The 57090-nt window shown below is 69.5% G+C and carries 48 protein-coding genes and 4 pseudogenes (1 of these 52 cut by a window edge); 22 read left to right on the top strand and 30 right to left on the bottom strand.

Translation table 11 applies throughout. The features are described 5' to 3' along the window. Window positions 1-395: the beginning of a GTPase Era gene (gene era, locus ACZ6KY_RS22885; RefSeq protein WP_261702641.1), read on the bottom strand. 571 nt of this gene lie to the left of the window's left edge; 395 of the gene's 966 nt are visible here — the first part of the coding sequence; it begins with the start codon at window positions 393-395; its stop codon lies beyond the left edge, outside the window. 245 nt (window positions 396-640) lie between these two features. Here era and ACZ6KY_RS22880 point away from each other — a divergent pair, with 245 nt between their 5' ends. Both ACZ6KY_RS22880 and ACZ6KY_RS22875 read left to right on the top strand, forming a co-directional pair. Continuing rightward, the gene (locus ACZ6KY_RS22880; RefSeq protein ID WP_469312126.1) at window positions 641-1948 is read left to right on the top strand and encodes an ammonium transporter; all 1308 of its coding nucleotides are present in this window, start codon (window positions 641-643) and stop codon (window positions 1946-1948) included. After that, window positions 1945-2283, top strand: coding sequence for a P-II family nitrogen regulator (locus ACZ6KY_RS22875; RefSeq protein WP_355845641.1), 339 nt, complete (start codon window positions 1945-1947; stop codon window positions 2281-2283). Before ACZ6KY_RS22880 ends, ACZ6KY_RS22875 begins: the two co-directional genes overlap by 4 nt. On the opposite strand, the pseudogene ACZ6KY_RS22870 reads toward ACZ6KY_RS22875, so the two are convergent. The 7 genes and pseudogenes from ACZ6KY_RS22870 to ACZ6KY_RS22840 all read right to left on the bottom strand — a co-directional run. Beyond that, window positions 2180-3202 (bottom strand): annotated as a pseudogene (locus ACZ6KY_RS22870) (DUF916 domain-containing protein); the annotation flags it as partial. The gene ACZ6KY_RS22875 and the pseudogene ACZ6KY_RS22870 overlap by 104 nt on opposite strands. 107 nt (window positions 3203-3309) lie before the next feature. Continuing rightward, entirely contained in the window at window positions 3310-4638 is a 1329-nt protein-coding gene (locus tag ACZ6KY_RS22865; RefSeq protein WP_469312125.1) for a beta-xylosidase, read from the bottom strand. A 279-nt stretch (window positions 4639-4917) separates the two neighbouring features. Further along, entirely contained in the window at window positions 4918-5394 is a 477-nt protein-coding gene (locus ACZ6KY_RS22860; protein ID WP_469312124.1) for a hypothetical protein, read from the bottom strand. A 286-nt stretch (window positions 5395-5680) separates the two neighbouring features. Then, window positions 5681-6946: an MFS transporter gene (locus ACZ6KY_RS22855; protein ID WP_469312123.1), complete on the bottom strand. Its 1266-nt coding sequence runs from the start codon at window positions 6944-6946 to the stop codon at window positions 5681-5683. Then, a complete protein-coding gene (locus ACZ6KY_RS22850; RefSeq protein ID WP_469312122.1) occupies window positions 6943-8259 on the bottom strand; it encodes a GH1 family beta-glucosidase in 1317 nt (438 codons plus the stop codon). The genes ACZ6KY_RS22855 and ACZ6KY_RS22850 overlap by 4 nt, the downstream gene beginning before the upstream one ends. 178 nt (window positions 8260-8437) lie before the next feature. Then, window positions 8438-8704, bottom strand: coding sequence for a protealysin inhibitor emfourin (locus ACZ6KY_RS22845; protein WP_469312121.1), 267 nt, complete (start codon window positions 8702-8704; stop codon window positions 8438-8440). A 93-nt stretch (window positions 8705-8797) separates the two neighbouring features. After that, complete coding sequence (locus ACZ6KY_RS22840; protein WP_469312120.1) at window positions 8798-9868, bottom strand: M4 family metallopeptidase; 1071 nt, start codon at window positions 9866-9868, stop codon at window positions 8798-8800. Between the two features lie 320 nt (window positions 9869-10188). On the opposite strand from ACZ6KY_RS22840, the gene leuA reads away from it, so the two are divergent. From leuA to ACZ6KY_RS22810, 6 genes and pseudogenes are all read left to right on the top strand, one after another. Beyond that, entirely contained in the window at window positions 10189-11940 is a 1752-nt protein-coding gene (gene leuA / locus ACZ6KY_RS22835; RefSeq protein WP_469312119.1) for a 2-isopropylmalate synthase, read from the top strand. 218 nt (window positions 11941-12158) lie between these two features. Continuing rightward, window positions 12159-12854: a tellurite resistance TerB family protein gene (locus tag ACZ6KY_RS22830; RefSeq protein ID WP_355845611.1), complete on the top strand. Its 696-nt coding sequence runs from the start codon at window positions 12159-12161 to the stop codon at window positions 12852-12854. A gap of 289 nt (window positions 12855-13143) precedes the next feature. Then, window positions 13144-13722, top strand: coding sequence for an IS607 family transposase (locus tag ACZ6KY_RS22825; protein WP_469312118.1), 579 nt, complete (start codon window positions 13144-13146; stop codon window positions 13720-13722). After that, window positions 13719-15185: an IS607 family element RNA-guided endonuclease TnpB gene (gene tnpB / locus ACZ6KY_RS22820; RefSeq protein WP_469312117.1), complete on the top strand. Its 1467-nt coding sequence runs from the start codon at window positions 13719-13721 to the stop codon at window positions 15183-15185. The genes ACZ6KY_RS22825 and tnpB overlap by 4 nt, the downstream gene beginning before the upstream one ends. Before the next feature lie 100 nt (window positions 15186-15285). Further along, a pseudogene (locus ACZ6KY_RS22815) lies at window positions 15286-15516 on the top strand (response regulator transcription factor); the annotation flags it as partial. A gap of 196 nt (window positions 15517-15712) precedes the next feature. After that, window positions 15713-16933, top strand: coding sequence for a sialidase family protein (locus ACZ6KY_RS22810; RefSeq protein ID WP_469312116.1), 1221 nt, complete (start codon window positions 15713-15715; stop codon window positions 16931-16933). Between the two features lie 42 nt (window positions 16934-16975). Here the strand turns inward: ACZ6KY_RS22810 and ACZ6KY_RS22805 are convergent, their stop codons facing one another. The 5 genes from ACZ6KY_RS22805 to ACZ6KY_RS22785 are packed head-to-tail and all read right to left on the bottom strand — an operon-like array spanning window position 16976 to window position 23635. Then, on the bottom strand, window positions 16976-17911 hold the full coding sequence (locus ACZ6KY_RS22805) for a dihydrodipicolinate synthase family protein (protein WP_469312115.1): 936 nt from the start codon (window positions 17909-17911) through the stop codon (window positions 16976-16978). Then, window positions 17908-19011 (bottom strand): oligopeptide/dipeptide ABC transporter ATP-binding protein, encoded by a 1104-nt coding sequence (locus ACZ6KY_RS22800; protein ID WP_469312114.1) that lies wholly within the window; start codon window positions 19009-19011, stop codon window positions 17908-17910. Before ACZ6KY_RS22800 ends, ACZ6KY_RS22805 begins: the two co-directional genes overlap by 4 nt. 40 nt (window positions 19012-19051) lie before the next feature. Beyond that, a complete protein-coding gene (locus ACZ6KY_RS22795) occupies window positions 19052-21028 on the bottom strand; it encodes a dipeptide/oligopeptide/nickel ABC transporter permease/ATP-binding protein (protein WP_469312113.1) in 1977 nt (658 codons plus the stop codon). Next, window positions 21028-21987: an ABC transporter permease gene (locus tag ACZ6KY_RS22790; RefSeq protein WP_469312112.1), complete on the bottom strand. Its 960-nt coding sequence runs from the start codon at window positions 21985-21987 to the stop codon at window positions 21028-21030. Before ACZ6KY_RS22790 ends, ACZ6KY_RS22795 begins: the two co-directional genes overlap by 1 nt. 19 nt (window positions 21988-22006) lie before the next feature. Further along, entirely contained in the window at window positions 22007-23635 is a 1629-nt protein-coding gene (locus tag ACZ6KY_RS22785) for an ABC transporter substrate-binding protein (RefSeq protein ID WP_469312111.1), read from the bottom strand. A gap of 289 nt (window positions 23636-23924) precedes the next feature. Between ACZ6KY_RS22785 and ACZ6KY_RS22780 the strand changes: the two genes are divergently transcribed. Beyond that, a complete protein-coding gene (locus tag ACZ6KY_RS22780) occupies window positions 23925-24665 on the top strand; it encodes a FadR/GntR family transcriptional regulator (RefSeq protein WP_469312186.1) in 741 nt (246 codons plus the stop codon). 137 nt (window positions 24666-24802) lie between these two features. On the opposite strand, the pseudogene ACZ6KY_RS22775 reads toward ACZ6KY_RS22780, so the two are convergent. Then, a pseudogene (locus tag ACZ6KY_RS22775) lies at window positions 24803-25222 on the bottom strand (PIG-L deacetylase family protein); the annotation flags it as partial. A gap of 83 nt (window positions 25223-25305) precedes the next feature. After that, window positions 25306-25544, bottom strand: a pseudogene (locus ACZ6KY_RS22770) (helix-turn-helix domain-containing protein); the annotation flags it as partial. A 174-nt stretch (window positions 25545-25718) separates the two neighbouring features. Between ACZ6KY_RS22770 and ACZ6KY_RS22765 the strand changes: the two are divergent. From ACZ6KY_RS22765 to ACZ6KY_RS22750, 4 genes are all read left to right on the top strand, one after another. Beyond that, entirely contained in the window at window positions 25719-25952 is a 234-nt protein-coding gene (locus ACZ6KY_RS22765; RefSeq protein WP_469312110.1) for a hypothetical protein, read from the top strand. Between the two features lie 92 nt (window positions 25953-26044). Continuing rightward, complete coding sequence (gene recO / locus ACZ6KY_RS22760; protein WP_401326716.1) at window positions 26045-26791, top strand: DNA repair protein RecO; 747 nt, start codon at window positions 26045-26047, stop codon at window positions 26789-26791. Between the two features lie 132 nt (window positions 26792-26923). Further along, complete coding sequence (locus ACZ6KY_RS22755; RefSeq protein WP_469312109.1) at window positions 26924-27769, top strand: isoprenyl transferase; 846 nt, start codon at window positions 26924-26926, stop codon at window positions 27767-27769. Between the two features lie 74 nt (window positions 27770-27843). After that, the gene (locus tag ACZ6KY_RS22750; protein WP_469312108.1) at window positions 27844-28410 is read left to right on the top strand and encodes a YcxB family protein; all 567 of its coding nucleotides are present in this window, start codon (window positions 27844-27846) and stop codon (window positions 28408-28410) included. 13 nt (window positions 28411-28423) lie between these two features. Here the strand turns inward: ACZ6KY_RS22750 and ACZ6KY_RS22745 are convergent, their stop codons facing one another. Genes ACZ6KY_RS22745 through ACZ6KY_RS22730 form a run of 4 tightly spaced genes read right to left on the bottom strand, consistent with a single transcriptional unit; the run spans window position 28424 to window position 31548 of the window. After that, on the bottom strand, window positions 28424-28840 hold the full coding sequence (locus tag ACZ6KY_RS22745; protein WP_469312107.1) for a Fur family transcriptional regulator: 417 nt from the start codon (window positions 28838-28840) through the stop codon (window positions 28424-28426). A gap of 58 nt (window positions 28841-28898) precedes the next feature. Then, a complete protein-coding gene (locus ACZ6KY_RS22740) occupies window positions 28899-29801 on the bottom strand; it encodes a metal ABC transporter permease (RefSeq protein WP_469312106.1) in 903 nt (300 codons plus the stop codon). Next, window positions 29801-30586 carry a metal ABC transporter ATP-binding protein gene (locus ACZ6KY_RS22735; RefSeq protein ID WP_469312185.1) on the bottom strand — a complete coding sequence of 262 codons (786 nt, stop codon included), beginning with the start codon at window positions 30584-30586 and terminating at the stop codon, window positions 29801-29803. The genes ACZ6KY_RS22740 and ACZ6KY_RS22735 overlap by 1 nt, the downstream gene beginning before the upstream one ends. Further along, window positions 30586-31548: a metal ABC transporter substrate-binding protein gene (locus tag ACZ6KY_RS22730; RefSeq protein WP_469312105.1), complete on the bottom strand. Its 963-nt coding sequence runs from the start codon at window positions 31546-31548 to the stop codon at window positions 30586-30588. Before ACZ6KY_RS22730 ends, ACZ6KY_RS22735 begins: the two co-directional genes overlap by 1 nt. A 197-nt stretch (window positions 31549-31745) precedes the next feature. Here ACZ6KY_RS22730 and ACZ6KY_RS22725 point away from each other — a divergent pair, with 197 nt between their 5' ends. Next, window positions 31746-33128: a glycine--tRNA ligase gene (locus tag ACZ6KY_RS22725; RefSeq protein ID WP_469312104.1), complete on the top strand. Its 1383-nt coding sequence runs from the start codon at window positions 31746-31748 to the stop codon at window positions 33126-33128. A gap of 244 nt (window positions 33129-33372) precedes the next feature. Here ACZ6KY_RS22725 and ACZ6KY_RS22720 read toward each other — a convergent pair whose 3' ends face one another. From ACZ6KY_RS22720 to ACZ6KY_RS22705, 4 genes are all read right to left on the bottom strand, one after another. Further along, complete coding sequence (locus tag ACZ6KY_RS22720; protein ID WP_469312184.1) at window positions 33373-34425, bottom strand: chitinase; 1053 nt, start codon at window positions 34423-34425, stop codon at window positions 33373-33375. A 192-nt stretch (window positions 34426-34617) separates the two neighbouring features. After that, window positions 34618-34824: a hypothetical protein gene (locus ACZ6KY_RS22715; RefSeq protein ID WP_355845540.1), complete on the bottom strand. Its 207-nt coding sequence runs from the start codon at window positions 34822-34824 to the stop codon at window positions 34618-34620. Window positions 34825-34930: 106 nt separating this feature from the next. Then, window positions 34931-36160, bottom strand: a complete 1230-nt coding sequence (locus tag ACZ6KY_RS22710; RefSeq protein WP_469312183.1) for a M14 family zinc carboxypeptidase — start codon at window positions 36158-36160, stop codon at window positions 34931-34933. Window positions 36161-36530: 370 nt separating this feature from the next. Then, complete coding sequence (locus tag ACZ6KY_RS22705; protein WP_469312103.1) at window positions 36531-37961, bottom strand: MFS transporter; 1431 nt, start codon at window positions 37959-37961, stop codon at window positions 36531-36533. A gap of 101 nt (window positions 37962-38062) precedes the next feature. On the opposite strand from ACZ6KY_RS22705, the gene ACZ6KY_RS22700 reads away from it, so the two are divergent. Further along, window positions 38063-39070: a helix-turn-helix transcriptional regulator gene (locus tag ACZ6KY_RS22700; RefSeq protein ID WP_469312102.1), complete on the top strand. Its 1008-nt coding sequence runs from the start codon at window positions 38063-38065 to the stop codon at window positions 39068-39070. A gap of 78 nt (window positions 39071-39148) precedes the next feature. Here ACZ6KY_RS22700 and ACZ6KY_RS22695 read toward each other — a convergent pair whose 3' ends face one another. Continuing rightward, entirely contained in the window at window positions 39149-40612 is a 1464-nt protein-coding gene (locus ACZ6KY_RS22695) for an MFS transporter (RefSeq protein WP_469312101.1), read from the bottom strand. 96 nt (window positions 40613-40708) lie between these two features. Here ACZ6KY_RS22695 and dusB point away from each other — a divergent pair, with 96 nt between their 5' ends. Beyond that, window positions 40709-41872: a tRNA dihydrouridine synthase DusB gene (dusB, locus tag ACZ6KY_RS22690; protein WP_469312100.1), complete on the top strand. Its 1164-nt coding sequence runs from the start codon at window positions 40709-40711 to the stop codon at window positions 41870-41872. A 96-nt stretch (window positions 41873-41968) separates the two neighbouring features. Here dusB and ACZ6KY_RS22685 read toward each other — a convergent pair whose 3' ends face one another. Both ACZ6KY_RS22685 and ACZ6KY_RS22680 read right to left on the bottom strand, forming a co-directional pair. Continuing rightward, window positions 41969-43906, bottom strand: a complete 1938-nt coding sequence (locus ACZ6KY_RS22685) for an amylo-alpha-1,6-glucosidase (protein WP_469312099.1) — start codon at window positions 43904-43906, stop codon at window positions 41969-41971. Next, entirely contained in the window at window positions 43903-45375 is a 1473-nt protein-coding gene (locus ACZ6KY_RS22680; RefSeq protein WP_469312182.1) for an MGH1-like glycoside hydrolase domain-containing protein, read from the bottom strand. Before ACZ6KY_RS22680 ends, ACZ6KY_RS22685 begins: the two co-directional genes overlap by 4 nt. 258 nt (window positions 45376-45633) lie before the next feature. Between ACZ6KY_RS22680 and ACZ6KY_RS22675 the strand changes: the two genes are divergently transcribed. Both ACZ6KY_RS22675 and ppdK read left to right on the top strand, forming a co-directional pair. Beyond that, window positions 45634-46836, top strand: coding sequence for an ROK family transcriptional regulator (locus tag ACZ6KY_RS22675; RefSeq protein ID WP_469312098.1), 1203 nt, complete (start codon window positions 45634-45636; stop codon window positions 46834-46836). Window positions 46837-47363: 527 nt separating this feature from the next. Continuing rightward, window positions 47364-50105, top strand: coding sequence for a pyruvate, phosphate dikinase (gene ppdK, locus ACZ6KY_RS22670; RefSeq protein WP_469312097.1), 2742 nt, complete (start codon window positions 47364-47366; stop codon window positions 50103-50105). 247 nt (window positions 50106-50352) lie between these two features. Here ppdK and ACZ6KY_RS22665 read toward each other — a convergent pair whose 3' ends face one another. Beyond that, complete coding sequence (locus ACZ6KY_RS22665) at window positions 50353-50634, bottom strand: hypothetical protein (protein ID WP_469312096.1); 282 nt, start codon at window positions 50632-50634, stop codon at window positions 50353-50355. Window positions 50635-50925: 291 nt separating this feature from the next. On the opposite strand from ACZ6KY_RS22665, the gene ACZ6KY_RS22660 reads away from it, so the two are divergent. The 4 genes from ACZ6KY_RS22660 to ACZ6KY_RS22645 all read left to right on the top strand — a co-directional run bounded on the left by ACZ6KY_RS22660 (window position 50926) and on the right by ACZ6KY_RS22645 (window position 54484). Next, window positions 50926-51048 carry a hypothetical protein gene (locus ACZ6KY_RS22660; RefSeq protein WP_469312095.1) on the top strand — a complete coding sequence of 41 codons (123 nt, stop codon included), beginning with the start codon at window positions 50926-50928 and terminating at the stop codon, window positions 51046-51048. Window positions 51049-51359: 311 nt separating this feature from the next. Beyond that, complete coding sequence (locus tag ACZ6KY_RS22655; protein ID WP_469312094.1) at window positions 51360-52853, top strand: AAA family ATPase; 1494 nt, start codon at window positions 51360-51362, stop codon at window positions 52851-52853. An 89-nt stretch (window positions 52854-52942) separates the two neighbouring features. Beyond that, window positions 52943-53818 carry a hypothetical protein gene (locus ACZ6KY_RS22650; protein WP_469312093.1) on the top strand — a complete coding sequence of 292 codons (876 nt, stop codon included), beginning with the start codon at window positions 52943-52945 and terminating at the stop codon, window positions 53816-53818. A gap of 21 nt (window positions 53819-53839) precedes the next feature. Further along, window positions 53840-54484, top strand: a complete 645-nt coding sequence (locus ACZ6KY_RS22645) for an HAD family hydrolase (protein ID WP_469312092.1) — start codon at window positions 53840-53842, stop codon at window positions 54482-54484. Here ACZ6KY_RS22645 and ACZ6KY_RS22640 read toward each other — a convergent pair. Genes ACZ6KY_RS22640 through ACZ6KY_RS22630 form a run of 3 tightly spaced genes read right to left on the bottom strand, consistent with a single transcriptional unit; the run spans window position 54481 to window position 56935 of the window. Further along, the gene (locus tag ACZ6KY_RS22640; protein WP_469312091.1) at window positions 54481-55332 is read right to left on the bottom strand and encodes an NAD(P)-dependent oxidoreductase; all 852 of its coding nucleotides are present in this window, start codon (window positions 55330-55332) and stop codon (window positions 54481-54483) included. The genes ACZ6KY_RS22645 and ACZ6KY_RS22640 overlap by 4 nt on opposite strands. Next, window positions 55329-55916, bottom strand: coding sequence for a guanylate kinase (locus ACZ6KY_RS22635; protein ID WP_469312090.1), 588 nt, complete (start codon window positions 55914-55916; stop codon window positions 55329-55331). Before ACZ6KY_RS22635 ends, ACZ6KY_RS22640 begins: the two co-directional genes overlap by 4 nt. Beyond that, complete coding sequence (locus ACZ6KY_RS22630) at window positions 55913-56935, bottom strand: P-loop nucleotide/nucleoside kinase family protein (RefSeq protein ID WP_469312089.1); 1023 nt, start codon at window positions 56933-56935, stop codon at window positions 55913-55915. Before ACZ6KY_RS22630 ends, ACZ6KY_RS22635 begins: the two co-directional genes overlap by 4 nt. Window positions 56936-57090 lie beyond the last annotated feature (155 nt).

Below are 57090 nucleotides of genomic sequence, written 5' to 3'. Positions count from 1 at the left end.
GTCTTCTTGATCGACGCCAGTTCCTTCGCGATGAAACGGTCACCCGGGCCGAGCTTCTCGTTCGCGGGCAGGCAGAAGCCGATCACGTCGACCTCGGCCCAGGTGGTGCGGACGATGTCGTTGAGCCGCTCGCCCAGCAGGGTGCGCGGTTTGTGCAGGCCGGGGGTGTCGACGAGGATCAGCTGCGCGTCGGGCCGGTGCACGATGCCCCGCACGGTGTGCCGCGTGGTCTGCGGCTGGTTCGCGGTGATCGCCACCTTCTGGCCGACCAGAGCGTTCGTGAGGGTGGACTTGCCCGCGTTGGGGCGGCCCACGAAACAGGCGAAGCCGGCGCGGTGGTTCCCCACTGCCTCGGACGGCTCGGATGACTGGTTGCGAACGCTCATGGCGCCCATTCTCCCTGATCGTCGGGCGCCCGCCGTACCAAGCTGTTCGATAGCCGGGAGACGGGCGTTTTGGCACCCGCGCACAGGGCGTCGAGGACTCGCCCGCCGGGCGTTCCGGCGCCGCGCGCCGGACACCTCATCTGTGAGGATTCGGAAATGGCGGCGCAATGAAACACAGCGGAAACGCGGGTGTGCGCATCCGGAAATGCGCGCCCATGACGCTCTGACGACGCCCCCACCCCGTTGGAGAGACCGTGACCCTGGCCGCTGCCCGGATCGACACCGGCGACACAGCCTGGCTGCTCGCCGCCACCGCGCTCGTCCTCCTGATGACGCCCGGCCTCGCACTGTTCTACGGCGGCATGGTCCGCGCGAAGAGCGTGCTCAACATGCTCATGATGAGCTTCGTGTCGATCGCCCTGGTCACGGTGGTCTGGCTGACGGCCGGATACTCCCTCGTGTTCGGCCAGGACGCGTTCGGCGGGCTCGTCGGCGGGCTGCGGCACGCGGGGATGGCCGGGCTCGGGCCGGACAGCGTGACGGGCAGCGTCCCCACCCTGCTCTTCGCCACCTTCCAGCTCACCTTCGCGATCATCACCGCCGCGCTGATCAGCGGGGCGGTCGCCGACCGGGCGAAGTTCGGGGCCTGGCTCGTCTTCGTGCCCGTCTGGGCGCTGCTCGTATACGTTCCCGTCGCGCACTGGGTGTGGGGTCCGGGCGGCTGGATCCGCGACGGCCTCGGCGCGCTCGACTTCGCGGGCGGTATGCCGGTCGAGATCACCTCGGGCGCCTCCGGGCTCGCGCTGTGTCTGGTCCTCGGGCCGCGGCTCGGCTTCAAGAAGGACGCCATGCGCCCGCACAACCTGCCCATGGTCATGCTCGGCGCCGGTCTCCTCTGGTTCGGCTGGTTCGGCTTCAACGCCGGGTCCGCCCTCGGCGCCAACGGTCTGGCCGCCGCGGTCTTCCTCAACACCCTCACCGCCGGCTGCACGGGCCTGCTCGGCTGGCTTCTCGTCGAGCAGCGGCGCGACGGCCACCCGACCACGCTGGGCGCCGCCTCCGGCGCGGTCGCCGGTCTGGTGGCCATCACCCCGTCCTGCGGGTCGGTGTCCCTGCTGGGCGCGCTCGCCGTCGGGCTCGCCGCCGGCGTCGTGTGCTCGTACGCCGTGAGCTGGAAGTTCAAGCTGAACTACGACGACTCGCTGGACGTCGTCGGCGTCCATCTGGTCGGCGGTGTCATCGGCACGCTGCTCATCGGGGTCTTCGCGGTCCACGGGATGACGGGCGGGATCGAGGGGCTGCTGTACGGCGGCGGGCTCGGCCAGCTCGGCCGGCAGCTGGTCGGTGTGCTGGCCGTCGGGTCGTACGCGTTCGCCGCCACGTACGGCATCGGCAAGCTGCTCGACCGGCTCATCGGCCTGCGCGCGGACGAGGAGCACGAGCAGACCGGCCTGGACCTTACGGTGCACGCCGAGAGCGCCTACGATCACGGGGTCCTGGGCCACGGCGCCCCGGTGTCGTCGTCCCTTCCCACCGCGCAGAAGGTAAAGCCCCAGGCATGAAGCTCATCACCGCCGTCGTCAAGCCGCACCGCCTCGACGAGGTCAAGACCGCCCTGCAGGAACTCGGCGTGCACGGGCTGACCGTCACCGAGGCCAGCGGGTACGGGCGTCAGCGCGGGCACACCGAGGTGTACCGCGGCGCCGAGTACCGGGTCGACCTGGTCCCCAAGGTCCGGATCGAGGTCGTCGTCGAGGACGCGGTGGCCGACGCGGTCATCGACGCGGTGGTGAAGGCCGCGCAGACCGGGAAGATCGGGGACGGAAAGGTGTGGTCCGTACCCGTGGAGACGGTCGTACGGGTACGGACGGGCGAACGCGGGCCCGACGCGCTCTGACCGTCACCACCGCCGCGGCTAACGCGGCTCCCAGCAGCACGGCCACCAGCCAGGGCAGCGCGAGGAACGACACGCTCGCCGACTCCCGGGTCCCCGGCGCGCTGGCCGTCAACGTCACATCGCCCCAGTCGAGTTGGGGCGACCCGTGCCAGGGCGCGGTGAGCCGGACCCGCTGGCCCGGGAGCAGTTCCGAGGGGATGCCCGTGAGGTCGCGGGACAGCAGGGTCCGCCCGAAGAGGCCCTCGGCCCTCAGGCGCACCTTCGGGTTCAGTGTCACGTTGCCCGTGTTGTGGAGGGTGTACGAGACGGTCGCCGTGCCGGAGCCCGTGCCGGGGACCAGCGGCTGGTGGTGGGTGAGGTGGACCTTCTCCACGGCGAGGGCGGGGACCGTCGGCCCGCCGACCCGGAGGTACACCCGGGCGGCCACGGCTCGTTGCACCCCCACCGAGAGGGCGTTCGCACCCGGCTCGATCCGTTCGTCGAGCGCGACCAGCGCGCCCGGATGGTCGCCGGGTTCGGCACGATCCGGGACCCGGAGCGTGAACGGCACGGTGACCTCGCCGTGCGCGGGCACGGTGACCCGGGAGCGGTCGGGCCGGGCCCATGCCCCCACCCCGCGCTGTGTCTCCTTCAGCGTGCGCACGGCGAAACCGCCGTCGCGCGCGGTGTTGTAGGCGTCGGCCGCGTACAGCCGGAAGGTCAGCGGACCGCCGGTCTTGTTGGCGACGGTGACCTTGTCCCGGAGGGTCTGGCCGGGGTCGGCGGAGAGGTAGAAGTACGGCCGCGCGGCGATGCGCGAGGACACGGGGTAGACCGACCAGCTGCCGTTGTCGGCCGCGTACGAGGGAGTCGCCAGGAAGGCGGAGAAGGCCAGGAAAGCGGTGAACAGGCCCAGGAGGAGGGCGTACGGCTTGCGCATGGGTGCGGACCCCCGCGGACGGCATGGGCGACGTGGGCGGACCAGGTGGACGGGCGGGTGCGCGCCCGGCCACCGGGGTGGGACGGACCGGTCGAGTGGCGGACCGGTCAGCTGAGCGTCAGCGTGAGCACGCCGGAGTAGGAGCCGGGAGGCGTGAACTCCGGTACGTTCAGCGACAGTCCGGCGTCGACGGTGAACTCACCACCGGTGAGCGTCCCGTTGGGGGTGGACGCCAGCGTCGCCCCCGAGGTGCCCACCGCGCCGGACGAACCGGCCTGGCAGGTGCTCGGGCTGCCGGCCTTCGTGGCGCAGGCCGGGGTCCAGCTCAGGGCACCGGCGTCGATCTTCGCGCCGGGGCCGGTGAAGTCGGTGACCTTGCCGGTCAGGGACCAGCCCGCGGGTCCGCCGCGGAAGTCCTTGACCGTCACCGTCCGCAGGGCGCCCGTGGAGGCACCGCCCTTGCCGAAGTCGACCGCCGACAGCGCGACGGCGTCCCCGGCCTGGGTCATCGACAGCGTGCCCGCCTTCACCGTGGTGGTGAGCTTCTGACTGCCGTCCGGGACTGGTGTGTTGTCGTTGACGACATACGCGGCGGGGCCCGCGCCGGTGTCCGCGTTCCAGCTTCCTCCCTCGTACGCGACCACGCCGGTCGTCGTCTTGTCGTTGACGGTGAGCGAGCCGCTGAAGGAACCCTGGGCGTTCGCGGTCACGGTCGCCGTGTCGGCGGTCTGGGTGGCCCCGGACCGTCCGGCCAGGGTCACAGCGGCGCCCGGGGTGAAGTCGCTGCCGGTGACGGTCACGCTGTCACCGGGGTTCCCGGAGGCCGAACCGAGCTGGATGGCCCGGGTGTTGGTCTGTCCGCCGCCCGTCGCGGTGACCGTCTCCGACACCGGGGCGGGCGGGTTGGTGACCGTGCACGGGGTGTCCAGTTCCAGGATGTAGCTGGTGTGGATGTTGTAGTCGCCGGGCGAGAGAGTGATCGCGCCGGGAGCGGTGACCGTGAACGTGCCGGTCATGGAGAACGACGGGAAGGCGCCTCGCCCCGGCACCGGGTCGTTCTTCTTCGGCCCCGCGACCGTGACGCTGCCCGTCTGCGCACCGCCGACGGTGACCTTGCCGGTCGGCGTCATGATGTCGGCCGGCAGGGCGAGGTCGGTGGGGTTGCTCGCGGCGGGCGTGACCACCGTGTAGGTCACGGTGACCGTGTCGCCGACCTTCGGACTCGCGTTGTCCACCGTGATCTTCGCGGTGGTGGTGCCGTCGATCGGCGGGAGGCCCGCGATCGCCGGCGGGATGCAGTGCGTGGCGAAGTCCACGTTCGTGGGCGCGGCTCCGGCCGGGGCGGCCAGCGCGCCTCCCGCGGTGAGCGCGAGTACGGTCGCCCCGAGCAGTGCCGCGAGGCGGCGTCTTCGGGTTGTCGGACCCGTGGTTGACATGGTTGTTGCCCCCTCCTGAGGGATGCGGGCGCAGCGGCTCGTCTGCGCCGACAGGGGGCCATTGATGTGCGGGTCGTGTGAGAAGTCAATGGAGTCCCGGCGCACCGACTGATGGGCCATCAGTTTCTGTCATGGTCATCGAGCCGGCTGTCGATCCGGTTGTCGACCTGGTTGCCTGCGTGGTCGCCAACCCGAGCCGCCCGCAGGGTGGTTGAGCGGGAGAGCCGGTGCCGCTGCGCGCGGGCGGCACCGGCCCTCGTCACGTCATGGCGCGGTGGGTCAGTCGAAGACGAACGGGCCCGGGGACTGCGGCGCGTCCGTCGTGCAGGTGATGGTGATGCCGAAGACCACCATCTTCAGGGAGCCGCCGTAGGTCTCCAGGCTGTCGCCGGAGGCGACGGTGCCGTCGAGGGGGCCTACCGAGACTCCGCCGCCCGCGGCGATCGCGGGGTTCTTCTTGCCGCTGAAGGCGGTGGTCCCGCCGCTCGCGTTCACCAGGGTCAGCGTGGAGGTGACCGAGTTCGCGGCGAGGGGGAGCGGGGACGTGATGGTGGTGGAGCTGAGGGTGATGGTCGCGGCCGTGCCGTCCTGCGTGGCCGTGAGGGTGGCCGCACCGCCGCCGCCCAGGGTGCAGGTCGCGTTGATGGTGGCCGTCTGGGGAGTGACAGCCGCGGCGGTCGGCGCGAAGGCCAGACCGGTCACGGCGAGGGTGCCGGCGGCTAACGCCGCGACGGTTCCGAGTCGCTTGCCTCTCATCGAAATCCCTTCCCTTGTGGGGGAATTGCCATGTGGGGATGGTCGGGACGGGGCCGTCCGCCCTGGTCCGGGCACACGGGCTCCTCACCTCTGTGCCCGGTGAGGGTGCGGGGAGACGTGTACGCGGACCGTCCGCGCGTGGGGTGCGGGACGCCGTGCGGAGGCGTAACCGACGGTCCGTCGGAATGTGCGGTTCCATTGAGGCGCGGGAGCCTCACGATTGCAAGGGAAGCGGACCCTTTCCTTCAACGGTCGTGGAAAGTGGCCGAAGTTGGACCCGGGCCGCTCAGTCCACCCCCTTGATCCGCCCCACCAGTACCGCCCCCGCGAGGCCGATCACCGCCGCGGTCAGGTAGAGGACCCGGTAGCCGCCCAGGTACGTCACGATCGGGGCCGCCAGCACGGGGGCCGCGACCTGGGGGAGGGCGTTGGCGATGTTGATGACGCCGAGGTCCTTGCCGCGGTCCAGGGCCTTCGGCAGGACGTCGGTCATCAGGGCGAAGTCGACGGAGGTGAAGACGCCGAAGCCGATGCCGAGGACGGCCGCGGCGGCGATCGCGCCGGGCCAGGTCTGCCAGCCGGCCAGTACCGCCGTGGCCACCGCCATCAGGACGCCGGACCAGATCACGAACGGCTTGCGGCGGCCCAGCCGGTCCGACCACACCCCGCCCACCACGACGGTGGCCAGCAGCGTGACCCCGTTCACCGCCGTGAGGATCAGGACACCCTGCTCGGGGTCGCCGTAGCGCAGCCGGTCGCGCAGGTAGTAGAGCAGGTACAGCAGGACGAGGGCGTTGCTGAGGTTGATCAGGAAGCGGGTCAGCCAGGCCCACGCCAGGTCGGGGTGCTCGCGCGGGCTCAGCCGGAAGGAGGCGAGGAACGCGCGTCCGGACCAGGGCGGGCGGGCCGACTCCGGCAGGCGCAGGTCCGGGTAGCGGAGGACGTAGGGCAGGACGCCGACCAGGGTGAACACCGCGCACGCCGCGTATCCGCCGCCGGTGCCCCCGGCCACCGTCGCGAGTCCCGTGCCGCCGACCACGCCGAGGATCTGCGCCGCGCCCAGCCAGCCGCCCACGGAACCGCGCTGGAGCCGCGGCACCCGGTCGGGGACGGCGGCGGTGACCGCGGCGAACGCGGCGTTCAGGGTCAGCTGGACCAGGCACCAGGCCGCCGCCATCGTCCACACGCCGCCCGCTCCCGCGAGGAGCAGCAGGGACAGCGCTCCGCCGGCCGCTCCGGCCACGATCCACGGCGTACGGCGGCCCCGGCGCGCGGTCGTACGGTCGGACAGCGCGCCGAAGAGCGGGTTGGCGACCAGCGAGACGACCGCGCCCGCACCCGTCACCCAGGCCAGCATCGCCTCCTTGGACATGCCGGTGCCGGGCGCGAAGTCCTCGGCCTGGGAGGCGAGCAGGATCTGCAGCGGGCCGTACCAGCCCACCCAGATCGCCCCGTTGGCGAGCGAGAGCGCGGAGGTCCAGCCCCGGCCGACCCGTTCGACGGGCTCGGCGAGGGCGGCCACGGGTATGACCGGGTGGTCGGCCGCGGTCATCTCTGGGCCCGCAGGGCGTCCCGCAGCCAGTCGTACGACGCCTTCGGGGTCCGCTCCAGCGTGTCGAAGTCGACGTGCACGAGACCGAAGCGGCGCGCGTACCCCTCCGCCCACTCGAAGTTGTCCATCAACGACCAGACGAAGTAGCCGCGTACGTCGACGCCCTGCTCCAACGCCCGGTGCAGCGCCCGGACATGACCGTCCAGGAAGGCGATCCGCTCCTGGTCGTCGATGCCTTCGTACGAGCAGCCGTTCTCGGTGATGACGACGGGCGGGAGCCGGTCTCCGTAGCGCTCGCGGAAGCCGGTCAGCAGCTCGGTGAGCCCCTCGGGCACCACCGGCCAGCCGAAGTCGGTGACCGGGTAGCCCTCCAGTTCCTTGACGGTGAAGGGGAGTTCGGCGGGCAGCGTGAGTCCGCTGAACTCGATCTCCGCGCCCTCGGGAGCGCCCACCTTGGTCGGCTGGTAGTAGTTGATCCCGTACCAGTCGACCGGCTCGCCGATGATCTTCAGGTCCGCCTCGACGTCGCCGGGCATCAACTCGCCGATGCCTTCGGGGTACCGGCCGAGCAGGACGGGGTCGGCGAACAGGCGGTTGAGCAGCAGGTCGTAGAAGTCGGCCGCCTCCACGTCCTCGGTACGGTCCGAGGCCGCCCAGGTCGGGCCGTGCGAGTTGGCGATCCCGATGTCGCCGGCGCCGGCCGCGCGCAGGGCCCGTACGGCGAGACCGTGGGCGAGGAGCTGGTGGTGGGCCACCGGCAGCGCGTCGAACAGGAGCTGCTTGCCGGGGGCGTGCGCGCCGAGGGCGTGGCCCAGCAGGGTGTGCTCGGCGGGTTCGTTGAGGGTGATCCACTTCTTGACGCGGTCGCCGAGGCGTCCGGCGACGACCGAGGTGTACTCGGCGAACCGCTCGGCGGTGTCCCTGTCCAGCCAGTCCAGCTCCGCCGGCAGGTCCCAGTGGAAGAGGGTCGGCACGGGCCGTACACCGGCGGCGCACAGGGCGTCGACCAGCCGGTCGTAGAAGTCGAGGCCGCCGGGGGAGTTCACCCGGGGCCAGGAGACGGAGAAGCGGTACGCGTCCACGCCGAGGCCGGCGAGGAGTGCCACGTCCTCGGGGTAGCGGTGGAAGTGGTCGCAGGCCACCGCCGCCGTGGAGCCGTCCTTGATGTGTCCGGGCCCGGCGCCGAAGGCGTCCCACACCGAGGGGGCGCGTTCGGCCACGGCCCCCTCGATCTGGTGGGCGGAGGTGGACACGCCCCAGAGGAAGCCGGACGGGAACTGCGGGAGGGGGTTCGTCGCCATGCGCGCGATCATCTGTACCGGTGGTAACGGAAGTCAACGGTTCGGCGTGACCGCGTTCGGCGTCCTTGGTCAGGCGTTCCCTGCCGGGCGTTTCCCCGTCAGGCCGTGAGGTGCCCTCCGCCGGACCGTGAGGTGTCTCCGTCAGACGCCCTTCGACGGACGTTCCCTGCCGGACCGTGGGCGTCCTCCGTCAGGCGCCCTCCTTCAGTACCCGTGAGATCAGCTCGCGCTGCTCCTCCGTCAGTGCCGGGTCGGCGGCGTAGACCGTCTTCCCGTCCACGGTGATCCGATAGCTGAAGCCGTCCGGGACGCCGGCCGGGGGCGTGCCCCGGCCGGCGGCGAGCGCCCGCTCGGCCAGGGCGTGCCACTCGGGGGCGTCGGGCCGTGCCGAGGTGTCCACCTCGCCATGGCGCTCGATGCCCGCGAACCCGCCCGTGCGCCGCACTTCGATACGCATGGGTCCTGTCTAGTACGAGTCGGGTGCCCGGGGCCAGGCCTTCGGGCCGCGGGTCCGGGAGGTACGGGTCCCGGGCCGCCGGTCCGCCCGGGGCTACGCGGACGGGACGCCGACCTGTTCCCAGGCCTTCGTCACGGCCAGCAGTTCCTCCCCGTCGTTGTACCGGTTCCGCGCCGCGGCGAGCGTGAGCCGCGCGAAGTCCGGGAAGAGGGCCTGCTGGGGCAGTTCCCCGCCGGTGAGGACGTCGTACCAGATCTGTCCGGCCCGCTCCCACGCGTGGCCGCCGAGGGCCTGGGCGACCAGGTAGAAGGCGTGGTTGGGGATGCCGGAGTTGATGTGGACGCCGCCGTTGTCGCGGCCGGTGCTGACGTAGCCGTCCATCGTCCCGGGCTGCGGGTCCTTGCCGAGGACGTGGTCGTCGTACGCGGTGCCCGGTGCCTTCATGGAGCGCAGGGCGGTGCCGGTGATCCGCGGGGCGAGCAGTCCCGCGCCGATCAGCCAGTCGGCCTCGGTGGCGGTCTGGCCCAGCGTGTACTGCTTGATCAGTGAGCCGAAGACGTCCGACATGGACTCGTTCAGGGCGCCCGGCTGGCCGAAGTAGGTGAGGTTCGCCGTGTACTGGGTGACGCCGTGGGTCAGCTCGTGGCCGATGACGTCGACCGGGATGGTGAAGTCGAGGAAGATCTCGCCGTCGCCGTCGCCGAACACCATCTGCTCGCCGTTCCAGAAGGCGTTGTTGTAGTTCGTGTCGAAGTGCACGGTCGCGTCGAGCGGCAGGCCCTCGCCGTTGATCGAGGTGCGGTGGTAGGCGTTCAGGTAGAGGTCGAAGGTCGCGCCGAGGCCGGCGTACGCGCGGTTGACCGTGGCGTCCTTGCCCGGCTTGTCGCCCTCGCCGCGGACCTTCTTGCCGGGGAGGTCCTGGCGGTGGCGGGCGTCGTAGATCGTGCGGTGCGGTGTGCGCTCGTCGGCCCCCGCGGGCGCGGGCACGGCCGGCGCGCCGAGGACGGTCGTCAGCCGCCGGTGGGTGCGCTCGTACGCGTCGCGCTCCAGGGTCTGGCGCGCGGGACCGGAGAGCGCCGGGTCCTCGTGCTGGGCGAGCTTGTCGAGGATGTGGGGCGGCACGATGGTGCAGTGAACGGGCTCGAAGCCCCCGTTGGTCGTCATGCCCGGCACCCTTGCACTGAGTGACTTCAATGTCACTACGTGCAACCATGATTGGTGAAATGCGGAGATAAGGAGCCTGGGATTCCGCCCGGAAGTGGTATGGCGCACTTTTTGTACCTTATGGGGAGTGTGATCCCGCATACTGATACAGCCCTCCGTACGGAGCGCCGCTCCGCTAGGCTGCGGAGCATCATGCGTTTCGGGCTGCTTCTCCTTAGCTGCCGCGGCGAGGGTCTGTAGTCGAGGCCGACCCCCTCCCCGCGGAGTCTGGCGTTGCGCCGTCGGCCGTCCTTTCGGACATCCTGAGGAGCCTACGCATCATGGCGAACAGCCACAGCAGCCAGCCCACGCGCCCGAACCGCCAGCGTCCCACGTCGATGCCGGTCCACAAGTACGGGCAGTACGAGCAGGTCGACATCTCCGACCGCGACTGGCCGAACAACCGGATCACCGTCGCCCCCCGCTGGCTCTCCACGGATCTGCGCGACGGCAACCAGGCCCTGATCGACCCCATGTCGCCCGCGCGCAAGCGCGAGATGTTCGACCTGCTGGTGAAGATGGGCTACAAGGAGATCGAGGTCGGCTTCCCGGCGTCGGGCCAGACGGACTTCGACTTCGTCCGCTCGATCGTCGAGGACGAGACCGCGATCCCGGACGACGTCACGATCTCCGTACTGACCCAGGCCCGCGAGGACCTGATCGAGCGGACCGTCGAGTCGCTGAAGGGCGCCAAGCGCGCCAACGTGCACCTGTACAACGCCACCGCCCCGGTCTTCCGCCGTGTCGTCTTCCGCGGTTCCAAGGACGACATCAAGCAGATCGCCGTCGACGGCACGCGCCTGGTCGTCGAGTACGCGGAGAAACTGCTGGGCCCCGAGACCGAGTTCGGGTACCAGTACAGCCCCGAGATCTTCACCGACACCGAGCTGGACTTCGCCCTGGAGGTCTGCGAGGCGGTCATGGACGTCTGGCAGCCCGGTCCGGGCCGCGAGATCATCCTCAACCTGCCCGCCACGGTGGAGCGTTCGACCCCCTCCACGCACGCGGACCGGTTCGAGTGGATGGGCCGTCACCTGTCCCGCCGCGAGTACGTCTGCCTGTCGATCCACCCCCACAACGACCGCGGTACGGCCGTCGCCGCCGCCGAGCTGGCGCTGATGGCCGGCGCCGACCGCGTCGAGGGCTGCCTGTTCGGCCAGGGTGAGCGCACCGGCAACGTCGACCTGGTCACCCTGGGCATGAACCTGTTCTCGCAGGGCGTCGACCCGCAGATCGACTTCTCGGACATCGACGAGATCCGCCGTACGTGGGAGTACTGCAACCAGATGGAGGTCCACGCGCGCCACCCGTACGTGGGCGACCTGGTCTACACGTCCTTCTCCGGCTCCCACCAGGACGCCATCAAGAAGGGCTTCGACGCGATGGAGGCCGACGCGGCCGCCAAGGGCGTCACCGTCGACGACATCGAGTGGGCCGTCCCGTACCTGCCCATCGACCCCAAGGACGTCGGCCGCTCCTACGAGGCCGTCATCCGCGTCAACTCGCAGTCGGGCAAGGGCGGTATCGCGTACGTCCTGAAGAACGACCACAAACTGGACCTGCCGCGCCGGATGCAGATCGAGTTCTCGAAGCTCATCCAGCAGAAGACGGACGCCGAGGGCGGCGAGGTCACGCCCAAGGACATCTGGGCGACCTTCCAGGACGAGTACCTGCCCAACCCCGGCAACCCGTGGGGCCGTATCCAGGTCAGGACCGGCCAGTCCACCACGGACAAGGACGGCGTGGACACGCTGACCGTCGAGGCCACGGTCGACGGCGCGGACACCGTCCTGAGCGGCACCGGCAACGGTCCGATCTCCGCCTTCTTCGACGCCCTGGTAGGTATTGGTTGCGACGTACGCCTCCTTGACTACCAGGAGCACACGATGAGCGAGGGGGCCTCCGCGCAGGCCGCGTCGTACATCGAGTGCGCGATCGGCGACAAGGTCATGTGGGGAATCGGCATCGACGCGAATACGACACGCGCCTCGCTGAAGGCCGTCGTCTCCGCCGTCAACCGCGCGGCCCGCTGACCTCGTTTCACCTGGCTCTTTCCGGCCCCGTCCGCCTTTCGAGGCGGGCGGGGCCCGGTCGTATCCCGGCCAATCCGTGTGCAGGTCACGAGCAGGTCTCGTCCTAGGTACTGACTCAGCCGCGACAATGTGGCTAACATCACGCCAGCACGGCGATGTTGCCGTGGGGGTACCTCCCACGCCTTTAAGGCTGTGGGGGAGTTACGGAGGTGTGCGACGTGCTGCCAGGATGGGGACGAAACGGTCGTGCAGTTCAGGTTCCCCGCATCCTGGGCACCCGTACGGCGTGGAGCACCGTCGGCGACGGCGAGTTCTTCTGCCCCGGCTGCGGAGGCGACCGCAACTACCAGCGGCTCGCGGGCCGACGCCGCTTCACTCTTCTGGGTGTTCCCGTACTCCCGCGCGGCGAGACGGGGCCCGTCGTCGAATGCGCCGCCTGCCGGCACCACTACGGCGCCGACGTCCTCGACCACCCCACCACCACCCGCTTCTCCGCGATGCTCCGCGACGCCGTCCACACCGTCGCCCTCGCGGTCCTCGCGGCGGGCGGCGGCTGCGCCCGCGCGTCCCTGGAGACCGCCGCCGCGGCCGTACGCTCGGCCGGCTTCGACGACTGCACGGAGGACCAGCTCGGCGCCCTGGTCGAGGCCCTCGCCGCCGACACGGGCCGCTTCTTCGGCGAACCCTGCGGAGCGAGCCTGGCCATAGAGCTCCACGAGGCCCTGGACCCGCTGGCCCCGCACCTCGCCCCGACGGGCCGCGAGGCGATCCTCCTCCAGGGAGCCCGCATCGCCCTCGCCGACGGCCCGTACACCCCCGCCGAACGGGACGTCCTCGCCACCGTGGGCGCGGCCCTGACGATCTGCTCGGACGACGTGACCCGACTCCTGGCGACGGCACGGACACCGTCGTAGGCCCGCGCTGTCTCCTGGCCACGGCGCGAACACTGTCGTAGTCGCGCCCTGTCTCCTGGCGTCGGCGCGGAAGCCGTCGTAGGCCCTCCGCCCCGCCGTTACTCCCCAGGGAGTAGTCCGGTCCCCGGGCCACCCCTCGCAGTACGCCCGAACTCGCCCTTCCGCGCGACGTGTCCCGTCCGCCGTGCCGGGAGTCTGGAGTCTGTCCAGGCATTCCGCGAGAAGCGCTGATATCAGCTCCTCAGGATGCAGCCATTCGTAGCCTTCTGTAGTCATCTCTATTCAGAACGTGAAGTTTTCGGAGTGGGCGCGTCAGCAGGGCGTCAGCTACCAGACGGCATGGCGGTGGGTGAAGGCCGGCACGATGCCGGTCCCCGTCCGCCAGGCCGCGTCGGGTACCTGGCTCGTCGATGACGCGCCCGCACGGACCGAGGGCAGGGTGGTCGCGTACTGCCGTGTGTCCTCCGCCGACCAGAAGGCAGACCTCGACCGGCAGACCGCCCGTGTCGTCGAGGGCGCGAACCGGCTCGGGCTCGCTGTGGGCGAGGTGGTCAAAGAGGTCGGTTCCGGCCTGAACGACTGTCGCGGCAAGCCTTACCGGATCCTTGCCGACGCGAAGGTGTCGGTGATCGTGGTGGAGCACCGTGACCGCCTGGCCCGGTTCGGTGTCGAGCACCTCGAAGCCGCCCTGTCCGCGACCGGGCGCCGTCTCGTGGTGCTCGACGCCGGGGAAGCCACGGACGACCTGGTGCGCGACATCACCGAAGTCCTCACCTCGATGTGCGCCCGCCTGTACGGGCGGCGTGCCGCACGCAACCGCGCCGAGCGTGCTGTGCGGGCAGCTACCGAGGACGTGGACGCCGGGTGAAGAAGTTCGAGCCGCGCGAGGGGTACGCCGTTCTCGCGCACAAGGTCGCTCTGGACCCGAACGCCTCCCAGTTCCAAGCGTTGCGTTCGCACTGCGGCGCGGCGCGGGTGGCCTACAACTGGGCGCTCCGGTGGGTGTTCGCCTCCTGGTCGCAGCGTGCGGTGGAGGAGACCTATGGCGTCCCGGAAGAGCGGCGCACCGAGTGGCGGTCGTGGTCGCTTCCGTCGCTGCGGAAGGCCTTCAACGCGGTCAAGCACACCGACCCGCGCCTGTCCGGCTGGTGGGCGGAGAACTCCAAGGAGGCATACAACACCGGCCTGGCCAACGCGTCGGTCGCGTTCGACAACTATGCGAGGTCGAAGCAAGGCAAGCGCAAGGGCGCACGGATGGGGCGCCCCCGCTTCAAGTCGAAGCGGAAGGCCCGCCTGTCCTGCCGGTTCACCACCGGCACGATCCGGATCGACGACCGTCGGCATGTGGTCCTGCCCCGCCTCGGGCGGATCCGCGTCCATGAGGACCTCGCGCGGCTCCTGGCGAAGGCGAAGGCGGACGAACTGCGGGTCCTGTCCGCGACCGTCCGGTACGAGCGGGGCCGCTGGTTCGTTTCTTTCCAGGTGGAGGAGCGCCACGACCGTCTTCCTGCCGCCGCACTGCCCGATGTGGCGGCCGGTGTCGATGTCGGCGTGAAGACGCTGATGGTCGCCGCCGACAGCAGCGGCAACACCCTGGACGTCCCGAACCCGAAGTTCTACCGGCAGGCCCTCAAGCGGCTGCGGAAGGCGTCGCGGAAGGTGTCCCGCCGCCAGGGTCCCGACCATCGCACCCGTACCGAGCCGTCGAAGCGGTGGGAGAAGGCAAACGCCGAACGCAACCGGATCCACCACCGGGTGGCGAACCTCCGCGCCAACCTGCTCCACCAGGAGACGACGAAGCTCGCCCGCCACTACGGCACGGTCGTGGTGGAAGATCTCAACGTGCGCGGCATGTCCCGCAACAGGCGACTCGCCCGATCCATCGCGGACGCCTCGTTCGGGGAGCTCCGCCGCCAGCTCACCTACAAGACCATCCGGCGCGGCGGTCGCATTTTGGTCGCTGACCGCTGGTTCCCGTCCTCGAAGACCTGCTCCCGCTGTGGCGCGGTGAAAGCCAAACTGCCCCTCAGCTGCCGCGTCTTCGAATGTGACGCCTGCGGCCTGGTCCTCGGCCGGGACCATAACGCCGCACTCAACCTCGCCGCCCTCGCAGCGACCGCAGCAACAGGTACCGGAGTGGCCGGAGACCTGGACACCACCAAGCCGGTGGCGTCGAAGCCCCGTGGAGCCCAGCGTAAGACCCGCACCGCCCGAACCCGCCGCCCGGCGGGGACGAGCACGCAGGCAGCGGGCGCAACCCTCCCCACGCCCCGGCGTGGGGAGAAGGAAGCGGGAGACCGTACTCAAACTGAAGCCCTCACGCTTTGGTGATGTGACGGACCTTCCAGGCCGTAATGCCTGGAAGGTCAAGATTTGACCATGGTCTTGGCAGCGGCCCGAGAAGGCCGGAAAGAAGACGGGCAGGCTCACGGCGGTGGGCGGCCCCGAGGCGCTCTCCGAGCGGGAGCGCGAGGTGCTCACCCTGGTCGCGCGCGGCCTCAACAACACCGAGATCGCGGCGGCGTTGGGGCTCAGCCCGCTCACCGCGAAGACCCATGTCAGCCGCATCATGGGCAAACTGGGCGCCCGCGACCGGACCCGGCTGGTCATCGTGGCGTACGAGTCGGGCCTGGTGACTCCGGGGGACGCGGACCGGTCCTGACCCGGTGTCCGCCCGACGTACCCGACGTGGCCGATGTGCCTGGCGCGTCCGACGTGCCGTCAGGACGAACTGACGTTTCGTCACCACGTGGTGAAAGTACGGGTATCACTGTGGCGCCCGGGGCAGATTAGGTTCACGGGACATCCCACGTCCCACGTTCCATGTCCGACGCGGTCGACGCAGTCCAGGGAGTGCCATGACCAGCATGAGCCGCATGCTCGCGTTCGCAGCCACCGCCGGACTCCTCACCGGCCTCACCACCCTCGCCGTCACCGGCGGCACCGCTTCGGCCGCGCCCCTGGCCGGCCCGGGCTGCACCTCCTCCGTCCCGTACACCGCGGGCCAGGAGGGCTATGACACGTACCGCATCCCGGCGACCGTCATGACCCGGGCCGGCACGCTGCTCGCCTTCGCCGAGGGGCGGCACAGCGGCGCGGGTGACACCGGGAACATCGATGTCGTCCTCAGGCGGTCCTTCGACGGCGGCTGCACCTGGAGCCCGCTGCGGGTCGTCGCGTCCGGCGGCGGTGACACCCGCGGCAACCCGGCGCCGGTGGTGGACCCCAGGACCGGCCGGATCGTCCTGCTCACGTCCTACAACAGCGGCGCGGTGACCGAGGCGCAGATCATGCGGGGCGAGGTCACGGCGGAGCAGAGCCGGCGCGTCTTCGTCCAGACCAGCCGTGACGACGGGCGGCACTTCTCCGCCCCGCGGGACATCACGGCGCAGACGAAGCCGCCGGGCTGGCGCTGGTACGCCACCGGCCCCGGCCACGCCATCGCGCTGCGCCACGGACCGCACGCCGGACGCCTGGTCGTGCCCGCCAACCACTCCGCCGCCCCGCCCGCCGGGTCCACCGACACCGGTCAGGAGCCCAAGTACTACGGAGCGCACGCGCTCTACAGCGACGACGGGGGGCTCACCTGGCGGCTCGGCTTCGTCGACGACTCGTACGACGGGGCCGACAACGCCAATGAGAGCTCGGTGGCCGAACTCCCGGACGGGCGGCTCTACTTCACCTCACGCGACCAGAACGGAACGAGTCCCGGCAACCGCCTCGACTCCTATTCGAGCGACGGTGGCGAAACCCTGGACCGCCCCTTCGCCGTCCAGCCCGCCCTGGACGACGTCCCCGTCGTCCAGGGCGGCGTCCTCCAGCTCACCGGCCGCTTCGCCCCGCTCCTCTTCTCCGGCCCCTCCGTCCCCACCGTCCGTCAGTCGATGGCCGTCTGGCGCAGTACGACCGGCGGCGCGACCTTCGTGAAGGCGGCCACCCTGTCCACGCGGCGGGCCGCCTACTCGGACCTCGTCCAGCTCGGCGCCTCCCGGGTCGGCATCCTCTACGAGACCGGGGTCACGGGACCGTACGAGAGCGTCGAGTTCAGGCGGCTGCCGGTGAGCGGGCTGCTGGGATAGCGGTGTCCGGCCCCGGCTGGAGCGGCGCGGTGTCCGGCCCGGCTAGAGCAGTCCCGCCGAGGCCAGGTACTTCCCGACCCGCTCGATCTCGCCCTGCGACAGCGGCACCTGGGGTTCCGCCGTCGCGGGGCAGTCGATGACGCCCCGCAGGGACAACGCGGCCTTGAAGGCGCCGAGGGCCGAGGAACTGCCGCCCATCCGGGCCGGGTCGCCGACGCCCACCAGGCCGAACAGCTCGCACAGCCGCTCCTGCTCCGCCCGGGCCCGCTCCCAGTCGCCCGCCGCGCACAGCTCGTACAGCCGTACGTAGCCCGCCGGGTCCACATTCGCCAGGCCGGGGACCGCGCCGTCCGCGCCGAGGGCCAGGGCCGAGTCGACGACCACCTCGGAGCCGGTGAGCGCGGTGAAGCCGTCGATCCCGGGGTGCGTACGGACGCCGGTGACGACCGTGCGGAAGGCGCCGAGGTCGCCGCTGGAGTCCTTGAGACCGGCCAGGACCCCGTCGGCGGCGAGTTCGAGGACCAGTTCGGGGCTCAGCTTGGTGTGCACGGAGGCCGGCAGGTCGTACGCGAACACGGGGAGCGACGCGCGGGCGGCGACCAGGCGGAAGTGGCGGTCGATCTCGGCGGGATGGGTGCGGGTGTAGAAGGGGGCCGTGACGACGACCGCGTCCGCTCCCGCGGCGTGTGCGGTGTGCGCGTGGGCCAGGACGCGCGGTGTCGTCATGTCGATCGCCCCGGCCAGGACGGGGAGTTGACCGGCGACATGCCCTGCCGCCGTCTCCACCACCAGTCTGCGCTGCGCGTCCGTCAGATAGGCCACCTCGGACGTCGAGCCGAGGACGAACAGGCCGTGCACCCCGCCCTCCACCAGATGGTCGATCAGTCTGGTGAGCGACGGGACGTCCACCTCGCGGTCCGGTGTCAGGGGCGTGCAGACGGGCGGTACGACACCGGTCAGCGGGGCGGGGAAGGTCATGAGGGCTCCCGGATGTGCTGCTGGAACGGAACGTCGGCCAGGGCGGCGGCCTCGGCGGCGGACTCGGCCTGCGCGACCAGGGTGCGCGTCGACCGGCCCTCCTCGACAGGATGGTGACACCGGAAGCGGTGACCCGGGGTCGACGCGGCCGTGAACTCCGGCATCCGGGTCGCGCACTCCTCGTCCGCCTTCCAGCACCGGGTACGGAAGGGGCAGCCGCTCGGCGGGCGCGTCGCCGAGGGGACGGGACCGGTCAGCGGAATCGGCTCGATCGGATCCAGCAGGCCCGGGGTCGCCGAGAACAGCGCCCGGGTGTACGGGTGACGGGAGCGGTCGGTGACCTCGTCGGCCGGGGACTCCTCCACGATCCGGCCCAGGTACATCGTGATCACCCGGTCGCTCATCCGGCGCACGGTCTGGATGTCGTGGGACACGAACACCAGCGCCAGGCCGAGGCGTTCCTTCAGGTCGAGGAGGAGGTTGAGGATCTGCGCGCGGACCGACACGTCCAGCGCGCTGGTCGGCTCGTCGGCCACCACCAGGTCGGGATCCAGCGCCAGGGCGCGGGCGATCGCCACCCGCTGGCGCTGACCGCCGGAGAGCTGGCCGGGCAGCGCGTCCGCGAGCGCCCGGGGCAGGCCGACCAAGGACATCAGCTCCTTCACCCGGTCGGCCCGTTCGGCCGCGGTGCCGCGCCGGTGCACGTCCAGCGGGTCGCGCAGGATCCGGCGTACGGGCAGCCGGCGGTTCAGGGCCGTCGACGGGTCCTGGAAGATCATGCCCGTGCTGCGGCCGACGGCCGTGCGCCGCTCGTCCGGCCTCATGGACCACAGGTCACGGCCTCGGAAGGTCACCGTCCCGGAGGTCGGCCGCTGCACCCCCACCAGCACCTTCGCGAGCGTCGACTTGCCGCACCCCGACTCACCGACGACGCCGATCGTCTCGCCGGGCACGATGGTGAGATCGGCGCCGGTCAGGGCGTACACCCGGTCCCTGGTGAACACACCGCCGCTGCGCGCCTTGTGGACGACGTGCGCGTCGGTGAGCCGGACGAGCGCGTCCGTCCGGCGGTCCTCGGCCTCCCGCGCGGGCGCGGTCATGTGACGGCCTCTTCCGGGCCGGTAGCCGTCGGGTCGGTCCTCACGTCACGGCCTCGCTCTCCGTGGTCACCAGGTCGACGGCCGGACGGTGGCAGGCCGCCGTGTGCGTGGGTGTGCCGACCAGGTCCGGCGCCGTCGTCCGGCACACCTCGCCCGCCAGCGGACACCGGTCGGCGAACCGGCAGCCGGCCGGGAAGTCGGCGGGGGAGGGGACGACCCCCTTGATCTGCGTCATGCGCTCCGCCGCCGACTCCAGGGACAGGACGCTGCCCAGCAGTCCGCGGGTGTAGTGGTGTGCCGGGGACTCCACCAGGTCCGCCGTCACGCCCGTCTCGACGATCTGGCCGCCGTACATCACGACCACCCGGTCGGTGACCGCCGAGATCAGCGCCAGGTCGTGCGAGACGAGGATCAGCGCGAAGTCCAGTTCCGCCCGCAGCCGCAGCAGCAGCTCCATCACCTGTGCCTGGACCGTCACGTCCAGGGCCGTCGTCGGTTCGTCCGCGACGATCAGCCTGGGCTCGCGGGACAGCGCCATCGCGATCAGGACGCGCTGGCGCTGGCCGCCGGAGAGCTCATGGGGGTAACTGCGCAGGGTGCGCTCGGGATCGAGGCCGACGAGCCCGAGCAGTTCGGCCGCCGTGCGCTTGCCGCCCCGCCGTATCACCTGCTTCAGCTGCGCCCTGATCGTCATCGCCGGGTTCAGCGACGACAGCGCGTCCTGGTAGACCATCGCCATCTCGTGGCCCAGCAGCCGGCGCCGTACCCGCATCGGCTCGCCCACCAACTGCCGCTGGTTGAAACGGACATGGCCGCGCACCCGGGCGCCCTTCGGCTCCAGCCCCATCACGGTCAGCGCGGTCAGCGACTTCCCGCAGCCCGACTCGCCTACCAGGCCCAGGACTTCGCCCGGGTACACCTCGAAGCTGATGCCGTCGACGATGTCCACACCGCTGTGCCGGTTCTCGAAGCCGATGGCCAGATGCTCGACCGCGAGCACGGGCTGCCGGCCCGAGGGGAGCGGGCGGGCCCGTGCCCGCAGCCGCGCGGCGGCCTCCGCCAGACCCGGCAGTTCGAGGACCGTGCCGCTGCCCGGCTCGGGGGCTTCGAGGCGGTCCTCGGCCGGGGGTACGGACACCTCCCGGCCGGCCGGCGCGGCCCACGCGTCGGAGACACCCTCGGAGAGGATGTTCAGCGACAGCACGGTGACCAGCATCAGCAGGCCGGGGAAGACCGTGGCCCACCAGCCGCCGGTCAGCACCATGTTCTTGCCGTCGGCGATGACGCTGCCCCAGGACGGGTCCGGGGGCCGTACGCCCGCGCCGATGAAGGACAGCGAGGCCTCGAACACGATCGCCTCGGCGACCTGCACGGTGCAGAACACGAGAATCGGAGCCGCGCAGTTGACGGCCACGTGCCGAAGGACGATGTGCGGGGTGCGGGCGCCGATCACCCGCTCGGCCGTGACGTAGTCCTCGCCGTACTGGTCGAGGACGTTCGCCCGTACGACCCGGGCGACGGGCGGGGTGAACAGGAAGGCGATGGCGCAGATCAACACGTTGATGCCGCCGCCGAACACGGCGACGAGCACGGCGGCGAGCGCGATGCCGGGGAACGCCATCACGACGTCCAGGCAGCGCATCAGTGTCTCGTCGACCGCCTTGCGCGAGGTCGCGGCGACCGCGCCGAGCAGCGCCCCCACGACCAGGGCGAGCGCGGTGGCGCCGAGACCGATCGCCAGCGACCAGCGCGCCCCGTACATCAGCCGGCTGAGGATGTCCCGGCCGAGACTGTCCTGCCCCATCCAGTGACCGGCCGACGGATGCCCGGTGCCGTCCACCTGCGGCTGCTGGTCGAGCGGGTCGTGCGGCGCGAGCAGGGGGGCGAACAGCGCCGTGAGCACGACGACGGCCAGGAAGCAGACCGCGATCCTCGACAGCGGCGGCAGCCTGCGCCAGCAGCGCAGCCGGATGCCGGGCCGGGCGAGGGCTCCCGCCAGATCCTTCCGCGTGAACATCAGGCCGCTTCCCTCAGTCGTGGGTTGACCAGCAGATAGAGGATGTCGATGACGAGGTTCACGACCACGAAGCCGATGGCCGTGGTCAGGACGACGCCCTGCACGACCGCCGGGTCACCGTTCTGCACGGCGTCGATCATCAGCTTGCCCATGCCGGGCAGCGAGAAGATCGTCTCGATGACGACCGCGCCGCCCAGCAGATAGCCCACGCGCAGGCCCAGCACGGTGAGCGGGTTCATCAGGGCGTTGCGCAGGACGTTGCGGCCGACGACCACCCGGGGCGGCAGCCCGCTGCCGATCGCGGTGCGCACGTAGTCCTTGTCGAGCTCCTCGACCACGGACGTCCGCACGATCCGGGTGAGCTGGGCCGCGACCGGCAGGGAGAGCGCGAGCGCGGGCAGCGCCATGGTCTTCAGCCAGCCGGTCAGCGAGTCGGCCGGGTTGATGTAGCCGCCGGTCGGGAACCAGCCCTGGTCGACGGCGAGATACTGGATCATCAGCAGGGCCAGCCAGAAGCCCGGTGCGGCGACCCCGGTCAGGGACACCACCCGGATGGCCTGGTCGGGCAGCCGGTCGCGGTAGATCGCGGCCGTGACCCCGCCGAGCAGCGCCAGCACCACCGCGATGCCGAGCCCCAGGAAGGTGAGCTGGAGCGTGAGCGGCAGCGCGGTGGTGACCTGTTCGACGACCGGTGCCCTGGTCAGCGCGCTGGTGCCCATGTCGCCGTGCAGCAGGTCACCCACGAAGTGGAAGTAGCGCACGGGCAGCGGATCGAGCAGTCCGTTCCGCTCCCGGAAGTCGTGCAGCTGCCGCGGGGTCGGGTTGGCGCCCTGGAAGAACGCCGACGCCGGATCGACGTCGGAGAACCGCATCACCAGGAAGACGAACAGGACGATCCCGAGCATCAGCGGCACGAGCAGCAGGGCGCGGCGCAGCAGGATCCTGACGATGACGACCACGTACCGACTCCCTTGTCGCCTAGACCCACTTGGCTTGCAGCAGGTTGATGCCCGGGTAGGGCTGGGGCCTTATCCCCGCGAGCCGGCGCGGATTCCACGCCGTCATCAGCTCGTTGTGCACGACCGGGTAGAGCACGGCCTGCTCGGCGACGATGTCGATGTAGTCCTGGATCATCGTCTTCTTCTTGTCGGCGTCGGGTTCCCGCGTCGCCTGGTCCATGTCCTTGAAGAGCTGCTTGGCGACCGGGTCGCCGGCCCAACGGGCGTATCCCATCCAGAGGTTCTGGGGGCCGTAGTTGTAGTGCATGATCAGGTCGGCGTCGAGGCCGAACTGGTTGGGGTTCGAGGCGGCGGCGACGACCTGGTAGTCCTGCTTCTGGTCCATCTTGGTGAACACGGCCGTGGTCTCCTGCGGGGACAGCGTCGTCTCGACACCGATCGCGTCCCAGGACGCCTTGACGGTCGGCAGGCAGTCGACGATCCAGCTGACGTTCACCGACAGGATCTCGATCTTCAGCCCCTTGACCCCGGCCGCCTTCAGGAGCTTCTTCGCCTTCTCCGGGTCGTAGGAGTAGACGGTCTTCGCGGGCCGGTAGGAGGGGTTGGCCTCGTTGAGGAAGGAACTCGACGGCTTCCCGTGCCCCCTGAGGGCGACCTCGACCATCTTGCCGGTGTCGATGGCGTACCGCAGCGCCTGGCGGACCCGTACGTCGTCGAACGGCTTGTGCTGGGTGTTGAACATGAGGAACAGGTTGTTCATGCCCGCGCCGCCCTGGACGGTCATGCCGCCCTTGCGGAGCTGCTCGATGTTGGCGTACGGGATGTTGTCGGCGATCTGGGCACCCGCGCTCGCCCCGGAGATCTTCGCGACGCGGGGCGCGGCGTCCACTATGGTCAGCCAGTTCATCCTCTTGAAGGCGGGCCTGCGCGGCCCGTTGTAGGCGGCGAACGCCTCGAACGTGGTGTTGGACTTCGGGTGGTGCGCGGTCTGCCGGTACGGGCCCGAGCCGATCGCCTTGCCCTTGATCGCGTCGTCCCAGGCGCCCGGCCGGGAGAAGACGTGCTTGGGCATGATCTTCGCCAGCGTGAGCCGGGAGATCCCCTCGGGGAAGGGGAACTTGAGGACCAGCTCGACGTTCTGCGCGTCGATCCTGCGGACTTCCTTCAGCCAGCTCGCGAAGAAGCCCTTGGCGAGGGTCTGGGTCTTCGGGTCGAGTATCCGGTCGAAGACGAAGACCACGTCGTCCGCGGTGACCGGCTTCCCGTCGTGGAACGTGGCACCCGCCCGCAGGGTGAACTTCCAGGACGTGCCGGTGAGGTCGGCGGGCACCTGGGTGGCGAGCGCCGCGTAGGGCTCGCGGGAGATCGGATCGGTGTCGAGCAGGCCCTCGTAGACATGGTTGTTGGCGGCCATGCAGAACGCGGACGCGGTCTGCGTCGGATCCCAGCTGCCGTCGTTCCCGTAGCCGATCACGGCCGTCAGCGTGGCGTTCCTGCCGCTGCCCGAACCGCCGGTGTCGTTCGTCGACTCCGGCCCGGACGAGCAGGCGGCGAGGGTCGAGGAGAGGGCGGCGGCCGCGCCCAGGGCCCCGGTGTACTTCAGGAACGACCGGCGGTGCGGCGCCGGAGTGCGGTTCACGTCGCGCACGGTTCCTCCACAAGGAGTGGTCCAGTTGAGCGGTCCGGTGAGGCGGTGGAGCGGTCGGTGCGATGGCGTGGAGCGGTCGGTGCGGTGGCCCGGGGAGCAGGAGATACGACGTCCTACGTCATAGGGGGCAGCGCGACCATAAGAGGGGGCGCGGAGAGGGTCAAGGGATCGCACACGAATGGCGTATCTTCCACAGGTGCGACCAATGGCGGTATGAATCAGGGCAGTTGGCCGAACTTGGCGTTTAATCAGCCCGGAGGTGGGACGTCCGATGTCCAGCGAGCGTACGATGCGGCGCATGCCTGAGGAGACCGGGAACCGGCGTCGGCCCGAGCGCCGGGTGAGCAGCCAGGTCCAGCGCGAGGTCATGCAGCTGATCCTCGACCAGGGGCTTCCGGCCGGTGCGCCGCTGCCCACCGAGACCGAGCTGATGACCGATCTCGGCGTGAGCCGCAACTCGGTCCGCGAGGCGCTCAAGGCCCTTCAGGCGCTCGACATAGTCGAGATCCGGCATGGCTACGGCACCTATGTGGGCGAGGCGTCCATGACGCCGTTCGTGGACGGACTGACCTTCCGCACGCTCGCCCGTCCGGACGACCCGACCGGGGCGCTGGCCGAGATCCTCCAGGTCCGCGAGGTGCTGGAGGAGGGGCTGATAAGCCGGGTGGCCCAGGTGCTGACCGAGGAGGAGCTGGACCGGCTCGAAGCCGTCGTCACGGAAATGGAGACGGCGGGCGACGACGGCCGCTCCTTCCCCGAACTCGACAGCGAGTTCCACGAGTTGCTGTACGCCTCGCTCGGTAACCCGCTCGTGCCCCAGCTGCTCGGCGCGTTCTGGACCGTCTTCCGGCGGGTCGCCGTGGTGCGCGGCTGGACCGACGACATCACCCCCGAGGTGACGGCCCGCCGCCACCGCGACATCCTCACCGCCCTGCGCGTACGGGACGTCGAGGGCGCCCAGCGCGCGATGGCCGACCACTTCCGAGGAATCGAGACCCGCGCGGCCCAGGGCTCCCGCGGAGTGAGCTGAACGGAGGCCCCGCTCCGCTCCGGGCTTGTTCGCTGCGCGGGCCGCTTCCGGCCGGCGGCGGCCCGCTGCCCACGTACGCTGTCCACCTGCTCGGCGGACAGCCGCCTCCGGTTCCCTGGGAAGCCCGCCCGCTGCGCCGGCCGGACTTCCGGCTGCCCGCCGACCGCTCCCCGTTCGACTTCGGAGCGGTGGGCGAGCACTGCCTCGATCTTCCGGTCCGGCCAGGGACGTACGTCGACCGTCGCGCCGACCCACTCGTCCGGGACGCTGAACATCGGCCTGTTCTCCCGGAGCAGAAGGACGCCCAGGTCCCGGGCGGCTCCGGGCGCCGACTCCGGCACCCGCGCGTCGGCGTGGCCGAGCATCCACGGCGTGCCCGCGCCGAGGACGCGCAGCGCGTCGGCCAGCTCCGCGGCCCGGTGGGTGCCTTCCGCCCAGGTCGCCGTGACGACGGCGGTCCGGGCTCCCGAAGCCGCGTGCCGGGCGAGCACGTCGCCCGCCGACAGGGACTCGTCGTCCGGGTGCGCGAACACCGCGGGAAGGCTCGGAAGGGTCATCGCGGGGTCGTCCTCGCCCAGCCCTCGACGCCGGTGACGAACACGGTCCAGGCGTCCGCGCCGATCAGCGGCACGGGCCCGGCGTCGTCGATCGGCTTGTGCCGCGTTCGCTCGAAGCAGCCGTAGCTCCGCAGGAGCGTGTCGATCCGCCGAGCCACGTCCAACCGTGGTGTGCGGATGGTCTGTTCGAACTGGCCGATATGGCCCCGGAGACAAGAAGTCGCACACCCGACTCCACTTGGGTGAAACCCGCGTCCTCCCTGTGTCGTTCCAGTTCTGAACCGAAAAACTCCCAGGCAGCCTGCCGAGAACCGTTGGCCACGGCCAACCCCCTTACGCTGCGCCGCATTTGTAGCGAACCGGATCCTGTCGATTCTAGATGCGGAGCGTCACCATGAAGATGCGAAGCGTGAAATGAAAAGGGACAGGTGAGCAGAGTGGAAGAAGAACCGTCACCGGCACACGAAGGCGCCGCCCGGCTCGTGGCGGCCCGGCGATGAAGCCGCCGGGGCCGCCGGAACCTCCGATCGGTTCCTACGCCGTCGACACGTACACGGGGAAGGTGGGCATGGTCATGGGCAGCGAGGGGCCCTACGTACAGCTGAGACCGCTCGGCGGAGGCCGGGAATGGGACTGTGTGCCGGAGTCCGTCCGGCAGGCCACCGCGGCGGAACGGCTCAGCGCGGCGACCGCGTACGCCAACGCGCGCAGCCGCGGCGAGGTGACCTGAAGGGCCGGGTGCCTCCATGGGCTGGGGAGGTCCCGGACACGTTGCGACCCGTCCGGGCCGGGGCGCGGGCGCCGTAGGCGAGAATGGGCCGCATGAGTCTGTTCCGCGACGACGGCATCGTGCTGCGCACCCAGAAGCTGGGTGAGGCGGACCGGATCATCACGCTGCTCACGCGCGGTCACGGCCGCGTACGGGCGGTGGCGCGCGGCGTCCGGCGGACCAAGTCCAAGTTCGGGGCGCGCCTCGAACCCTTCTCCCACGTGGATGTCCAGTTCTTCGCGCGGGGCAGCGAACTGATCGGCCGCGGCCTGCCCCTCTGTACGCAGAGCGAGACGATCGCTCCGTACGGTGGCGGAATCGTCACCGACTACCCGCGCTACACCGCGGGCACCGCCATGCTGGAGACCGCCGAGCGGTTCACCGACCACGAGGGCGAGCCCGCCGTGCAGCAGTATCTGCTGCTGGTCGGAGGGCTGCGCACCCTCGCCCGCGGCGAGCACGAGCCGCACCTCGTCCTCGACGCCTTCCTGCTGCGCTCCCTCGCCGTCAACGGCTACGCGCCCAGTTTCAGCGCCTGTGCCAAATGCGGCATGCCGGGTCCGAACCGGTTCTTCTCGGTCGCCGCGGGAGGTTCCGTCTGCGTCGACTGCCGGGTGCCCGGCAGCGTCGTACCCTCACCTCAGGCCCTCGAACTCCTCGGCGCGCTGCTCACGGGAGACTGGGAGACCGCGGACGCGTGCGAGCCGCGGCACGTCCGGGAGGGCAGCGGGCTGGTGTCGGCCTATCTGCACTGGCATCTGGAGCGCGGACTGCGTTCCCTGCGGTACGTGGAGAAGTAGGCGCCGTCCGGCAGGCCGGGGCGGCGACCCCGCACAAGCGCGGCACGAGCGCGCGAGAACAGCACAGAACAGCAAGCAGAGCGAGACGAGCGCCCGGCGCACGCGAGCACACAAGAGGGAGACGAGAAGCACATGGTCGTACGCGGGATCCTGGGCCGCCAGCGCCGCGAGTACAAGGCGCCGGAACCGCACCCCTCCGGTGCCCGCGCGCCCAAACTCCCCGGCGAGCTCGTCCCGAACCATGTGGCGATCGTCATGGACGGGAACGGCCGCTGGGCCAAGGACCGCGGGCTGCCCCGCACCGAGGGCCACAAGGTCGGTGCCGAGCGCGTCCTCGACGTCCTCCAGGGCGCGGTCGAGGTCGGCGTCGGCAGCATCTCCCTGTACGCCTTCTCCACGGAGAACTGGAAGCGCTCGCCCGACGAGGTGCGCTTCCTGATGAACTTCAACCGCGACTTCATCCGCAAGACCCGCGACACCCTCGACGGGCTCGGCATTCGGGTGCGCTGGGTGGGACGCATGCCCAAGCTGTGGAAGTCGGTCGCCAAGGAGCTCCAGATCGCCCAGGAGCAGACCAAGGACAACGACGCGCTCACGCTGTACTTCTGCATGAACTACGGCGGTCGCGCCGAGATCGCCGACGCGGCGCAGGCGTTGGCCGAGGACGTGAAGGCCGGCCGCCTCGACCCGTCCAAGGTCAACGAGAAGACCCTCCAGAAGTACCTGTACTACCCGGACATGCCGGACGTGGACCTGTTCCTGCGCCCGAGCGGCGAGCAGCGCACCTCCAACTACCTGATCTGGCAGAGCGCCTACGCCGAGATGGTCTTCCAGGACGTGCTGTGGCCCGACTTCGACCGGCGCGACCTGTGGCGGGCCTGCGTCGAGTACGCGCAGCGCGACCGCCGCTTCGGCGGCGCCGTTCCCAACGAGCAACTGCTCGCGATGGAGAAGGACATGAGGGGCGACGGCTCTTAACACCCGCCGCCCGCAGGGTTGTTCGAATCCGGCGTTACGATCACGGCTCATCACCACCGAACTGGGGAGGGGCCGTGGTCGAGGACCAGGGTGCTGCGCGGCAGCAGGAGTCGCCGGAGCAGTCGCAGGGGCACGGGGCGGATGTCGTCGAGCTGGAGTACCGGCCGACCATCGGGGACCTCACGTCGGCGCTGAAGGCGCGCAGAGGTGTCAGCAAGGCGGGCCGAAGACAGTACTGGGCGCTGGGTGTCATGGCCGTCGTGGCCGTTCTTCAGGGCGCGGAGGCGTTGACCGGTCACGGAGGGTCCCTGTTCGTGGCCATCTGGCTGGCCGTCTGCGTGCCGCTCATCCTGCTGACGCCCTGGCTCACGGCCCGCCAGTTCCAGCGGCTCGCGGAGCGCCAGGGCACGTTCCGGGTGACCGTCACGGATGCCGGGGTGACGGTCACCACGGACAACTCCACGACGGCGCTCAACTGGGTCGCACAGCCCCGCTACCGGGAGACGAAGGACGTCTTCGTCATGACCAGCCCCGACAAGAATGCCGTCGGCTTCACCGTGCTGCCCAAGCGCGCCGTGCGCACCCCCGAGGACGTGGACAGGTTGCGGGCGATCCTCGACCGCAACCTGACGCGCGTCTGATCCCCTCGGGGGTTCAGCCCTTCGCCGCCGCGCACTCCGCGCACGTACCGAAGATCTCCACGGTGTGGGCCACGTTCACATAGCCGTGCTCCGCGGCGATGGCCTCCGCCCACTTCTCGACGGCCGGCCCCTCCACCTCCACGGCCTTGCCGCAGACCCGGCAGACGAGGTGGTGGTGGTGCTCGCCGGTGGAGCAGCGCCGGTAGACGGACTCGCCCTCCGACGTGCGCAGGACGTCGACCTCGCCGGCGTCGGCCAGCGACTGGAGCGTGCGGTAGACCGTGGTGAGCCCGACCGAGTCGCCCTTGTGCTTGAGCATGTCGTGGAGCTCCTGCGCGCTGCGGAACTCGGCCACCTCGTCGAGCGCGGCCGCCACGGCGGCGCGCTGCCGGGTGGAACGGCCCCGGACGGGCGATCCAGCGGTTGTCACCGTTGCCTCCTCGCGTCTGCCCTTGCCCGGCCATTGTGCCAGTCCGGGCTGTGCCCGGTCAGACGCCGACCGTGCTCTCCGGGCCACGCGCGGCCGGAATCGCGCACTCCGCGGGGTCCTGGGTCGCTTGTGCCGCGGCCACCGCACGGGCCCGGCGCCGGGCCAGCGGCGACGCCAGCGCGGTCAGCGCGATGAACGCGCCGATCGTCAGCAGCACGATCGTCGAGCCGGGCGGCACATCCTGGTAGAACGACGTCACGGTGCCGCCGATCGTCACGCTCACCCCGATCGCCACCGCGACCGCGAAGGTCGCCGCGAAGCTCCGGGTGAGCTGCTGGGCCGCCGCCACCGGGACGACCATGAGCGCGCTCACCAGCAGCAGGCCGACCACCCGCATCGCGACGGTCACCGTGACCGCCGCCGTGACCGCCGTCAGCAGGTTCAGGGCCCGCACCGGCAGACCGGTCACCCGCGCGAACTCCTCGTCCTGGCTGACCGCGAACAACTGCCGGCGCAGTCCGAGGGTGACGAGCAGGACGAAGGCCCCCAGTACGCAGATCGCGGTCACGTCGGACTCGCTCACCGTCGAGAGCGAGCCGAAGAGGTACGAGGTCAGGTTGGCGTTCGAGCCGCCCGGCGCGAGGTTGATGAACATCACGCCGCCCGCCATACCCCCGTAGAAGAGCATGGCCAGCGCGATGTCCCCGCGCGTCTTGCCGTACCAGCGGATCAGCTCCATGAGCACGGCGCCCAGCACGGAGACGGCCGTCGCCATCCACACCGGTGACGTGTTGAGCAGGAAGCCGAGGCCGACGCCCGTCATGGCCACATGGCCGATCCCGTCGCCCATCAGGGCCTGACGGCGCTGGACCAGGTAGATGCCGACGGCGGGCGCGATGACGCCCACCAGGACGGCGGCGAGCAGTGCCCGCTGCATGAAGGCGTAGTCGAGGATGTCCATCAGCTCAGCAGTCCCGTCCGGAGGGGTTCGGCGTCATGGGCCGCGTGCGGGTGTACGTGGTCGTGGCCGGGCAGCGCGTGCTGGCCGACCGCGCGCGGCGGCGGGCCGTCGTGCAGCACGCAGCCGTCCCGCAGGACGACCGCGCGGTCGATGAGCGGTTCCAGGGGACCCAGTTCGTGCAGTACGAGCAGCACCGACGTGCCCTGGGCGACCTGGTCGCGCAGGGTAGCGGCCAGCACCTCCTGGCTGGCGAGGTCCACGCCCGCCATCGGCTCGTCCATGATCAGCAGTTCGGGCTCGCTCGCCAGGGCACGGGCGATGAGGACACGCTGGTGCTGTCCGCCCGACAGGGCGTTGACGGAGTCCTTGGCGCGGTCCGCCATCCCGACGAGCTCCAGGGCCCGCCGTACGGCCGCGTGATCGGCCTTGCGCAGCATGCCGAAGCGGGCCCGGGACAGCCGTCCCGAGGCGACGATCTCGGTCACCGTCGCCGGCACACCGCCCGCCGCCGTGGTCCGCTGCGGTACGTAGCCCACCCGGTGCCAGTCGCGGAAGCGGCGGCGCGGAACGCCGAAGATCTCGATCTCGCCGCCGCTGACGGCGACCTGGCCGATGACGCTGCGCACGGCGGTCGACTTGCCGGAGCCGTTGGCGCCGAGCAGCGCGACGACCTCCCCGCGGCGCACCGCGAGATCGATGCCGCGCAGGACCGGGCGCGAACCCAGTTCCGCCCGGACACCCCGCAGGGACACGACGGACTCGCTCACGACGTCCTCCACAGTGATCACTTGGCGCCCAGCGCCGTCTGTAGTGCCTTCAGGTTCGACTCCATGACCTGCATGTAGTCGCTGCCCCTGGACTTCTCGGTGATGCCTTCGAGGGGGTCGAGGACATCCGTGCGGAGCCCCACGTCCCTGGCGATCGTGCCGGCCGTCCTGTCGCTGACGAGCGTCTCGTAGAACACCGTCGTGACGCCGTCGGCCTTCGCCAGGTTCTCCAGCCCCTTCACCCGGTTCGCACTGGGCTCCGACTCCGGGTCGAGGCCGTTGACGGCCTCCTCGGTGAGCCCGTAGCGCTCGGCGAGGTAGCCGAACGCGGCGTGGGTGGTGATGAAGGTCTTGGTCCTGGTGTGCGCGAGACCGTCGCGGAAGTCGGTGTCCAGCGCGGTGAACTTCTTCCGCAGCGCCGCCGTGTTCTTCGCGTAGTCCGTCGCGTGCTTCGGGTCGGCCTTCTTCAGCGCGGCCGACACGCCCTCGGCGACCTCGCCGAACCGCACCGGGTCGAGCCAGACGTGCGGGTCGGGTGCGCCGGTCTCCTCGCCCTCGCTGTGGTCGTGGGCCGCGGCGTGCCCGCCGACCTCGTTGCCGTGCTTCTCCAGCGTCGTCAGCGAGGCGGCGTCGATCTCGGTCTTGACCCCGGACTGGGCCACCGCCTCGTCGACGGCCGGCTGGAGGTTCCTGAGGTAGAGGACGGCGTCGGCGTCCTGGAGCCGCGCGGTCTCCCGGAGGCTGATCTCCAGGTCGTGCGGTTCCTGGCCCGGCCGGGTCAGGTTCGTGACGTTCACATGCGTCCCGCCGATCTGCTCGGCGAGATACTGGAGCGGGTAGAACGACGCGACCACATCGAGTTTTCCGTCGCTCCTGGCGTCTGCCGAGGCGGAACCCGAGCAGGCCGTGAGAGCGCCCAGACCGAGGGCGGTGGCCACCACGGCCGAGATCCCCGGTGTGAGGCGTCGTCGTACGTTCATGACACTCATTTTCAACAAATGTGGAAACGATTGTCAACAAGCCCTCGTCCGGACGTCCTCACACCCCCCGCCAACAGACATCAAGCGGATCTAAGCGGCGGTAAGCGGACCACTCCGCGAACCGATTTGATACAGGGGTGGGCGACGCCGGTAACCTGAGGCATTCGCTGCCGTCCGTTCGTAATGAAGAGAGCACCGTGGCCGCCGACAAGATCGATTCCATCGTCAGCCTGAGCAAGCGCCGTGGCTTCGTTTTCCCCTGTAGTGAGATCTACGGAGGACAGAAGGCCGCCTGGGACTACGGCCCGCTCGGCGTCGAACTCAAGGAGAACCTGAAGCGCCAGTGGTGGCGCTACATGGTCACGTCGCGCGAGGACGTGGTCGGTCTCGACTCGTCCGTGATCCTGGCCCCCGAGGTGTGGGTCGCCTCCGGTCACGTCGCCACCTTCTCCGACCCGCTCACCGAGTGCACCTCCTGTCACAAGCGCTACCGCGCCGACCACCTGGAGGAGGCCTACGAGGCGAAGCACCACCGCCTCCCCGAGAACGGCCTCGCCGACCTCAACTGCCCCAACTGCGGAAACAAGGGCACCTTCACCGAGCCCAAGCAGTTCTCGGGCCTCCTCTCCACCCACCTCGGCCCGACCCAGGACAGCGGCTCCGTCGCCTACCTGCGCCCCGAGACCGCCCAGGGCATCTTCACCAACTTCGCCCAGGTGCAGATCGCCTCGCGCAAGAAGCCGCCGTTCGGTATCGCCCAGATGGGCAAGTCCTTCCGCAACGAGATCACGCCCGGCAACTTCATCTTCCGCACCCGCGAGTTCGAGCAGATGGAGATGGAGTTCTTCGTCAAGCCGGGCGAGGACGAGAAGTGGCAGGAGTACTGGATGGAGCAGCGCTGGAACTGGTACACCGGTCTCGGCATGCGCGCGGAGAACATGCGGTGGTACGACCACCCGAAGGAGAAGCTCTCCCACTACTCCAAGCGCACCGCCGACATCGAGTACCGCTTCCAGTTCGGCGGCAACGAGTGGGGTGAGCTGGAGGGCGTGGCCAACCGCACCGACTACGACCTCGGCGCGCACTCCAAGGCCTCCGGCCAGGACCTCTCCTACTTCGACCAGGAAGCCGGAGAGCGCTGGACCCCGTACGTCATCGAGCCCGCCGCCGGTGTCGGCCGCGCCATGCTCGCCTTCCTGCTCGACGCCTACGTCGAGGACGAGGCCCCGAACGCCAAGGGCAAGATGGAGAAGCGCACCGTGCTGCGCCTCGACCCGCGCCTCGCGCCCGTCAAGGTCGCCGTGCTGCCCCTGTCGCGCAACCCGGAGCTCTCGCCCAAGGCGAAGGGTCTGGCCACCGCGCTGCGCCAGAACTGGAACATCGAATTCGACGACGCCGGCGCCATCGGTCGCCGCTACCGTCGCCAGGACGAGATCGGCACCCCGTTCTGCGTCACCGTCGACTTCGACACCCTCGACGACAACGCCGTCACGGTGCGCGAGCGCGACTCCATGAAGCAGGAGCGTGTCTCGCTCGACCAGATCGAGGGCTACCTGGCCAGCCGCCTCATCGGCTGCTGACCTGGCCTCTGGCCGAAGCGTTCACGAAGCCCCCGGTTCCCGCGCAGGGAACCGGGGGCTTCGCTGTCCCGGACCATGGGGTGTCCGGGCGTCGGTGTCACCGGTGGCGTGGGCGGCACCGGTGGCGTCGGTGACACGGGCGGCAGGGATGGCAAGGGATGGCGTGGGCGGCAGGGGTGGCACGGGTGGCCGCCACGGCTCTGTCGGTCCCGGATGCCCTGTCGGTCCCGGTGCCCTGCCGGCCTCAACGGCCCTGGAGTGCCTTCACGTTGTCGCCGAAGGTCCAGTTCTTCGAGCCGTCCCAGTTGACCGACCAGGTCATCAGCCCCTTGAGGGCGGTGCCGTAGTGGCGCCAGGCCTGGGACACGAGACTCGGTGCCATGTAGCCGCCGCCGGCGCCGGACTGCGCGGGCAGCCCCGGCACCTGCTTGTCGTAGGGGACCTTGATCGTGGTCCCCTGCACCACAAGGCCCTTGTCGAGGCAGTCGGTCTGGGCGGTGAAGCCCTGGACCGTGCCCGCGGAGTACGCGTCACCGGAGCAGCCGTACATGCTCCCGTTGTAGTACTGCATGTTCAGCCACCACAGACGCCCGTTGTCCGCGTACTTCTTGACGATCGGCAGATACGCGCCCCAGATCGAGCCGTACGCGACGCTGCCGCCGGTGACGTACGCCGTCTCCGGCGCCATCGTCAGCCCGAAGCCGGCCGGCATCCGCGCCAGCACTCCGTCGATGATCCGGGTCAGGTTGGCCTGCGAGGCGGAGAGCTGACCGATGTTCCCGCTGCCGACGAGCCCGGTCTCGATGTCGATGTCGATCCCGTCGAAGTTGTACTTCTTCAGGATGGGCACGATCGTCGCGACGAAACGGTCGGCGACCGCGGACGAACTCAGGTCGATCCCGGCCGCCGCTCCGCCGATGGACAGCAGGATCGTCTGCCCCGACGCCTTGGCCGCGCACATCTCGGCGGGCGTCGCGACCTTCACACCCGTGTCCATCCCGTCCTCCCAGAGGGCGGTACCGTCGGAGCGGATGACGGGGAACGCCGCGTTGATCACGTTGTAACCGTGCGCGGCGATACGGGAGTCGGTGATCGGCGTCCACCCGAAGGGCGGGTGCACACCGTTGGACGAGCCGTCCCAGTTCTCCCAGTAGCCCTGGAGAACCTTTCCGGCGGGGCGGGACTTCACGGCGCAGGTGTCCGCGGCCGAGGCGCTGGGTGCGCCCGCGATCGACAGCGGGGTGAGGACGGCCGCCGCCAGCGCGACGGCGAGCAGACGCGGTTTCCGGCGAATCAGCTTCCGACGAGTCATGCGAGGCCTCCCGGTGGGGGTGCGGTGAGGTGTCGTAGGCATGACAGTCGCGCGGTCCAGACCTTTCGTCAATAGGTCTGGACCAAAGTGGTGGCGGCGGCTCCGGGCGGGCCGGACGGCCTGGGGGGTCCTCCGGAGGCGCGATGCCCCCAAGCCCCGTCGGCGAGGGCCGGGTCCTCAGGCCTCTTTGGGGTCGACCGTCGCCTGGTGTTCCTCCGCCAGGTGTTCCTCCGCCTTCAACCAGGGGAGGAACTGGGCGTTTTTGCGCCAGCCGCACGTGTCGCATTTGATGGTGCGCTGTACGCCCGCTCGTTGTACGCGGACGGTGTGTTCGCGGCCGTGCTGGTCCCAGCGGCTTACCTTGCTCGTGTTGATCTGAAGCATGACACCTCCTGGTTTTACCGCTTCGTCTGCGCAGCAAGGAGTGTGCAGCATGGTGAAGATCAACGGGGGTTCTTCGGCGGTCGGTTCGGTGAGGGCAAGATCACGCTCAGGAAGGGGCCAGGTGTCCCTCGGCGGCCTCGACGGCGGCCGTGGTGACGTTGACCTGGTGTTCTATCTGCCGGTCCACCGGAACCCAGGTCGCCGTGAAACTCGCCGAGTAGGCGGCGCACCAGCGCGCGACGAGGGCTTCCAGCTCGGCGCGTTGAGGGGCGGTCCCCGGGGTGGGCGCGTACTCCTCCAGAAGGCGCAGCAGCATCGCGGCGGCCCGCAGCGGGGTGCGCCGGGCGAAGCCCTCGATGCTGGCCGTGCGGGCTCGGGTGAGGCCGGGGAGCGGGGTGAACGCCGGATGCGCGGGGTCCCAGCTGTCGGCCAACGGGCCGCAGACGCGCAGTGTTTCGGCCACGGCCCTGCGCATGCTGAAGGCGGGGTCCTGGCTGGGTGCCGGGAGGTGGGGGCGGGCCCTTTCGTAGTGGCCGCGGACGGTGTGGGAGTAGGCCCGCAGACGTTCCGCCCAGTGCTGCAGCCGTTGTTCAGGAGCGGGGTGGGGGGCCAGGTCGGCGAACCCGGCGGCGGCCCAGACCGGTACTTCCAGCACCGCGGTGACGCCGCCGTGGGCGTGCGGGGCGAGCCAGGTGGAGCGGTGGGCGTTCTCCGGGAAGGCGGTGGGACGTTCGGGCGCTCCGGGCGGCGGCAGGACGAAGACGCCGGGGGCGCTTGTCGGCCAGTGCAGGGCGTCCAGTGGGGCCCCCTCGACCGGGATGCCGAGCTGTTCGGCGGAGGCGGCGAGGGTCCGGTCGAGACCGGGGACGTCCCGGGTGAGCTGGGCGAAGGTGCCGCCGATGTCCGTGCCGTGCAGGGAGATCTGGATGTAGGGCCGCAGCCGGCGGATGACGTCGAGCAGGGCGCGGCTCTCCGGCAGGAACCGCGGCCGGGGGAGGGCGGGCGCCCATTCGGGCTGTTCGTCGGCGGTGGGGCGGAAGAAGGACCGGTAGTGGCCGAAGAGGGTGTCGGCGCGGTGTCCGCCGTCGTTGAGGCGGGCTCCGTCCGGGTCCAGGCACAGCACCAGATGCCATACGGTGCCGGGCCGTTCGCCGCCCAGTGCCCGCTGGGCCAGCGCCAGAAGGGTGCCCCCGCCGACGTACTCGTTGGGGTGCGCGCCCGCGACCACGAGGGCGTGCCGTGGCCCGTTTCCGACGCTCAGCATCCGCAGCGGGACGCCGCGTCGGGAGTGGCCGATCGTGCTCAGCCGGCACAGGCCGGGATGCCGGGCGGCCAGGGCTTCGGCGGTGCGGGTGACGTCGGCGGGTGTGGGATAGCTCAGTGTCCGGGACCGCTGTCGTCCCTGGTCTCTCTCGGGTCCAGCGCGCGGATCTTGATCTCGGCCACGGAGCCTCCTCGGATCGCGGATCGCGGGTGTGCCGGACGGAACGCGCCCGGCCGTCGCCGGGCGCGTTCCGTTCGACTTCAGTGCGACTCAGTACGGCATGGCGCACCACTGGTGTCAACAGCCCCTGAAGATAGGCAAGTTGGGCTCATGGCCAGTGCATATGCCGGTGGCTGCGCGGGAGTTGGTGCCGGTCGACCGGGTCGGGCCGGACGGCCCGGTTGGCCCCCTGAGCTCGGTTCCCCGGCCGGGGGCCGGCCCCTCAGCTGATCGTGCGCGGCAGCCGCAGGCTCAGCCCGGTGGTCAGGGCCACGCCCGCCAGTTGGACCAGGAGGGTCGTCACCAGGGCGTCCCGCATGCCGTGCGCCGGGACGAGGGACAGGAACAGGGTGCCGAGGGTGGCCACCCCGACGGCGAGCGCCGCCTGCTGGGTGGTGGCCATCACGCCGCTGCCGACGCCGGCCCGCGCGGCCGGTACCTCGGAGAGGACGATCCGGAAGAGCACGGGGAGCTGGAGCGCCTGCCCCGCGCCGGCGACCGCCGCGCCGGGCAGCAGTTCCAGCACCCCGAGGTCCGGCCAGGAACGCCAGGCGGCCAGCGCGATGAGGGCCACGCCCACGGCCTGGATCAGTCCGCCCGCGGTGACGACCCGGGTGCCGTAGCGGGCGATCAGGCGGGGTCCGCACAGGGACGTGACGAAGAAGACGACCGCCATGGGCGCGAGGGCCAGCCCCGCGGGGACGGGACCGAGTCCCGCGCCGCGTTGCAGGGCCACCGCGATCACGAACATGAAGCCGCTGAATCCGATCGAGAACGGCACGATCATGATCAGGCCCCGCCGCAGCGAGGTCAGTTCCAGCAGGCTCGGCGGGACCAGGGGGGTGCGGCCGCGGCGGTCGGCACGGCGTTCGACGAGGTAGAAGGCGGCGGCCGCGAGCGGGAACAGGGCGAGGGACACCCAGGTCCACAGCGGCCAGCCCGCCGCCCGGCCCTCGGTGAGCGGGGCGAGCAGGGCCAGCAGGGCGACCGCGAGCAGCACCGTGCCGGGGGCGTCGACCGGCTCCGGGCGCTGCGAGCGGGTCTCGGGGACGGCGCGGGCGGCCAGGACCAGGCCCAGCACGACCACGGGCACGTTCACGAGGAACACCGAGCGCCAGCCGGTGCCCGCGATGTCGGCCGCGACCAGGATGCCGCCGAGGATCTGCCCGGCCACCATGGACAGGCCGGCCGTGGCGCCGTACAGGCCCATCGCCTTGGCCCGGCGGGGCCCGGAGGTCGCCGACTGGATGGTGGCGAGGACCTGCGGCAGCATCGCCGCGGAGGCCGCGCCCTGGGCGACGCGCGCCGCCACCAGGGTCCACGCGGTGGGCGCGAGTCCGCAGGCGAGCGAGGTCAGGCCGAAGGCCGCCATCCCGCCGAGGAAGAGCCGGCGCCGCCCGAACAGGTCGCCGAGGCGTCCGCCGAGGACGAGCAGGACGGCGTACGCGACCCCGTATCCGGCGACGACGAGTTCGAGGACGGCCTCGCTCGCGTTCAGGTCATGCCCGATGGTCGGAAGGGCTACGTTGACGATGAAGAAGTCGATCAGGGGCAGTGCCGCGCCCAGCAGCACCGTGAAGAGTCCGAGGCCGCCGAGGGCGGGTGGCGCGGTGGGGGCGCGGACGGTAGTCGTGAGAGTTCCGGTTTCGGTCACGTCCTCCAGACTTCTCCCGTGCTCAGACGGGTACCAGAGTCTTCTTATCCTGGTACAAGCACTACCTGGCAACAGGCTGCGGTGAGCGGCAGGCTGGAGGCATGACAACCATGGCGCGGGAAACGACCACCGGCCGGGACCAGGTGCGACCGACCACCGGCCCGGGCCCCCTGCGGCCGGCCCCGGACGGGACGCGTCCGGCCGCCGCCGTGGCGCCCCGCGGCAGCGAGATCCGGCGGCACGAGCTGGCCACCTTCCTGCGCAGCCGCCGCGAACGCATCACGCCCGAGCAGGTCCAGCTCCCCCGCGGCCGACGCCGGCGCACGCCGGGCCTGCGCCGCGAGGAGGTCGCCCAGCTCTCCGCGGTGGGGGTCACTTGGTACACCTGGTTGGAACAGGCGCGCGACATCCAGGTCTCCGAACAGGTCCTCGACGCCCTGGCCCGCACCCTGCTCCTGGACGCGAGCGAGCGGGCCCACCTCTTCCAGCTCGCCGGAGCCGTCGACCCCTCGCCCGCCGCCCGGTGCCCGGTCATCACCCCGGCGCTGCGCCTGATCCTGACGCAGCTGGAGCCCGTTCCGGCCTGCATCCAGAACAGCCGGTACGACATCCTGGCGTACAACCGCACCTACGCGCGCCTGATGATGAACGACCTCGACTCGATCCCGCCCGCCGACCGCAACTGCATGATCCTCGCGTACACCAACGCGGAGTGGCGCGAGTCGATCGTCTTCCTCGACGAGGCCATGCGCCTGATGGCCGCGAGGCTGCGCGTCTCGATGGCCGGGCACCTCGGGGAACCCGCCTGGAAGATGCTGCTGAAGCGGCTGCGGACCGAGTCGGCGGAGTTCCGCGAGATCTGGGACCGGTACGAGGTGGTCGGCACCCGTGGCAAGACGAAGCAGTTCGTGAGCCCGTACGTCGGTCTGGTCACCGTCGATCACACGGACCTGTGGCTGGCCCCCGACCTGGGTGCCCGCATGGTGACCTACGCGCCCTCCGACGAGGAGAGCCGCGTACGGCTGGAGAGGCTGCACGTGATCGCGCTGGAGGCCGAGGCCGAAGCGGCTTCCCGGGCGGAAGCCGCCCCGGCGGCGGGGGCCGCCTGAGACCGGGACGGGCCCGACGCGTTCCGGGCCGCCGGGCCCGTGGGCCGGGGCCGGCGGCCCGGTCAGCCGGTGGAGGTGTCAGGCGGTGGACGGGTCCTGGGCCCGTACGCCGGCCGCTTCGCGGATCTCCGGGGATTCCAGCAGGCGGGCTGTGCGCTCGGCCGACGCGCGGGCCCGGCGTCCGCTGGTGAGCGCGCCGAGGACGAGGACGGCGACACCGCAGGCGGTGATGATCCACCAGCCGGGGCGGGAGGCCGGGACGAAGGTCTCCCGGTAGGCGGAGGCGCTGATGCCGGAGGCGAGGGCCGCGCCGATGACCGCGACACCGAGGGTGCCGCCGATCTGCCGGCTGGTCGAGGCGACGGCGGCGGCGACGCCCGCCTGGGAACGGGGCATCCCGGAGACGGCGGTGTTGGTGATGGGCGCGTTCACGAACCCGAAGCCGATACCGAAGAAGACATAGCCGATGACCAGCGTGACGTTCGACGTCTCCGCCTCGAACGCGGCGAACAGCACACCGCTCACGGTCATCGCGACACCGGCGATCAGCAGCGACGGCCGGGGACCGCGGCTGCCGACGAGCCGTCCCGATACGGGCGCGCAGACGAAGCACAGGGCCGCCATGGGCAGCATCCACAGGCCGGCGTGCAGGGCGTTCAGACCACGCACGTTCTGTAGGTACAGCGTCGACAGGAACAGGAATCCGCTGAGCGCGGCGAACGCGCTCACCGCGATGACGGTGGCCCCGCTGAACGGCACCGAGCGGAAGAACCGCAGGTCGATGAGGGGTTCGTCGCGCCGGGGCTCGTACCACAGGAGGCCGAGGAGCGCGGCGAGGGCGATCACGGAGAAGGCGAGGGTGTGGACGAGGCCGGAGGTGGGGGCCTCGATGATCGCGTACGTGAGGGAGCCGAGCAGCGCGATCACGAGGAGCTGGCCGACCGGGTCGGGGCGGCGGGCCCTCGGGGCACGGGACTCGGGGACGAAGCGCAGGGTCAGCAGGAGCGCGGCGAGACCGACGGGGAGGTTGATCCAGAAGATCGACCGCCAGCCCACCGTGTCGACGAGCAGTCCGCCCACCAGCGGTCCGGCGGCCATGGAGATGCCGACCACGGCACCCCAGACGCCGATCGCGCGGGCGCGTTCGCGCGGGTCCGTGAAGGTGTTGGTGATGATCGACATCGCCACCGGGTTCAGCATCGAGCCACCGACGGCCTGGACCATCCGGAAGACGATGAGCATGTCGAGGTTCGGGGCGAGGGAACAGAGCACCGAGCCGATGGTGAACAGCACCAGGCCCACCGTGAAGACCTTGCGCCGGCCGATGCGGTCGGCGGTGGAACCCGCGAGCATCAGCAGGGAGGCCAGGACCAGGGTGTACGCGTCGATGGTCCACTGCATGCCCGCGACGCTCGCGTGCAGTTCATGCTGCATCGAGGGCAGGGCGACATTCAGAACCGTGACGTCGAGGCTCACGATCAGCAGACTCATGCAGCAGATCGCGAGCACCAGCATCCGGTGACGGTGGCTGAGCTCAGGCATTCCCTCAATGTACGCCGCTGTCGATAGTGTGTCTAACTAATGACTCCTACACGGTCTTCCGTGCGAGCACTCGGCGCCGTGCGCCACAATGGGGGAATGCCCACGCCCACGTCCACCGTGAACTCCACGCTGAACTCCACGCTCTCGATCGGCCCCCACCAGGTGCGGCCGCCCGTCGTCCTGGCCCCCATGGCCGGGATCACGAACGCGCCGTTCCGCACGCTGTGCAGGGAGTTCAGCGGCGGCAAGGGACTGTTCGTCAGCGAGATGATCACCACGCGGGCGCTGGTCGAGCGCAACGAGAAGACCATGCAGCTGATCCACTTCGACGCGACCGAGACGCCGCGCTCGATCCAGTTGTACGGCGTCGACCCCGCGACCGTCGGCAAGGCCGTCCGCATGATCGCGGAAGAGGACCTCGCCGACCACATCGACCTGAACTTCGGCTGCCCGGTCCCCAAGGTCACCCGCAAGGGCGGCGGCTCCGCCCTCCCGTACAAGCGGCACCTGCTCCGCGCGATCCTGCGCGAGGCCGTCAGCGGCGCCGGGGACCTGCCCGTCACCATGAAGATGCGCAAGGGCATCGACGACGACCACATCACCTTCCTCGACGCCGGACGGATCGCGGTCGAGGAGGGCGTGACGGCCATCGCGCTGCACGGCCGCACCGCGGCCCAGCACTACGGCGGCACCGCCGACTGGGACGCCATCGCCCGGCTGAAGGAGCACGTGCCGGAGATCCCCGTCCTCGGCAACGGCGACATCTGGTCGGCGGACGACGCGCTGCGGATGGTGCGCGAGACCGGGTGCGACGGCGTGGTCGTCGGCCGTGGCTGCCTCGGCCGGCCGTGGCTGTTCGGCGACCTGGTGGCCGCCTTCGAGGGCCGCGAGGAGTACGCCCGCCCGACCCTTCGTGAGGTCGCGGCCGTCATGGTCCGCCACGCCACGCTCCTCGGTGAGTGGATCGGCGACGAGGCGCGGGGCGTCATCGACTTCCGCAAGCACGTCGCCTGGTACCTCAAGGGCTTCTCGGTGGGCTCGGAGATGCGGGGGCGTCTTGCCGTCACTTCCTCGCTCGCCGAACTCTCCGACGGGCTGGCCGAGCTGGACCTCGACCAGCCGTGGCCGACGGGTGCCGACGGACCGCGAGGCCGTACCTCCGGCAACAACAGGGTCGTCCTGCCGGACGGCTGGCTGAAGGACCCCTACGACTGCGCGGGAGTCTCCGAGGACGCCGAACTGGACACCTCCGGCGGCTGACCGGACACCTCGGGCGGCTGATCCGCCGGACGTACGGTGCTGATCCGCCCGATGTCCGGTGCGCGCGCCGCCCGCGCGCGCACCGGACCGGACCCGCTAGGCGCCGCCCACCGCCGTGAGCAGCGCCAGCGGTGCCGCCGCCGAACGGGACTCCCGTACGCAGGCGTGCGGGTAGGGCACCGGTTCGGCATGGGTGTCGCGGCCGTAGCCCGCGAGGACCTCGGGCAGGCGGTGACCGGCGGCCGTGGCCGCGTCCACGAGCGCGTGGGCCACCGTACGGGCCTCGTCGTGCAGGCCGTACCGTGCCAGCCCCAAGGTGATCAGGGCGTTGTCGTGCGGCCAGACGGAACCCCGGTGATACGACAGCGGGTGGTACGCCGACTGACCGGAGGCGAGCGTGCGCACGCCCCAGCCGGAGAAGAAGTCCGGTTCGAGGAGCCGGCGGCCGACCAGCTCGCCGTACTCCTTGTCCAGCAGACCGGACCACAGGAGATGGCCCGCGTCCGAGGCGAGCGCGTCGACATGCCGGCCGTCGCCGTCCAACGCCAGCGCGGGGAAGGAGTGTTCGCTCATCCAGAAGTCCCGCTGGAAACGGTCGCGCAGATCGGCGGCGGCCTGTTCGAGGAGCGCCGCGTACACCTCGTCGTCCCAGACCGTGCGGGACAGGTGCGCGGTGCGGCGCAGCGCGTCGTACGCGTAACCCTGCGCGCCCGCCGCCATCACCGGGCCGGTGGGGCGGCTGCCGTCGGCCGAACAGATGGCGCCCGGGGAGTCCTTCCAGTTCTGGTTGGCGAGGCCGCCGCCGTCCGCGCGGTAGACGAGATAGCCGCGCGAGGTCAGCCCGCCGTGGTCCAGCATCCAGCCGATCGCCGCACGGGCGTTGGGCTCAAGCCGGCGGGCCAGGGCCACGTCACCGGTCAGCTCGGTGTAGGCGCCGAGCAGCACCAGGAACAGCGGTGTGGCGTCCACCGAGCCGTAGTAACGCCCGTACGGCACCTGCCCGAAGTGCGCCAGCTCGCCGTGCCGCACCTCGTGCACGATCTTGCCGGGCTGGGCGACCGCGCCCAGCCCCACCTCGACCGCCTGGGTGGCGGCCAGCGCGGGCAGGGTGGCGGCGGCCAGCTGGGGCCGGTAGGGCAGCGCGAAGAGCGAGGTGAGCAGCGCGTCGCGGCCCAGCAGGGTGAGGAACCAGGGGACTCCGGCCGCGGGCACCCGCAGCTCCTCGCCGTCCAGGCCCGTCGCGGGCACCTGGAGGACGGCCAGATCGGACAGGCCCCGCGCGCAGGCCGCGGCCAGTTCGGGCCAGCCGGTCGGGAAGGGCACCCCCTGCGCGAACTCGCCTTCCAGAGCGAGGAGTCGCTCATTGGCCGCGGCAGGGGAGGCGGGCACGCTCGGTTCGTGCGCGGCGCCGTGCGGACGCGCCGCGACCCGCAGCGCCAGCTCCGCAGAACCGTGCGGTTCGAGGTCGAGGGTCCATACGAGGCGACGCGCGCCCGTGCCCGTCTCCTCCACCCCGTCCGGCGCGGGCTCGGAGGTGACCGTCGTACGGGACTGCCACTCCCCGCGCCGATAGCTGAACTCCACGCCGTCGTCGAGGACTTGGCGCTGGCGCACGACGCCCGTCTTGGCGTACGTGCGGTAGTCGGAGCGCAGTTCGAACTGATCCGTGAAGTCGGCGTCCGCGGTGACCGCGATCCGGACCGTGGTGGCCGTCGGACTATTGCTGGTGACGCGCAGCGCCTCCACGAACGAGCCCTCGGCGACGGCCTGTTCACGGAAGAGCGTGTACGCGGGCGGCTCGTTGCGACCGCCCCGCGGGACCAGCACACAGCGTGCCGTGTCACCGTCCGCGACCGGCGTCAGCGCCTCGGGCACCGCGCCGTCCACCGTCAGCTGCCAGCGGCTGAGGTGCCGGGCGTCCCGTACGAATAATCCGTCCGGAGAACTGCCGCCCCGTACTCCGCTGATGTCCCCGCCGTCGCCCACGGCGGCGAACGTTCCACCGTGCACGAGCAGATGATGCCGGTCCGTCATCCCCGGTCCCCTCCCTTGGCGCCCGTCTCGAACTCGAATACGCGCTGTCCCGCAGTGCTGTGTGCCGTGTCGATCAACGCGTCGCGCCCCTTCGGGGACACGACCGACGCCGCCCCGGAGGGCTCGTGCAGCAGGTCGAGCGTCAATGCCGCCGTCCAGCTGAAACCGAGCGCTCCGCAGGCCTCGCCGGTGAACGGGTCCACGTACTCCGCGAACCCCGACTCCCCGGCGGTGTCCAGCAGGGCGGCCCGCAGCGCGTCCGCCCGTCCTTGCTCCCCGTGCAGCCGCAGTCCGCGCTCCAGCAGCCAGTTGGTGTTGAACCAGGCCGGCCCCCGCCAGTAGCGGTGCGGATCGAACGCCTCGCCGGTCAGGTCGTAACTGGGTGCGAGCCGCGTCGCCCCGCCCAGCCCGAAACGCGGCCCGCCCGCGGTTCGTACGAGCGTGGCGGCGATGTCGCGCGGCAGCGCGGGGAGGATGAGGGGGAGCAGCCCGGCGACACTGCGCTCGGGAATCAGCGCACCGCCCCCGCCGTTGCCACCGGCCCGCTCGTCGCGGCAGAAGAACATGCCCTCCGCCGGATCCCACAGCCGCTCCACCAGCGCAGCCGTCAGCCGCTCGGCGCGCGCGTGGCGGGCGGTCCCCGTCGCGCCCAGCTCCCGCGCGATGCGGGCCAGCGCGTGTTCCGAGGCGATCAGCAGGGCGTTGAACGCCGGGTCCTCGACGGCGAACTCGCCGCCGCCGTCGGCGTACCCCCGGTCCCGGTAGTCCGCGGCCAGCCGCACATACCGCCCGTAGTCGAGGTCCGTCGGCCGGTCCTCGGGGGCGCCGTGGTCGAGGTCGGCGCGCCGGAAGGAACGGGCGGGTGCCGGAGTGACACGGCTGAGCGGGGCGTCCCAGCAGGGGCTGTTGTCCATGCCCTGCTCCCAGGGGTGGACCACGCTGGCGAGGCCGCCGCCGCCCAGGTCCCGGCGGTGCAGGAGATAGCGGTGCCAGGCCGCCAGCCGGGGATACATCCGGGAGAGGAAGGAGCGGGCCCTGGACAGCCCGGGGTCCGCCCGGTGCACCAGCCACACCGCCAGCGCGTGCACCGGTGGCTGCACGATGCCCGACGTCTGTACGGTGCGCGGGGCGCCCGCGGCGCGCCCGGCGGTCGAGGAGCGCCAGAAGTCGGGGCTCGGGAAGTACGCGTCGAGCGGGACGGAGGGGTTGAACACGATGTGCGGGACACGCCCGTCGGCCCACTGCGCGCCGAGCAGGGTCTCCAGCTCCGTCTGCGCCCGCAGCGGGGACAGATGGCGCAGGCCGATCGCGATGAACGCGGAGTCCCAGGACCACTGGTGCGGGTACAGGCCGCGCGAGGGCACCGTGGACGTTCCCGTCCAGTTGCCGTTCAGCACCCGGGACGCCCTGAGGTGCAGGGACCCCGACGGATCCGCGGGATCGTATACAGGTGATCCGCTACGGACGATCTCCCCGGGACCGGGCGAAGTGGGTGGGCCGGAGGCGTGCGCCGGAGTGCCGGAGGTACGCACGGGGGTGATGGGCCCCCTGCGCAGGGCGGTGAGCTGGGTTGTGCTGTCCACTCAGGTCTCCCCGAAGACGTCCGACCGGCCAGTTCGGCAGTAGCTGCCGTAGGGTTACGTCTATTTAACACGCAAAACTCAATATGTAATGCAGAGTTGGGGAACGCAAGAGGGTGCGCATGACAGAAAAGGGCGGGGAGGACCGTGAAGACCGGTAACCAGGCAAGCTCCGGAGAACTGCTCGAACTGGTGCGCAGCGGCCGGGCGACCACGCGCGGGGCGCTCCAGCGGGCCACCGGTCTGTCGCGGGCCACGGTCGGCCAGCGCCTGGACCGGCTGTTCCGCGCGGGCTGGCTCCGCGAGGGGGCCGGCGGCCCCGTCGACTCCCCGCTCGGCGGCCGCCCCTCCATCACCCTGGAGTTCGACGACGAGCACGCCGTCGTCCTCGCCGCCGACCTCGACACCCGGCACGGCCGGGCCGCCGTCCTCACCCTGACCGGGGAGATCCTCGCCGAGCACGGGGGACCCCTGGTGATCGACGACGGCCCCGAGGCGGTGCTCGGCGAGCTCGGACGCTGGTTCGCCGAGCTGCTGGAGAAGTCCGGGCGGCACGCCGACGCCGTCTGCGGCATCGGGCTCGCGGTGCCGGGCCCGGTCGACAGCGACACCGGCCGCGTGGTGCAGCCGCCGATCATGCCGGGCTGGGACGGCTACGACATACGGGGCCGGCTGGGCCGCGCCTTCGCCGAGCACGCGGGCACCGGCGCCGCTCGCGTACCGGTGCTCGTCGACAACGACGCGAACCTCATGGCGTACGGGGAGCAGCGCGCCGGCTATCCGGACTGCTCGGCGTTCGCGCTGGTCAAGGTCTCCACCGGTATCGGCGCGGGCATGGTCGTCGGCGGCACGGTCTACCGGGGCGTCGACGGCGGGGCCGGCGACATCGGGCACATCCGGGTGGGCGCCGACGCGCTGTGCCGGTGCGGCTCGTACGGCTGTCTGGCCGCCGTCGCCAGCGGCGGCGCGGTGGCGCGCCGGCTCGTGGAGTCCGGGGTCCCGGCCTCGTCCGGCTCGGATGTGCGGGACCTGCTGGCGGCCGGGCACCCCGAGGCGATGGCGCTCGCCCGGGAGGCGGGCCGGCAGGTCGGGGACGTCCTGGCCACCGTGGTGACGCTGCTCAACCCGGGCGTACTGATGATCGCCGGGGATCTGGCCGGAACCCCCTTCCTCACGGGTGTCCGCGAGCTCCTCTACCAGCGGGCGCTGCCCCGCTCCACCGCTCATCTGGACGTGGTGACCTCCCGGCTCGGCGAGCGGGCCGGGCTCGTGGGCGCCGGGGCGATGGTCGTGGAGTACCTGTACGCACCGGAGCGGGTCGAGGAGCGGCTGGCGGCCCTCGGCGTCTGACGGGCGCCCGGGCTCCGGGCCGCGCGCCCCGAGGGTCGCCCGTTCAGGGGGCAACCCCTGCGGGGACCGTGGTCCGAGGCCCGCCGTCGCGGGGTCACCCGTGCGGGGTATCGGTGTGTGACATCCGTGTGTCGTGTCCGGATCGTGGTCCGCATGATGAAATCTGGCTTCTCCTGGTGGCGTGATTCTCGCCACCCTTGATAGGGGCCACGCTCAGATGAGCGGATCTTGAGCGGCTGCACTTCCCTAAGGGGTGGCACTCAGTGCCACCCTCTGATCGTTCATCGATTAAACTCAGACGTGTCGAAGCTTGCTCACCTGAGCGTCCGGAGCGATCTATGTGCGTTGATTCGTTCAAGAAGTGAAAACATCGCCGCCCGATGGCTTGCCAAGCCTTGACTTTTGATCTGGTGGCGGACGAGTGGTTACAGGCGCATGACGCGCAAGTGGACGTACCCAGACGCCTTCGATCTGGGTATGTTCCCCGTCGTCAGGGCAGCCACCGCGACGTCGAGGAGTCGAGACTCGTGTCGGAAAACAAAGATCCCCACGTAGCCGAAAGCGGCGTTGGTGGAGCGAAGTTCGTTTATGACTTCACCGAGGGCAACAGGGACCTCAAGGACCTGCTCGGGGGCAAGGGTGCCAACCTCGCCGAAATGACCAACCTGGGACTTCCCGTCCCGCCCGGCTTCACCATCACCACCGAGGCGTGCAAGACCTACCTCGACAGTGGCGAGGAGCCGGCGGCACTGCGTGACGAGGTGAGTGCGCACCTCGACGCCCTCGAAGCCAAGATGGGCAAGAAACTCGGCCAGGCCGACGATCCCCTGCTCGTGTCCGTCCGTTCCGGGGCGAAGTTCTCCATGCCCGGCATGATGGACACCGTCCTGAACATCGGGCTCTCCGACAAGTCCGTCCTGGGCCTCTCGCGGCAGTCCGGCGACGACCGCTTCGCGTGGGACTCGTACCGCCGTCTCATCCAGATGTTCGGCAAGACGGTCCTCGGTGTGGACGGCGAGCTCTTCGAGGAGGCGCTGGAGGCGGCGAAGGTCCTCAAGAAGGTCACCGTCGACACGGACCTCGAAGCGGCCGACCTGAAGAAGCTCGTCACCAAGTTCAAGAAGATCGTCAAGACCGAGGCCGGCCGGGACTTCCCGCAGGACCCGCGTGAGCAGATGGACCTCGCCATCCACGCGGTCTTCGACTCCTGGAACACCGACCGCGCCAAGCTCTACCGCCGCCAGGAGCGCATCCCGCACGACCTCGGCACGGCCGTCAACGTCTGTTCGATGGTCTTCGGCAACCTCGGCCCCGACTCCGGCACCGGCGTCGCCTTCACCCGCGACCCCGCCTCCGGCCACCAGGGCGTGTACGGCGACTACCTGCAGAACGCCCAGGGCGAGGACGTCGTCGCCGGTATCCGCAACACGGTCCCGCTCGCCGAGCTGGAGTCGATCGACAAGAAGTCGTACGACCAGCTCATGCAGATCATGGAGACCCTGGAGAACCACTACAAGGATCTCTGCGACATCGAGTTCACCATCGAGCGCGGCCAGCTCTGGATGCTCCAGACCCGCGTCGGCAAGCGCACGGCGGGCGCGGCCTTCCGCATCGCCACGCAGCTCGTGGACCAGGGCCTGATCGACGAGGCCGAGGCGCTCCAGCGGGTCACGGGCGCCCAGCTCGCGCAGCTGATGTTCCCGCGCTTCGACGACGAGGCGAAGGTCGACCAGATCGGCCGGGGCATCGCCGCGTCGCCGGGCGCCGCGGTCGGCAAGGCGGTCTTCGACTCGTACACCGCCATCAAGTGGTCCCGTTCCGGCGAGAAGGTCATCCTGATCCGCCGCGAGACCAACCCCGACGACCTCGACGGCATGATCGCGGCCGAGGGCATCCTGACCTCGCGCGGCGGCAAGACCTCGCACGCCGCCGTGGTGGCCCGCGGCATGGGCAAGACCTGTGTCTGCGGCGCGGAGGAGCTGGAGGTCGACACCAAGCGGCGCCGTATGACGGCCCCGGGCGGGATCGTCATCGAGGAGGGCGACGTCGTCTCGATCGACGGCTCCACGGGCAAGGTCTACCGGGGCGAGGTCCCGGTGGTCCCCTCCCCGGTCGTCGAGTACTTCGAGGGCCGCATGCACGCGGGCGCCGACGACGCCGACGAACTGGTCGCCGCGGTGCACCGGATCATGGCCTACGCGGACCGGGTCCGCCGGCTGCGGGTGCGCGCCAACGCCGACAACGCCGAGGACGCGCTGCGCGCCCGCCGCTTCGGAGCGCAGGGCATCGGCCTGTGCCGCACCGAGCACATGTTCCTCGGCGACCGCCGCGAGCTCGTCGAGCGGCTGATCCTCGCGGACACCGACGCGGAGCGCGAGGAGTCCCTGAAGGGGCTCCTGCCGCTCCAGAAGCAGGACTTCGTCGCTCTGTTCGAGGCGATGGACGGCCTCCCGGTGACGGTCCGTCTGCTGGACCCGCCGCTGCACGAGTTCCTGCCGGACATCACCGATCTGTCGGTGCGCGTCGCGCTCGCCGAGTCCCGCAAGGACTCCAACGAGAACGACCTGCGTCTCCTGCAGGCCGTGCACCGGCTGCACGAGCAGAACCCGATGCTGGGCCTGCGCGGTGTGCGCCTCGGCCTGGTCATCCCCGGTCTGTTCACCATGCAGGTACGGGCCATCGCGGAGGCGGCCGCCGAGCGCAAGAACGCCAAGGGCGACCCGCGCGCGGAGATCATGATCCCGCTCGTCGGCACGGTCCAGGAGCTGGAGATCGTCCGCGAGGAGGCCGACCAGGTCATCGCCGAGGTCGAGGCGGCCACCGGCGTGCACCTGAAGCTGGCCATCGGCACGATGATCGAGCTGCCGCGCGCCGCGCTGACGGCCGGACAGATCGCCGAGGCGGCCGAGTTCTTCTCCTTCGGCACCAACGACCTCACCCAGACGGTGTGGGGCTTCAGCCGCGACGACGTGGAGGCCTCCTTCTTCACCGCGTACCTGGAGAAGGGCATCTTCGGTGTCAGCCCGTTCGAGACGATCGACAAGGACGGCGTCGGCTCCCTGGTGAAGTCCGCGGTCCAGGCCGGCCGCGCGACGCGCCCCGACCTGAAGCTCGGCGTCTGCGGCGAGCACGGCGGCGACCCCGAGTCGGTCCACTTCTTCCACGAGGTGGGACTCGACTACGTCTCCTGCTCCCCCTTCCGGATCCCCGTCGCCCGCCTGGAAGCGGGCCGCGCGGCCTCCACCTCGAAGGGCAGCGACCACCGGTAGAAACCCCGGAGCCCACACCGGTCACCTCACCCTCACCGACCGGCGACGGGCCCCGGCATCCAGAACGAAGGGGCGGCACCCTGTGCGGGGGTGCCGCCCCTTCGGGCATGGTCTGCGGGGGCTGTCAAGCTACGTCGCTGAGCAGGCAAGTTGGCGTTTGCTGGGGTTGGTTGCCGTTGGACCCGCGTGGAGCCGTTGTGCCCTCGTTGTGCCCTCCAGGGGTGGCTGTTACCTGCCACGGCACTAACTAGGGCTTCTTCGGCCTGCACTTGCGACACGGGACAAGTCCCGCCTGCAGGGCTTCGTACAAGGTGATCTCATCCGGCCGGTCCCCCGGCCGGCACCGCGCGTCCAGGCCTGTGTGGTAGACGGTGCCTCGCCCCATCGGTCCACTGGGCGCCTGCCACCACTTCGACACGGCCACCTTCGTGTCCAGGTGGTCCAGTTGCCGCTGTACCTTCTCCAGCTCAGCCCGCAGCTCCTGCTGGCGTTCCTGTAGTTGTATCCGTGCTGCGCTGGCGGTCTCCATCTGACGTTCGATCCTCTCGCAGTCAGGGCGCCGGATCGCGGCGGCGCTCGCCTGAAACTACATCGACGAGCCTTGCGGGGAGGGCGAGTTGGCCAGTGATCGCCCGTGCTGCTTCTGATGTGTGCTTATCGGGAACTAGGCTCGTAAGGCTGGTGTGTTCTGACGCTTGGTGGTGTCCCGAGCGGGGGAGCTAGCACATAGATCCGCCGGAGGGACAGGGGGAAAGGGAGGGCCACGGATGCCGGATCAAAGCGTGACGGGAGCTACGCGGAGAGCAAGGCAGACGCGGCGGTGGGCCGGACGGGGGACGAGGACCGAACCGACGCCGTCGGGGAGGGCCTGGCAACCATCGCTTACGCCCTGCTCGACGTCGCCGCCGCGATCCGCGAGAACGCTGAAGCCCGGCAGCAGTAGCAGCGGCGACGAGCCCCGTATGTGTGCAAGGGCCCGTCTCGCGAGGGCTGCTACGCGCGGGTTGGTTGTGGGGCGACTGGGCGCTGGCCGACCACCACTGGCGCCCTGACCGCATGCGGTGAGGCCGTGACACTAAAGCCGTTGGCACCGGCATCTGCCGACTGCAGCACGAGATTGCGCGCCAGCAGTGTGGTCAGGACCGGGAGATCACGATCGAGGTGTGCAAAGTCCCCACTTGACCGGGTATTCAAAGCTAGGCTCCGTTACATGACTTACATGTCGGGCGCCACCCTCAGACTCCAGGACTTCTCATGATGGGCGAGGAAAGTGCTCTCGTCTCCTCTCTGGAGATCCATGGACTCTTCGGGAGTAAATATCTTCCTGTTGATTTCACAGGGGAAGAAAGTGGCAATTCTAAAGGTCGACGACTCTCCCTCCTCTACGGCAACAATGGCAGCGGCAAGACAACCGTCCTCAAGCTACTTTGGCACGCACTTTCCCCATCTGATACAGAAAGTCATCGAACTGAGATCGGAAAGACGCCATTCGAACGCTTCACGATCCATTTGTGTAGCGGCGATATTATCAATTTCGTAAAAACGAACGGATTGGTCGGTGGCTTCACTGTCACTGTCTCCAGAGGAGAAAAGCGGGTAGTCGAGCAAGTCTATCGGGAAGCGCCGGACGGGGAAGCCGTAATTCCGGTTCCTATTCTCCCGGAAGCAACTGTTCAGATCTTGCATCAGAAGCCACTCTTCGAACTTGATGAAAGTTCAATGGCGGGCATCGAGATTATTCGGTCGGAGACAGAGTGGAGGGAAGTAGATGTGCGTCCAGACATGCGGTTCTCGCTTAGTGCGGGAAACGCGCGGGCGAGGGAAAGGCGGCCGGATGCCTTTGTCAGGTATCTGAAAGGCTTGGGTACCGGGCCCTATATGCTCGCAGACGATCGAAGAATCTACGGCGATGCTATCGAGCGAATGAATCGACGTCGGAGTCGGCGGCATGTGGAAATGGAGGAGAATGTAGACCGTCAAAACGGGGGCGGTGTAACGGCGGAGCTGGCGATCGCCCTCGCACGTACGCATGAAATGATCCAAAAAATGGTTATCACTGGCAACGTGTCCGGGTCCAGGGGGTCGAATACTGTCTACCTAGGAATCCTCGAAACGATCGCGCAAAGCAACTCTTCCGGCGCCAATCCGGTTACACGACAAGAGCTTACGGATAAGCTCAAAGAAATTGCAGAAAGAACTAAAGAATACAGCACTTATGGTCTTATGCCGAACCTCAAAGAGGACTCATTCCTCGATGTTCTTCGCCGAACCCCAGACCAGCAGCTTGGGGTAGCTGATGCTGTGATGCAACCTTTCTTGGAAGCGCAAGAAGCCCGTCTGGATGCGTTGAGCGGGGTCGTACGGCTACTTTCCACCCTGACACAGGAAGTGAATAGGTTCTTCGAGAGTAGTGGGAAGAGGGTTCGATATAAGACTCAAGCAGGACTTAGAGTTCTTTCTAGCGATGGTCAAGCGCTTCAGCCGGAGAGTCTTTCATCCGGTGAGCGTCAAATCCTGCTCTTGCTCCTGAATACTGTTCTCGCTCGGCAGAGCACGCGCCTCTTCTTGATTGACGAGCCTGAACTTAGCCTTAACGTGAAATGGCAGCGGCAGCTAATGAATGCGCTACTGTCGCTTACCGAGGGGTCGCCGGTTCAATTTATCGTTGCCACTCACTCCATTGAAGTTATTACGGGTCATCGAGACTCTCTTGCGCCGGTAGCTCCCCGAGAACTTGACGAAGACTAATTGCCGTTGTACTCGCGTTTCCAGAGGGGGATTCGTTGCAGGCGGAGGCTTACCGCAGAACGGTAGATGAATTGATCACCCTGTACCAGGTGGAGCCCGACGTGCGGGACATCTATACGGAGGGGAGATCGGACAGGAACTTTATCCGAGAAAATGTCTTGGGTAATGACGCACCTGCCCTCTGCAACGTGTATGCGGTATCGGATCGTGTGGAAATCTCTGACGCAGAGCTAATGAGCGCAGGTCTCCTAGTTGGACAGCGTGGACGAATTGTTTGGCTTGCTCAAAAGCTCGCCGACAGAATTCCGGAGCACTCGGCTGTAGCACTAATCGCTGACAAGGATTTTGCTAGCCTGCAGAAAGATCCAAATTCGGAGATTCGCGGTCTTCTTTATACTGACTATTCTTCCATGGAAGCCTATGCCTTAAATGATCGAACGCTTTCGAAGCTACTACGTGTGTCTCTCGGAGCGCCCGACTACATCACGCCCGCGAGCCTGATATCGGCGATTAGGCCAGCTTTGCTAGCCCTCTTTCTGATTCGATTGTGTCTCAGAGAAAGCGGTGTCGGCGTCACCTTGTCGGAAAACGTGCTGAATAAGTGGGATCTCGATGATCACTCCGAAGCGAAAATCAAAGAAGTATTCCGTTTGACGCTGAACCTGGTCCCTCGTGATGAACGAGAAGGACATACGCCTGATTCCCTCTATTCGGAATATTCTGCATATCGCGATAAAGTCGGTGACGAATTTCGAGACTACATCAGAGGGCATGATGTGAGCTTGGCAATCGTTCGGTTCATGAAAAACGAGTGCGGGCAGGTCTTCAATTCGGACGCTGGGCGTCATCTTCGCGTTCCGGAAGTGCTGGAAGTGGTAATGATGTCCTGTGTGGAAAGAGTTCAGCTAGAAGGCGAGCCAATGTTTCGGGCGCTAGCAAAATGGGTTAGCTCTGGCCAGTGGTGACCCATCGCGTAGCGTTGCGGTGTGCTGGCACTCTTTGACCTGGACAACACTCTGATCGACCGTAGCGGGGTCCTTGAGGACTGGGCTCGCGGTTTCACGCGTTCGCGTCGGTTGCCACACGAGGCGGAGTTTGCCATCTGCAGTCGACTCCGGGAGCGGGCCTACCCGGCAGACTTCGTGGACCTTCGAGAGAGGCTTGGTCTCAGGGACGATCCGGGCGATCTCTGGCGCGAATACGTCGACGGTGTCGCCCGTTCGGTGCGATGTTTCCCCGGAGTTCTAGAAGGGCTCGCCGCCTTGCGCGGTGCGGGGTGGTTCCTCGGGGTCGCGACGAACGGCGCGGTCGACATCCAGCGCGCCAAGCTCGAAGCGGCCGGCCTTGCACCGCTCTTCGACGGCATCTGTATCTCGGAGGCCGTAGGAGCTCGAAAGCCGGAGCGCAGCCATTTTGAGGCTGCCGCTGCCGAGTGTGGTCTCCCGCTGAGCGCCGAGGGATGGATGGTGGGTGACAACCCCGCCACAGACATCGGAGGGGCAACCGCAGTGGGGCTGCGCACGGTCTGGGTGGCTGGCGGCCGTCAATGGGCCGATGGCCTCCGCAAGCCTGACGTCGTGGTGCAGTATGTCGCGGAGGCCATCGAGCTACTGCGAGAGCTGACGATCTAGGTGGGATCGCACTGTGGACCCTTGTGCAACTCATCCAGCACGAGAGCGAGATCCGGTGACGTGTCCTTGAGCCCTGTCCACCGATCCATCACGGTGGCCGCGGCGTCAGCCAGGTCGGTGGGAAGGCCGGCCTCTTCAAGGGCATGCGCGGCTTCCCGCATTTCTGGTCCCCAGCGCCATGACCGCGCGGCGACCTTCGAGAAGTACGCGGTCTCTGCGAGGTAGTTGGTCGTACGTCCTTGGGCGATGTCCAGTAGCTCCGCCTCCACCCCGTGGTCACTGGCGAGGGCGTGGGCAACGGCGGCCAGTGCGCGGCTGGCTTTTTGGTAACTGCTGTACGACAGCTTGAGGGCGGATGCCTTCCCGATCCCGCCCGACAGGAGACGCGTCTGCACGGCGCTTCCGGCGAAGAGCTGGACGACTGCCGACAGGGCCTCGGTCGGTCCAGCGAGGTAGAGGCGAGGGCTCTTCGAATCCGACGGCGGAGACCCGATCACGGAGCCGTCGACCACAAGCGCCCCGGAGCGCAGCAAGATGCCACCGATGTTGGCCATCGTTGTGGGGGAGACGGCGTTCCCGTCAACGTAGATACGGGTGTACGAGCAAGCAGCGACGGCCCGCGCCACGTCTTCCGCGGCGGCTGGCGGACACAGACTCAGGATGACGTCGACCCGCTCGGTCATCTCGCTCAGGGTTCGCACCGGAGTGAGCCCGTATCGCTCGGCACGTTCCCCGGTGCCCGCACTGCGTCCGTCCGGGCACCACAGAACCTCAGCACCGGAACGCAGAGCCTGGGCGGCTACGGCTGCTCCCATGCTGCCGGGGTGCAGGACTCCGAGCGTGGTCATCCGACGAACTCTCGGACGTTCCGGATCTCGGCTGAGGCGGTGGCCGTGACGGCGTCGATGATGGAGTTGGCCGACTCGGTTGGGCTGAGTCGATCGGTCCGGAGTGCGAGGGTCCACGGTTCTGTTTCGTGGGCCAACACGTCCTCTCGGGTCTCATGCCAGACCTTGATCCGTGCGTCTACGTCCTTGTCTTTGCGGCCGATGGAACGTGCCTCGGTGACGTCCAGTGGGCACCACAGGAGTACCCGAATCCAGTGCAGGGGGAAGGCTGCCGCCGCGTCAACGCCGACGACTTGCCCCATATGAAGAACAGGAATGCGGCCATCATTGACCAGGGCAGTGATCCCTTGCCGGTCGATGGCGTACTCGGCGTCGTAGCGGGCGTTCCGGTACAGGAGATCTCCCGCGCGGGAGAGGTCTTCGATGTGGTCGGTGGTCGTGAGCCGGTAGCCCGTTGTTCGCCCTGGTCCAGCCTTGAGCCGCTGGTAGAGCGCGAAATGCCGACGAATTCGGGTCAGTTCACTGGTGATGGTGTCCTTGCCGGCACCGGGGGGCCCGTACAGGATCACGCCGAACGACGTCACAGATCACCGCCGCTCAGCACATCGCGTGCTTCGTCGACCAGGGCGACGGCCGCGCCGAGGCGGTTGTCGACTACGAAGTGGGGACCCTGAGGGCGCAACTCCAAGTTGAGTGACGATACGTACTCGTCCCACGCTTCCATCTTCCAGGCGTCACGGGCCGCGCCACGGAACTCGATGTACTCCCGCATAGATTCGGGGTCGCATTGAACCCAGATCGTCGCGACGGAAACCCGCTTCGAGCGGCACCGGTTCTGGAATCGCTGCATCCAGTCGGCTTGCGAAAACTCGGAAACGAATGGGGCGTCAAGGATGGTGGAAATCCCGCAGTCCACATTATCCCAAGCCGCTTCCATGAGGCAGCGATATTCAAAGGGGCGGACTTTTTCGCGGTAGAGGTCAGAACTCCGGTCGTGTGCTTCCCCGCCGAGTGCAATCAGGAGTTGGTCGACGAGGGGGCGAGTCAAGGAGTCCTTGTCGAGGATTGGCCACCCGGTCAGACTTCCTAGAAACTTCGCGAACTCGGACTTCCCGGAACCGGCGAACCCGCCAACCAGTACAACCGTGGGGCCGTCGGTGACGCCACCGCCCGTCCGGCGTCGCCATGCGTCGATTACGCGGTTTGTGAGTGCTTCGCTGTCGGCATCGTCCGTGCCGGACCGGATGCTGCTGAGTGCCTGCCGTACGGCTTGGGGCTGTTCGTCGTGCGTCTGTACTCGTGGGGCGGGAAGGTGCGCGGCGACGGATTCCACGGGGGCATCCTCTCCGGGCAGGGCTCGACGGAAGCCAAGTTGCGCTTCATTGCGTCGATAGAGTCGGCAGTAGGCCCGTCGATAATGCGGACCAGGGTAAACCGACCCTTTCTCGTGGCCCCAGATGGTTTGGAAATTCGCGGCAATATTGAAGCCGTGACGTTCCGCTAATTCACGAAGCTTTTCCCCCGTGTCTTCCAGGGTTAGCCCGATCTGTTCGCGATGCTTGCGAAGAAGTTCAGGGTTCCAATCTGGGTGCTGCCGAGCCATCTGCCCCTCCTAGATAGTTACTCGGAGCCGTGAGTGTAGCGGTCCGAGTAGGTCCATGAAACATCGTGATAGAGCATGTGTAAGCGGATGTGCAAAAGTCTCGGGAATTTCTCGCGTAGTGGTACGTGATACAGATTTTCGAGCTGCGGCTGTGA

It is taken from the genome of Streptomyces sp. NPDC042002 (genome assembly GCF_055588305.1).
This window is presented reverse-complemented; position numbering and strand designations above follow the sequence as displayed.

Excerpts from the sequence above, each read along its gene's own strand:
- ACZ6KY_RS22875 (WP_355845641.1), top strand. The coding sequence starts at position 1,945 with ATGAAGCTCATCACCGCCGTCGTCAAGCCGCACCGCCTCGACGAGGTC.
- ACZ6KY_RS22865 (WP_469312125.1), bottom strand. The coding sequence starts at position 4,638 with ATGTCAACCACGGGTCCGACAACCCGAAGACGCCGCCTCGCGGCACTG.
- ACZ6KY_RS22860 (WP_469312124.1), bottom strand. The coding sequence starts at position 5,394 with ATGAGAGGCAAGCGACTCGGAACCGTCGCGGCGTTAGCCGCCGGCACC.
- ACZ6KY_RS22855 (WP_469312123.1), bottom strand. The coding sequence starts at position 6,946 with ATGACCGCGGCCGACCACCCGGTCATACCCGTGGCCGCCCTCGCCGAG.
- ACZ6KY_RS22850 (WP_469312122.1), bottom strand. The coding sequence starts at position 8,259 with ATGATCGCGCGCATGGCGACGAACCCCCTCCCGCAGTTCCCGTCCGGC.
- ACZ6KY_RS22845 (WP_469312121.1), bottom strand. The coding sequence starts at position 8,704 with ATGCGTATCGAAGTGCGGCGCACGGGCGGGTTCGCGGGCATCGAGCGC.
- ACZ6KY_RS22840 (WP_469312120.1), bottom strand. The coding sequence starts at position 9,868 with ATGACGACCAACGGGGGCTTCGAGCCCGTTCACTGCACCATCGTGCCG.
- leuA (WP_469312119.1), top strand. The coding sequence starts at position 10,189 with ATGGCGAACAGCCACAGCAGCCAGCCCACGCGCCCGAACCGCCAGCGT.
- ACZ6KY_RS22810 (WP_469312116.1), top strand. The coding sequence starts at position 15,713 with ATGACCAGCATGAGCCGCATGCTCGCGTTCGCAGCCACCGCCGGACTC.
- ACZ6KY_RS22805 (WP_469312115.1), bottom strand. The coding sequence starts at position 17,911 with ATGACCTTCCCCGCCCCGCTGACCGGTGTCGTACCGCCCGTCTGCACG.
- ACZ6KY_RS22800 (WP_469312114.1), bottom strand. The coding sequence starts at position 19,011 with ATGACCGCGCCCGCGCGGGAGGCCGAGGACCGCCGGACGGACGCGCTC.
- ACZ6KY_RS22795 (WP_469312113.1), bottom strand. The coding sequence starts at position 21,028 with ATGTTCACGCGGAAGGATCTGGCGGGAGCCCTCGCCCGGCCCGGCATC.
- ACZ6KY_RS22780 (WP_469312186.1), top strand. The coding sequence starts at position 23,925 with ATGCGGCGCATGCCTGAGGAGACCGGGAACCGGCGTCGGCCCGAGCGC.
- ACZ6KY_RS22765 (WP_469312110.1), top strand. The coding sequence starts at position 25,719 with ATGAAGCCGCCGGGGCCGCCGGAACCTCCGATCGGTTCCTACGCCGTC.
- recO (WP_401326716.1), top strand. The coding sequence starts at position 26,045 with ATGAGTCTGTTCCGCGACGACGGCATCGTGCTGCGCACCCAGAAGCTG.
- ACZ6KY_RS22755 (WP_469312109.1), top strand. The coding sequence starts at position 26,924 with ATGGTCGTACGCGGGATCCTGGGCCGCCAGCGCCGCGAGTACAAGGCG.
- ACZ6KY_RS22740 (WP_469312106.1), bottom strand. The coding sequence starts at position 29,801 with ATGGACATCCTCGACTACGCCTTCATGCAGCGGGCACTGCTCGCCGCC.
- ACZ6KY_RS22730 (WP_469312105.1), bottom strand. The coding sequence starts at position 31,548 with ATGAACGTACGACGACGCCTCACACCGGGGATCTCGGCCGTGGTGGCC.
- ACZ6KY_RS22715 (WP_355845540.1), bottom strand. The coding sequence starts at position 34,824 with ATGCTTCAGATCAACACGAGCAAGGTAAGCCGCTGGGACCAGCACGGC.
- ACZ6KY_RS22700 (WP_469312102.1), top strand. The coding sequence starts at position 38,063 with ATGACAACCATGGCGCGGGAAACGACCACCGGCCGGGACCAGGTGCGA.
- ACZ6KY_RS22695 (WP_469312101.1), bottom strand. The coding sequence starts at position 40,612 with ATGCCTGAGCTCAGCCACCGTCACCGGATGCTGGTGCTCGCGATCTGC.
- dusB (WP_469312100.1), top strand. The coding sequence starts at position 40,709 with ATGCCCACGCCCACGTCCACCGTGAACTCCACGCTGAACTCCACGCTC.
- ACZ6KY_RS22685 (WP_469312099.1), bottom strand. The coding sequence starts at position 43,906 with ATGACGGACCGGCATCATCTGCTCGTGCACGGTGGAACGTTCGCCGCC.
- ACZ6KY_RS22665 (WP_469312096.1), bottom strand. The coding sequence starts at position 50,634 with ATGGAGACCGCCAGCGCAGCACGGATACAACTACAGGAACGCCAGCAG.
- ACZ6KY_RS22655 (WP_469312094.1), top strand. The coding sequence starts at position 51,360 with ATGATGGGCGAGGAAAGTGCTCTCGTCTCCTCTCTGGAGATCCATGGA.
- ACZ6KY_RS22640 (WP_469312091.1), bottom strand. The coding sequence starts at position 55,332 with ATGACCACGCTCGGAGTCCTGCACCCCGGCAGCATGGGAGCAGCCGTA.
- ACZ6KY_RS22630 (WP_469312089.1), bottom strand. The coding sequence starts at position 56,935 with ATGGCTCGGCAGCACCCAGATTGGAACCCTGAACTTCTTCGCAAGCAT.